This is a genomic window from Verrucomicrobium sp. BvORR034 (assembly GCF_000739635.1).
GTDB lineage: Bacteria > Verrucomicrobiota > Verrucomicrobiia > Verrucomicrobiales > Verrucomicrobiaceae > Verrucomicrobium.
The window spans coordinates 57672-102621 of the sequence record NZ_BATQ01000151.1; the positions used below are offsets into that span (position 1 = coordinate 57672).

Genomic DNA, 44950 nt, shown 5'->3' on the forward strand with positions numbered 1-44950 from the left:
TTCCGTGAACCCCAAGAAGATCGAACTGGGCCAGCACCTTGTGCTTGAGCTGCAGCTCAAGTCGTTGGCAAAGAAGTCCCAGCGGCTGGTGGTGGACTACGTCATTCACTATGTGAAGAAATCCGGAGGCGCGACGGAGAAGGTGTTTAAGTGGAAGGAGCTGGATCTGGCCGTCGGAGAGTCCGTGACGTTGACACGACGCCAGCAGATCAAGGATTTCACGACTCGCGTGCACTACGCGGGGAAGCACGTGGTGGAAGTAGCGGTCAACGGCCAGCGCCTGGCGAAGACGGCGTTTGTGTTGGGGTGACACAGCCGTCCCGGCTGTGCGTGCCACCGGCGTCCCGCCGGTTCAGTGCGTGAACGATGCATCTCAGCGAAGCCCCGCCGTTCTCACCTTGAACCCTGCCTCTCCTTGATCGCCGCCTCGTGCTCCTCACGGGTCACAGCTCCGTCGCTGTTCGTGTCCAAGCGTTGGAACAACGGGGCTGGGCCGGAGAACTCCTCCTTGGTGACCTTGCCGTCCTGATTTTTGTCATCCTTGCGGGAGATGACTTCCCAAGGAATGCCACGTCGTCCGCCCTGCGCGGCTCCAGGCCCAGCGGGGACTTCCTTGGCTGTGCTGTCGGTGACCAGCGCATCCACCGTGGTGCTGCCCTCCTTCAGACGCTGGTCGAAAAACTTGGCCACCATGTCTTCGATGTCCTTTCCTGAGAACCCCGGACCACCGTGACCCGCATTGTGGATGGTGTGGAAGTGGGCGCTCACCCCGGTTTTCTTCAGGGCATCAAAGAGCAGCTCGCTCTGGTTGATCGGCACGGTGGCGTCCTTGTCGCCATGCACGATGAGGAAAGGAGGATCGGCCTTGTCCACAAAGGTGATCGGGTTGGCCTTCGCCGCCTTGTCCTTGTTCTCCATCACCACGCCGCCCAGCAGTTTGCTTTCTGGCGAGGTCGGATCGGCATGGCGTTCATAACCCGGCCGGGTGACAAAGGCAACCAGATCTGTGGGGCCATAATAATCGCACACCGCCTGCACCTTGCTGGACTGGTCGAGGTTCGTTTTTACATCGAACTCTTTGACCTCCCCGCTGGTGCCGAGCAGGGCCACGAGGTGCCCGCCGGCGGAACTGCCCCAAACACCGAACTTGTCCGGGTCCAGGCGATACTCTGCCGCATGGGCCCGCAGCCAGCGGACGGCGGCCTTGCAGTCCTCGATCTGGGCCGGGAACACCGCGTGACTGGTAAGCCGGTAGTTGATGCTGGCCACGGCGTAACCCCGCGCGACGTAGCCTTCGCGCAAGGGAGGGCAACCGTCCTTGCTGCCAGCCTGCCAGGCCCCGCCGTGAACCCAGATGATGAGCGGGACCTTGCCCTCCGCTTTGGCGGGCAGGTAGAGGTCCAGTTTGTGACGTTCATGGCCATCGGGCACGTATTCCAGATCGCGATGGGCGGTCACGCCAGATGAAGTCTGCGCCGAGAGCGGCTGCAAGGCGGCTGCGGCAGCGATGGCCGCCAGGAGCGGAAGGAGCGTGGTACGGAGGATAGGTGCCATGTGAGCGGGCGGAAAGGTGTTTGGGGTCCAACCAGCGTAGGGAGGAAAGGTTTCAGGGTGGGCGAAGATTGGGGGCTGGGAGCGGTGCGAAAATCCGGAGACGACGGATGCGATGGGCCTACCGCTCCGCGGTAGAAACAGTCTGGCCGTTTTCCATGGGTAGTCCTCGCTTCACTCGGCCGACCCATGGCTAATCATGGAGAACCCTCCGGGTTCGGAGAGCAAGTTTGGTGATACAGTGGTCGAAGTTCACCTGACAAACCTAGGGACATTGTACGTTGGCACATTGTGCATTGAACCCGGAGGGTTCGCCATGCGTAGCCATGGGTGAAGCGAGCGTAGCGAGTGCCACCCATGGATAGTTCGCGCCGGCAATTCTACCGCGGAGCGGTAGGCCCATCGGGTGCCTTCTGTCTTTCGGCGATCGCAATCCTCATTCGCGCCACGCACGTGCAACTTGCCCCTTGATCTGCGCGCCCAACTCTGCCCCTTCCTTCCCTTGTGAAACACTGGTTCCGTCGCCTCCTCAAAATCACCATCGGGGTCTGCCTGATCGTGGGCGCGTTGCTGCTCTGGAACCTGCGAGCCCCTGCAGTTCCGGAACCGACCGCCTTTCCCAAGATTGATCTGAACGCCTGGAAAAAATCCCCTCCCCTCAAACTGCGCGTGGTCACCTGGAACGTCTGGGGACTGCGCTGGATCACGCCACGCCGTGCGGAACGACTCCGAAAGGTGGCCGAGGAGGTTGCCCGCTTGAAGCCCGACATCGTGGGGTTTCAGGAAACATTCGTGGAGGCAGACCGGGCGGAGTTGACACAGGCGCTGCGCGCGGTGGGGCTGGAGCATTCCCGCTACTTTCACAGCGGCCTCGTGGGCAGTGGGCTGCTCACGGTGAGTCGCTATCCGATCCTTACGGAAGGGTTCATCCGCTATGCCAGCAATGGCCGTCCCGAGGCGCTGCAACATGGTGACTGGTGGGCAGGCAAGGGCTTGTCCCTCTGCACCCTGGACCTGGGTGAAGGGCGGCGGCTCTCCTTTGGCAACACGCACCTGCATGCACGATACAAAGAGAACCGCTATCACGCCACGCAACTGGCGCAGAGGACACAATTGGTGCCGTGGGTGAAGAAGGTTCGCGAGACGGGTTTGCCAGCCTTGTGGACGGGTGATTGGAACAACACTCCGGACAGCGATGTGCTGAGCCCGCTGGCGGAGGCGGGGGCGTGGAAATTACTCTCCACGGACCAGCCGCGGATTGATCACGTGTTTGGCAGCGGTGAGGGATGGGAGTGGACAGTGCTGGCCCAAGGATCGGTGAACGGCAAGCTGGAGAGCGATCCGAAGGTGCCGTGGAGTGATCATGCGGCGGTGTGGGTGGACGTGGAGCTCCACTCTAAATTATGAATTATGAATTGGGAATGAAACTTCTGGCGCAGCTCTGACATGGAAGTGGCGACAGTGGTCAGGCATTCACAATTCCTCATTCCTCATTCATAATTTTCCCCTTATACGGCACCTCATCCCAACTCTTGATGCCCAAGATGGGCAAAGCAAACGCACTCGCCTTATCCCACTCCGGAGTGCCTATGGCCTGGTAGAGATGCCAGATGGGTTTGATGCCCAAGGGGTCTCCCGCGTCATCGCGGAATTTCCGCAACCCCAGGCGCAATCCGCCTTCTGACCGATCATCGGCCCAGAGGTGGTACTGGAACGCAGTCACGGTGGGCAGGGATTCGATCTTCTTCCAGGCGTAGGCCATGCCGGCGGCCTGATCGGCCAGGGTCTTTTCTGAGTAGTCGGGGGAATTCAGCCCCTGCTCTGTGAGCTGAATCTCGCGAGGCTGTCCCTGATAAGCCACGCGTGGCAGGCGGGCCCAGGCGTCCAGCACCTCCATGTTCTTGAAGGTGATGAACGGGGCATTGAAATCAAAGGTCGCACCCGGATCTTCCCAGGTACGGGTATTGCGGAGGTCTTCCGCATACGGGTGATAGGCGATGCCCCAAGGGAAGTCACCTTCCTTCCTGCTGAACTGGACGAGGTATTCCAACAAAGCGCGACCGGCATAAGCCCGGGGATCGAGTTTCAGGGTCCAACCGTGCTCCAGGGAGATCAAGGATTTGGCGTGGGCATCATACTGACCCGCCAGCAACCAGGCCACGCGCATGGATTTCTGATAGAGGTCGAGGTAGGTGAGATCAGTCTTGTCGCCGGCGTTAGTCCAGTAGAAGCCGCTGTTGATCTCATTGTGCATGATCCAGTGGTGCACCCGACCGTACTTGCCATCCGGGCGGCTGTAGCGTTCGGTGACCAGGTTCATGGCGGCGGCATAGGCCTGCGCGCCCTCCTGGGTGGCAAAGTTGGGCATGACGTAGAGGCCGATGGGCTCGGCATGCGGATGCCCGGCCATCTTGATCCACGCCCCCTCCGCGGCCTCACGCTCCTGGGGCAGCAGGATGATGGCAGAGACCATCAGTTGCTTCCTGGCCGCGATGGTCATGTAGCGGTCGTAGCCAGCCAGCACGCCTTCGTTCACATACCAGGTGCGGCCAGCATAGGTGTAGGGCGTTTTCCCTTCGCCGGGGGTCGGGGACAGCAGGTGATTGAGCAGGATGTTCAGCGTCACGGAGGTGATGCCGAGCTTGTCCATGTCCTCATGATCAAACTCACAACCGCCGAGCCCCTTCTTGGACCGGGGCTGCATCAGGGACAAATCGGCGCGGGGCGTTTGCTTTTCCACGTACCGCAGCGCGGAAACGGGCTCCACTCCCTCCGCAGTCCTTTGCACCACGACCCAGCCGGAGAGGAGGAGATCGCGATCCTTCACTGTGTCGCGCGGAACGCTGACGGTGAAGGCCCCTTGGGCATCCGCCAGGATAGCGTGGACGGCGGCGGGGTGTTTCAAGTTCGTGACGTCCTCCCACATCGGCACCTCCGCGAGCAACCACGGCTGATTGGGGTCGGCAACCCGGCCTTCGATCTTGATCTGGGATGGATCGGCGGAGACAGCGGTGATCTGGTGCGGAAACTCCTGGCTGAGATATTTCCTCATCCTCTCTGCCAGCGCGCGGTCGTCTTTGATCCGCGCATCCTTGGTTGCCGCCAATTCAGCCTCCTGAGCCGTGGCCGCACGGGCCTTCAGGTTCCGAAAGCGGGCAACTAATCCAGGCGATTCTCCCCAAGTGAGGCGCAACGTTCTGACCGGGAGGGCAGGTTTTGCGGAAGCATCCCGCAGATCAATCGCCTGCTGCCCCCACCCTTCCCTGCGGCCCACACCCTGCACCGTCACCAGATGCGGGATATCGAGCAACGAACCGACAAACACCAACATGCGCCCAACGCCAGTGAGGCTGAAGTACTCAAACGACAGGATGGGCTCCTTTACGAGATCAAGCCCCTCCCCCTCCACTCGAACGTGAAAATAAGGATCCGGCCCCGTTGTACGCACCTCCCACTCGCCATTGTCCAAGGGAGTGAGCTCCACCTGGTTGGCTCCTTCTTTTAGGGGGGTGAGGGTGATGTCGGCCTGCAGGGTGGAGACGCAGGTCAAAGAGCAAGCCACGAGACAGCAGACAAGGGCTGCGACTCGGACTTTGGCCCGAGTGAAAGAAAAATGGGACAAGGAAGAGATCAACATTGGAGAGCAAACTCATACGCTCGGTTGTCCTCCATTGAATCATTGGCCTGGTTGATCATCCGCTTTGCGTCGCCGGTATGCTTCCATTTCGGAGGGAGTCATCAATCGTTCCATGATAGGGTGCTTTTGCAGCCAGTAGCTCAGGCAGTAGATCGGAGCCATGGCCGCATATCCTGTCTCATAGGTCATCTTAAGCACCGCTCCGCTTTTGGACCGGAGCGCAGCCACATTAAGCCCCCCAATCAGAGGTGAACTCACCTCTCCAGATGGGCCGTATTTGAAGTTGCCGAATTCACCGCCGGCAATTTCATCTGCCGGCATTTGTGTCATGCTGCCTGCGAAAGAACTCAGAAGTCGTCGGGTAGTCCAGATGTACCAATCCTCGTTTGAGAATATGCCCGTAACAATGGGGATCTCGCCGGACTGGAGATCAACTTGCGCAGGATAGTGCAACCGGCTGGCCCCGATGGTCGTGGACTCCCATCGTTCCACGTGCATGGTCGCCTTTCTGATATGCGTGATAGCGATCCAGGCGATCCGCATATCGTCACTCACATAGTAGGGGGACATCGGCGAATTCAATTGTGGTTTCCACTGTGAGGTCACTCCACCAATTGAGCGCCCCAACTGCCATAGGCGCTGTCATGCCGTGCCAAACATCACCCGTCTTCCGTCCGGGTCCACCACGGTGATGACCACGTCATCCTGCGAATCCACCGGCACGTTCATAACCACGAGCTTTTCAAGGAAGGCCTTCTGATCGGAAATCTGGAAGTAGAGGTGCGTGAGGTTGGATTCACGCAATGCGGGATGAGTGTGGGTGGCAAAAGCTTTGGCATCATGCAGAGCGAGCTGCACGCCATCGCGATCCAGCTTCCAGTACACGTAGCCGCTGCCGGTGCCCACTTCCTCCCAGGCCAGCCCCGCCACATCCCGATAAAACGCGGCGGTGGTGGGCGGATCTTCGGAAGTGAGAAAGATGCCTCGGAGAGTGGATTTCATGCGTCAAAAACCAAGCACGAGTTCACGGAGCCTTCGGATAGTCGCCGCCATTCAGACTCTTGACCACGGATTTCAGCCAGTCGTTGAGGGCTTCCTGCATGGCGGGCAGGCGATCGGGCTGCTCGGCAAAGAGGACGCGGCTTTCATCGAGGTCGGCACCCAGATCGTAGAGCTCCCAGGTGACATCGTGGGTCTGGGGATCCTCGATGCGGTGGAGCTTCCATTGGCCGTCCAGCCAGGCAGCGTGACCAGGAAACTGGTTGGTGGATTCGGCCTCACCGATGACACCGGCATCGGGATTCAGCCGAGCGGGATCGTTGGGCTCGCGGCCTTCCTTTTGCGCAGCGAGCAGCTCGTCCATCCACACTTTCGAAGGGGTTTGGATGCCTTTCTTTCCTCGATCCCAGAAGCCAATGGGCTTTTCCCGTTCTTTGTCCCGCTCGCTGATCACTCCCAACAGGCTGATGCCATCCAGCACGGGCTGATTGGGCACCGTCACATCCACGACATCCAGCAGAGTGGGATAGATGTCTGAGGTCACGCAGGGCAGCTTGACCACCTTGGGCGAGGCAAAGCGGGCAGGCCACTCCAGCAATGCCGGCACGGCGAGGCCGCCTTCATAGATCTTGCCCTTGTTGCCGCGCCGACCGCCCGTGGAGCCCACCTTGGGCAGGGCGCCGTTGTCACTGCAATACCAGAGGATGGTGTTGTCCCGCAGGCCGAGATCCTTGATCTCGGTGCGAAGCCGGCCGAAGGCGCGGTCCATGGCGGTGATTTCTGCGTAGAAGTTCTGATGTGCCTTGGTCAGGTCGAGATTCTCGTAGAGCGCACGATCCGACTCCAGTGGCTGATGAGGCGCGTGCGGTGAACCGAACCACACGACCGTAAAGAAGGGCTCCTTGGCCTCCGCTTGTTTGCGGATGAACTTCAGAGCGAGATCCACCGTGATGTCCGAGCTATCTCCTTCAAACGGAACCGCACGTCCCTGATCGCTGAGCACGGGATTGAGGTCGAAGTAGTTGGGGGCTGAGATCCACTCCTCGAACCCACTGTTGCCTGGATTCACGGGACTGTCCTTCTGCACGGAACCCAGGTGCCATTTGCCAAAGTGCCCAGTCCGATATCCGGCGGACTTGAGCGCCTCCGCAATCGTGACCTCCTGCGGGCGGAGCGTGTGCCCCCAGGAGAAGCACCCAAAGCGGTTCGGCGTGCGCCCCGTCATGACACTGCCCCGGGTGGGGGAGCAGACCGGAGCGGCGGCGTGAAAGTTGTCGAAACGGATGCCCTCAGCCGCCAGCGCGTCGAAGTTGGGCGTCTTGAGATGGGGATGCCCGTTGTAGGCCATGTCTCCCCACCCCTGATCATCGGCCATCACCAGCACGATGTTGGGCCGGTTGCTGCCAGGTGTCTCCTGGGCAGAGGTTTGGGCCAGGGTAAGCGAAAGAAGGCTCAGGACGAGGAAGCTGGCGATTTTGAGCAAAGGCATGGGGGTATATTGACGCACAAAGAGGGGCGAGACTTCAAGGCTCAAGATCGGTGGGGCGGGAAAGTTCGCGGCGGGTGTTGGAGGAGGTGCTACGCGGGCGGGCCGCCCTTGTGGCAGTCGAGCCGACTGCGCTCCCCGATGCGATGGTACGCGGTTCGGCGAATCAGGTCTTCTGTCTTGCGTCTTCTAGTCTTGTGTCTCCGGCGAAGCCGGTTGGCCTTGACAGGCGGCCAATGTGGTGAAGGTTTCCGGCACAAATGGCGCTCACTTCACCTGCCTCGATCATGATCATTGCGATCATTATTGGCTCCCATCCGGGGCAGGACTGAGCGTGCACTGATTCTCGATCACGACTCTTTTCCGCAGCCCTGGGTGTTCCACCCGGGGCTTTTTGTTATCTGCCCAGCATTTCCCCAGACTTTTTCTCCCATCATGAATCCTTCAACCACTGCCGAACCCTCCTCCACTGCCGCCAGCGTTTCCCTTTCGGAAATCGTCGCCGCCCGACTGCGCATTCAGGGGGCGGTGGCCCGGACGCCGTGTGTGGAGTCGGCAGCGCTGAGCGAGCTCACCGGAGCGCATGTTTTCTGCAAGCAAGAGCACCTTCAGCGGACGGGCAGCTTCAAGGAGCGAGGGGCTCGCAACGCCTTGGCGCAGCTCACGGCGGAGGAAACCCAGCGTGGGGTAATCGCCGCCTCGGCCGGAAACCACGCCCTGGGGCTTTCCTGGCACGGCCGCCAGATGAACATCCCAGTGACGGTGGTGATGCCCCGCTTCGCCCCGCTGGTAAAAGTGGCCCGCTGCCGCCGGTTCGGTGCCAATGTGGTGCTGCATGGGGACACCTTTGATGAGGCCCGCAGTGAGGCCATGCGGATGGCGGCGGCGCTGCAACTCAAGTACGTGCACCCCTTTGATGATCCACATGTGATCGCCGGCCAGGGTACGCTGGCGTTTGAGATCCTGGAGCAGGTGCCGGATGCGGACGCGATCATCGTGCCAGTGGGTGGAGGCGGCCTGCTGGCGGGTGTGGCCACAGTGCTGCACGCCTTGAAGCCCAATCTGCAAATCATCGGGGTGGAGCCGGCCAATGCCGCCTGCTTTGCCGCGGGACTTCAGGCGGGCGAGCCCGTGCACATCTCCACGAGGTTCACGCTGGCCGATGGCCTGGCGGTGGCCGAGGCAGGCAAGAACACGCTGCAAATCGCGAAACCACTGGTGCACCGCGTGGTGAGCGTGGGTGAAGAAGCCCTGGCGCTCGCCATGCTGCGACTCGCCGAGCTGGACAAATGCGTGATCGAAGGGGCCGGAGCCACCGGACTGGCCGCCATGCTGGCCGGGCTGCTGCCCGATCTGGCGGGCAAGCGCGTGGTGTTGCTGCTCACCGGTGGGAACATTGATCCCCTCGCCCACAGCCGGGTGATCGAGCGCGGCCTGGCAGCGGACGGCCGCATCTACCGCTTCGACGCCCTCATCAGCGACCGCCCCGGCGGGCTGGTGCATCTCTCTTCCGTGCTCGCCCAGGCCGGGGCCAATGTCACGGAGATCGTGCACAACCGCACCTTCGCAGGACCGGATCTGTCACGGGTGCACGTGCTGTGCACCGTGGAAACCCGCGATCGGGGGCACATTGCCGAAGTACAGGCCCGGCTGGCCGAAGCGGGTGTGGAACTGGCCGGTGCGGAGAGACCTTTATTCGCGGCGTGACGTCAGGGGTGGATGGATGTTAGGAAATAAACCACAGAGAACACAGAGACAGATTTTTTAGACAGGATTAACAAGATTGGATTCAGATTAACAAGATGAGGAGCAATGCCTTCATCTTACGCGGTTGCTGAGACCTTTTGAGATTTGCTTTTTGAAGTTTGAAGTTTTGATCTCCTCTGTCTTCTCTGTGCCTCTGTAGTTTATTTCCTCATCCATTTTTCCCAGGTTCCACAAAGGTTCTGAAGGTGAGGTTCACTCTCGGCTCACTCACTTTCTTGGTGGGTGGCAGGCGGTGGAGCCAATGGGATTGGGTGGAGCCTTTCATCTCCAGGAGGCTGCCGTGTTCGAGGAGGAGGGAGACGGTGCCCAGGGCGGGGCGGGTTTTGTGTTTGAAGGCGAACTTGCGTTCAGCCCCGAGGCTGATGGAGGCGATGGAGGTGTTCTTTCCCATCACCTTTTCATCGTCGCTGTGCCAGCCCATGCCTTCTTCGCCCGTGTGGTAGAGATTGGCGAGGCAGGAGTTGTAGGTGGTGCCGGTGGCCTTTTCGATAAGCGCCTTGATCTCGCGCAGTTCCGGGGTCCAAGGCAGGGCGGTTTTGGTGGCCCCTGAGTAGGTGTAGGCATACGGGGCGTCTCCGTACCACGCCACCTTGCGCGCGGTGGTGATGCGACGGCCGTAGAGGACCACCTCGTCGTGAGTCCATGCAAGGGTGTTGGTGAGGGCTATGAAGTAGCGGTCGGCTTCGGCCAGCGTGAAGATGCGACCGTGGTAGAGCGTGGTGCCGTCGCAGGGGAGGAGGTTGGCGGCGGGATCTGGCGCGAAGAGGTCCATTTGATCGGTACGTCCGTGGGCAGTGCGTCAGTGCGTCAAGGTGTTGGGGGTGATTGGACGAAGCACGCGGGTTCGGCTTGCGGAGGTATCACATAGACGTGGGGGACGATGACAAAATTCTTGGGAGAGCCGCATTTTATCGGCGCTTCGCTGGATTGAGTGGGTAGAACTGGCCTTTTGGGAGAAGTTTGCTAGAGGATGGGGATGGATCAGAACAGCTTGTTTGAGGCGGCATTGGGCCTGACGGCACCTTGGAAGGTCACCGGCAGCGGTCTGGAGCGTGATGAGAGTGGCAAGATGTTCCTGTGCCTGGAGATTGAGGTGCAGCCCGGTGCGAAGGTGCCGTGTCCCTGCTGTGGCCAGCCTTGCACTGCCTATGATCATGAGTTGAAACGTTGGCGGCATTTGAACTTCTGGCAGCACGCCACCTACTTGAGTGCAAGGGTGCCGCGTGTGGACTGCCCGGAACACGGGGTGAGGCAGGTGGAGGTTCCTTGGGCGAGAGCGGGCAGCGGCTTTACGTTGATGTTTGAAGCGCTGGTGATGGCCCTGTCCAGAGAGATGCCCGTCAGCGCGGTGGCCGCGCTGGTTGGGGAGACTGACACCCGGCTGTGGCGGGTGGTGCATCACTATGTAGGGCAGGCGCATGCGGCCCAGGACTGGAGTGAGGTTCATACGCTGGCCATTGATGAAACAGCCACCCGCAAAGGCCACCGCTATGCCACCGTGGCGGTTGATCTTCGGCCCGAGACAGGAGCTTCTGCACGCCTGTTGTTCATGACGCCCGGACGTAGCGGTGAGTGCGTCCAGCAAGTGGCCCTGGCCATGCCAGCGCATGGAGCGCAACCCAACCAGGTCAAAATGGTGGCCATGGATCTGAGCCCCGCATATCAGAAGGGGGCGGCGGAGCACTTCCCCGCAGCGCAGGTGGTCTTTGACCGCTTCCACGTCATGAAGCTGGCGCAGGATGCCACAGATGAGGTGCGCAAGCAGCTGCATCGCATGGGTGGCGATGTCAAAGGGGGGCTGTGGGCCTTGCGAGGCAATCGGGAGGGACTCAAAGCCCCGCAGAAGCAGTTGCGAGACGAGTTGTGCGCCCGGTACAAGGAAATCGGCCGCGCCCTTGCGCTGCGTGAGCACTTGCAGGAGACCTGGGAGTGGACTGGAGCCTTCATGGCAGGGTATCATCTCAAGCAATGGTGCCAGTGGGCTGACCGGAGCCGGCTGGAGCCGGCTGGAGCCGTATCGCAAGCTGTCACGCACGATCAAAAAACACTGGGAGGGCATCCTCGCATACTACCCCAACCGGATAACCTCGGCGGCCATTGAGGCAATCAACGGGGTCATTCAAACAGCGCGCCGACGTGCGCGAGGCTTTCGCAACTTTGCCAACTTTAAAGCCATAGCCTACTGGATGGCCGGAGATCTGGACTTGAAGCTTCGGCCCGCCTTTACCCACCCATAACAGCGAAGAGCCATTTTATCCCTGAAAGGGATATGTAGCACAGCCCAAGGTTGGACGAGCCCTAAGCGAGTCAACCTTGGGTTTGCAGAGGATAGAGCGTCAGGTGCGGAGGCCGATGGAATGACCTACGATTCTCCGTCAGACTTGGAGACCCATGAGAGTGTGCAACTGAGGAACTACGGCCGACTGAAGTCGGTACTCCAACCCGCTGCGATGATATCTTTGAGTGATCAGTTCGCGGAGTCCACCAGTGCCAGAGGGTGGAAGATTTCCGGGGAGGGCAGTGCGTTCTCCACCTGGCGACGAAGTCGCTGTGGAGTGCGTGCGTGAAGCGCCGCTTTCGTGGCTCACAGAGAGTGCGAGGAATCCATCAGCCGAACAGGGGGCGGAATCACCTCCCCTATTTTGCCCTGTCGGTCCGTCCGGACAATGCGGCGCTTCACGCCGCACTCCACAGCCCCGCGAGCGGGGCCAGGTGTTGGTCGTGCCTCTCACGTTGAAAATGAAACAAGCTGGTGTTGCTCTTGGAATGAGCCTCACCGTCCCGCATGCGGGACGGAACTCCAACCCTCTTCGTTGGAAGTGACGGGCTGGAGTTCGGAAGGGTTGGTTCCTAGATCGAACCGGGTGGGTTGCCTTACTCAAACTTCAGGGTCACCTTGGGCAGGAGTTCCTTCACCTTGGCCTGCACTTCAGGAGTGTAACCCTTGGGGCGATTCACGAGGCGCAGTTCCTTGAGGTGGGCGAAGGACTTCAACAGAGGCAGGCGCTCCTCGGTGAGCTCCACGCTGTTGAGCTCGAGGCTTTCCAATCCCTTGATGCCAGCCACGGCCTGCAAATCAGCATCGGCCAGAGACTTGGCATTGGTCAGTGTGAGGCGGCGGAGGGTGGTCATGCCTTTGATGGCGGCGATGCCTTCCGGAGCGTCGAGGCCGTCGCCGAGTTGCAGGTACTCCAGGGACATCTTCGCCACGTGGACAAGGCTGCCGGGTGTGGCGTTCTTGCTGCCGAGTTCCAAGCCTTTGAGTTTGGTGAGCTTGGGAAGGGCGGCCACACCGGCGTCGCCACATTTGGCATGGGCAAGGCTGATGCTCTCCAGGTTCGGGAACTTCTCGCAGAGGAGGGTGAGCCCCTCGTCATCAATGCTGCTGCCACGGTGGCTCACCCGGGTAAGCGCTGTCCAACCCTCGAACTTGGCATACGCATGCCCCTTCATCCCGGTACCCACGAAGGAGAATGCCTCGAGCTGCTTCAGCCCAGCGAGCTTTTCCAGACCGACATCGCTGAGCTTGCCGTTGTTGGTGAACTTGAGCGCCTTCAAGGTCTTGAGTTTGCCCAGCGGGGCGATCCAGTCATCGCTGCACTTGGTGGCGATGATGTTGAGGGACTCGATCTTGGAAAGCCGGCCCACGTGCTCGAAGAAGGCTGCATCATAGGGGTCGGTCTTGCGATGGTCATGCGGCCCCGCATTGGGGATGCCGAGGTCCACCACTTTCAAAGTCTCGAAGAGGGAAATGTCCCCGACGGCAGCTTGTTTGAGGCTGTCTGGCGTGACGTTGATCTTCTCCACCTTTCCAGGTGAGATTTCGATGGCCTTCAGGATGGCCTCCACATGCGTCTTCTCATCGGCGGCGGCAAGGATGGCAGCGGCGTTGTCCTTGATGGCCTGTTTGAGTTTCGCATCGGCCGTCTCAGCGATTACCTTGTCCAGATCCGCCTGGGTCTTCACGCCAGAGAGGGCATCCCCGGGTACGGCGAAGGCGAACGGAGAAACAGAGACCAAGGCTGCCAGCGAGCAGGCCAGCAATACGGAGGAGCGACGACGGAGGGACAGCTTCATGAGAAAGAGGAGAGGGTGAGTGCGAGAAGAGGCAAAGGTACAGAAAAACTCCACTCCCCTGGCGCTTCTTATACTTATCCGCAGGAACCCCCGAAACCTCGGGGGTTCCCGCGTTGGGGGGGGAAGTTGCGCCACCCGTCTGCAAGACATCGACCAAGCCGCCGTACCTTTGCTCCGATCCTCCTATGAAACTGCACCGTCTTCTGCACACCTTCACCCTCGCTGCGGCCCTGCTGGTCGCCGTCACCGCCTCCGCGGCGGACAAGCTGAAAGTCCTGATCGTAGATGGTCAGAACAACCACAACTGGCAGGTTACCACGCCTGTCCTCGTGAATGCCCTGGAGAGCAGCGGTGCCTTCACCGTGACCGTCTCCACCGCTCCGGTGAAAAATTCACCTGCCGACGCCTGGAAGAGCTGGCAGCCGAAGTTTAGCGACTACGCCGTGGTGGTGAGCAACTACAACGGTGCCGACTGGCCTGAGACCGTGCAGAAGAGCTTTGAGACCTTTGTCCAGAATGGCGGGGGCTTCGTCTCCGTGCATGCTGCGAACAACTCCTTCCCTGCCTGGAAAGCCTACAACGACATGATTGGCGTGGGCGGTTGGGGTGGGCGCAATGAGAAGAGCGGCCCCTGGCTCTATGTGAAGGATGGCAAACTCTTCCGCGACACCACGGCAGGCAACGGCGGCGCCCACGGCCCGCAGCACGAATTCCTCATCCAGGTCCAGAATGCCGCCCACCCGATCACCAAGGGTCTGCCAAAGACCTGGATGCACTCCAAGGACGAGCTGTACAGCAAGCTGCGCGGCCCGGCGGAGAATGTGGAAATTCTCACCGCCTCTACTTCTGACCTGACTGGCGTGCTGGAGCCCAACTCCATGGTGCTGACCTATGGCAAGGGACGTGTCTTCCACACCACACTGGGCCATGCGGACTACTCGATGCTGGATCGCGGCTTCTACACCCTGCTCCAGCGCGGCACTGAGTGGGCCGCCACGGGCAAGGTGGTGGCCACCGCCGCCGTCCCGGCGGACTTCCCCACGAAGGAGCGGGTGTCCGTGGTGAAGCTGGAGGGCTACCCGAAGCCTGCGAAGTAAGTCGCTCAGCCTGATCACCCTTCCGCTGGAAGCCAGCCCCGGCCGGGCTGGCTTCTGCGCATCCCGGGGACAGGATTGTCAGCGCCCCCGGCTTGCACATTGAGTCTGGCACCGCTACAGACACCCTCTCAGTCGATTCGTTTTCCGTCACACCCCATGCAGCTTCGCTCCTTCCAGGGCCTTGTGCCCACTCCCGAACTCGCGCCTCAGGTCGCGGCCGTGCCCTATGACGTTGTCAATCGTGCCGAATCCAAGGCACTGGGCGAGAGCAACCCGATCAACCTGATTCACGTGGACCGTGCGGAGATCGACCTGCCAGACAGCGTGGGCGACTACGACGATGCCGTGTACGCCAAGGCGGTCGAGAATTTCAAGAAACTCCAGGCGGACGGCGTGCTCGTGCGTGAAGCCGCACCCTGCATGTACCTCTACCGTCAGGTGATGGGCGAGCACGCCCAGACCGGCCTGGTGGGTGTGTGCAACATCGAGGACTACGAGAACGACATCATCCGCAAGCACGAGAAGACGCGGAAGGTGAAAGAGGATGACCGCACCCGTCTGGTGGACGAGCTGAGCGCCAACACCGGCCCGATCTTCCTGACCTACCGCGACCATGCTGGCGTGCTGGCCCTGACCAAGAAGCACGAGACGGAAGACGCCCCGATCAACGACTTCGTCGCGCCCGATGGCATCCGTCACCAGGTGTGGCGTCTGCCCGCAGAGACCTGCGAGGCGATCAGCAAGTACTTCGCGGAGGAGATCCCCCTCGCCTACGTGGCGGATGGTCACCACCGCAGCGCCAGTGCCGCCCGCGTGGGCAAGGAGCGCCGCGACAACAACCCGAACCACACAGGCCAGGAGAACTACAACTGGTTCCTGAATGTGCTCTTCCCCGCCAGCGAGCTGAAGATCCTCCCCTACAACCGGGCGGTGAAGAACCTCAACGGCCACTCCCTGCAGGAGTTCCTGGAAAAGATCGGCGCGATCTTCTCCATGGATCCCAATGGCAAGAAGACGCCGGAGAAGGCGGGCGAGGCCTGCATGTACATCGGCGGGGTGTGGCACACGCTCAACTGGGAGCCCACTCCGGACGCCACGCCTGAGGACGCCCTGGACGTGAGCATCCTGCAGCAGCGGGTGCTGGCCCCGGTGTTGGGAATTGACGATCCGCGCACGAGCGACCGGATCGACTTCATCGGCGGCATCCGCGGCACGGCGGAGCTGGAAAAGCTGGTGGACAGCGGCTCCCATGCCGTGGCCTTCAGCATGTACCCCACGACGGTCTCGCAGCTCATGGACATCGCCGACGCCGGCCAGATCATGCCGCCCAAGAGCACCTGGTTCGAGCCCAAACTTCGCTCGGGCCTCTTCATTCACACCCTCGACAACTGACGCCGGATTTCGCGCCCGGGCGGTGGCACCGCATTTTTGCCACCGCCTTGGCCCACATCCGGCATCTGATGTCTCTCCCGGGATGGCCTTCATTTGAGGACGTCCCTGCATTGCGATGAGTCTGCTGGTGCCTGTCATACTATCCCTCGCCTTTGTGGTGCTGCTCTATGTAGCAGCCAGTTTTTCGGCGCTGGAGACTGCATTGTTTGTCCTGCGCAAAAAAGGCCCCCCTGCGGAAGGCGTGCCTGGCGTGCGAGGGCGGGCCCAGCATGCGCCAGAGATCAAGGACCCCCTTTCCGCACTGCCGGAGGTTCTGCTGCTCGGCAGCTTTTGCAATCTCGTGCTGGCCACCATCGGCCTCTGGCTGGTCTTGGGCCCCCTGCGCGGGCTGGGTGGCAATCCATGGATCAGCGGCCTGAGCCTCTTTGGCACCGGCTTTGTGGTCGTGGAATTCCTGCCCAATGCGCTGGCGTTGCGCTCCCCCACCCGCACCCTGCGGCGCACTCTGCCTCTCTTCCTGGCCGTGCGCGGCTTTTGCCGTCCTGTCACCCGGTACCTGCGGCAGTTCAGCGAGGGACTGGCCACGTTCTTCGCCCCCAAGAAGGTGAAACCCCGCCACAACCTGCTGCCGGAGGAAGTGGAGACCCTCATCGACATGCGAGAGGAACAGGGTGCACTGGGCACGGATGAAGCCGCGCTGCTGCGGGCGGTGATCGACCTCAATGGTCTGACAGTGCGCGATGCCATGACCCCTCGTGTGGATCTGCTGCTCATGCCGCATGATGCCGGTGAGATGGAAGCCCTGAACACCCTGGAGAGCAGTCGCCAGCGCTTCGTCCCCGTGTACGATGAGAAGCAGGACGCCATCGCCTACCTGGTGGATGTGCAGCGCTGGAAGCTGGCTGGCCGGCCGCATTGGAGCACACTGACCGTGGAGCCCATCTTCGTGCCGAAGACGATCCTGCTCGTGGAAGCCTGGCGTCAGCATCTGCCTGCGGAAGACTCGGCCGCCGTGGTGGTGGACGAGTACGGCGGGTTCGAGGGTCTGCTCACCCGGGAGAAGTTCGTGGAAATGCTCCTTTCCAAAGCCGCGCCTGCTCCTGGCAACACCATTGGGATCCAGCCCATCGGCCCGGACCGCTATCTGGTGCAGGGTCACACCCGCCTGGAGGAGGTGGAACGCGAGCTGGGCATCACTCTCCCGCCTTCAGAAAGTGTGGACACGGTGGCCGGCCTGGTGATGAACCGGTTTGGCTATCCGCCCAAGCCCGGCGAACAGCTCACGCTGGAGCAGGTGATCATCAAGGTGAAGCGCACCTCGCGCGCCCGCATCCTGCAGCTGGAGCTGCAGGTATTGGAAACAACTGAAGAAGATGAGGAGGAGAAAGGCGCATGATCACGTTCATCATCGTCATCAGCATCGTCCTGGCCTTCATCCTCTCCGGGGTGGAGAGCGCCCTGCTCACCATCAGTCGTGTGCGCATCCGTCACTCGGCGGAGGCAGGAGACAAATCTGCCGCCCGCCTGCTGGTGCTGCTGGAGCATCGCGTGGAGCTTCTGCACACCGTCACCGCCCTGAACCACTGCTTCACCCTGCTGGCCTACCTTTTGAGCGTGAGAGAACTGGTGCGCCACCTGGGCGGCTGGGGCTGGCTGGCGGCCGTGGTGGTGCTGACGCCACTCTTCCTCGTGCTGCTAGAACTCCTGCCCAAGCAGCTTTTTTACCGATATCCTCTTGGAGTGCTGCGACTGCTGACGAAGCCGCTGAAGCTGCTGCTGACCATCGCCCGTCCATGGCTCTCACTCGGCAATCTCTTCCAGTCCCGTGTGCTCAATGACGTGCCTGAAGAGGGCGACCAGCGCAGTATGGCTTCCCTGGCCAAAACCGTGGAATCCCTCTGCGTGCTGCGTCCCGTGGTGGGCAGCATGCTGCACAAAGCCGGCCGCCTGCAGGAGGTGTGCGCCCAGGATGCCATGATGCCGCTCAAGCAAGTGACCGCCCTCTTCCCCGAGATGGCTGTCTCCAGCGCGCTCGTCCTCTGCCGGGAGCAGAACCACTCCTGGCGTCCCGTAATGGGGACCAACGGTGCCCTGCTCGGCTGGCTGGATGTCGCAGCCCTGCCTTCCCGCATCCAGCCCGACAAGATGGTGCGCCAGTTCATGCGCCCCCTTTCCCAGATGAAGACCTCCGAGTCCGCCCTGCGCTGCCTGCAAGCACTGCGCAAACGGGGCGAACCCATCGCCGCCGTGGTGAATGATCAAGGCGAAGCCGTGGGTGTGCTGACGCAGCAGGCGCTGCTGGGGATCATCCTCGCGACAAATGGCAACGGGAACGGGAATGGATTGAAGAAATAACGTCAGGGGTAGATAGCCCTGAAGGTTTAACCACAGAGGCACAGAGAACACAGAGGAATACAAAAACTCAAAGTTCAAAAACCAAAAAATCAAGAGACCTCGTGGGATTGATGCATCGGATCCCATCTTGTTAATCTGAATCCAATCTTGTTAATCCTGTCTGAAAAATCAGTCTCTGTGTTCCCTGTGCCTCTGTGGTTAAATTGCATTCTTCCAAAACTCCGCCGTCTGCTCTGCATCCGGACGAACTTCCCACACGGCACACGCTGACTGATCCGCTGCGGTTTGTGCGGCGGTCAGATCTTCGAGATTGGTGATCAACTTGTAGTCCATGCCCCACATCTGGGCCCAGGGGGCGAAGGTGAGGGTGTGGGAGTTTTCCATCACCTTGCGTGCGTCGGGGCCGGCGTTCTTGAGCCAGGTCACGCGGGAGAAGATCTTACCGCCACCGTTGTTGATGATGACGAGGCGGCGCTTTGCGGGTGGAAGCTGGGTGAGAATCCAGGGGGCGCTGAGGTCATAGAGAGTGCTCAGGTCGCCGATGATGAGCCAGGACTCTGCCGCCTCTGCCGCGACGCCCAGCCAGGTGGACACAAGGCCATCGATGCCGTTGGCTCCTCGATTCGCCCAGGTGCGACAGCCGGCAGGAAGCGAGGGCACGGCGAGGTTCCACTCGCGAATGGGCAGGCTGTTGCCCAGGAATACGGTGGCACCTGGTGAGACCTGATTGGCGAGGTGCCGCATCCAGGCAGGTTCGGACAGCGGGTGGGATTCAAGGAAACGATCCGCAGCCGGGGCAGGAGGCAGATGGATCGTGTTTTCAGGCTGTGCAGGGATGGAGAGGGCCAGCGCTTTCCAAGGCACGATGGCGACGTTTTCCGTCCGGGCAAGTCCGCGAAAGGGAGCAGGGCTGACGTTGAGAACTCGAACCTCTGGCCGGTCCTCAAGATCCCGCCACCAGCGCCAGGAGGGAACAGCACCGAGCCGAAGGACTCGCTGCGGATGAAGTTGTCTCAACACCCGCTCGCTGGCGGGCAGCAACCAGGGCTTCAGGCGAGGTTCGCCAAGGAGGTTGGATGTGGCCTCGGCAATGATCGGAGCCTGAAGTTTAGCCAGGAACTCCACCGCCAATGGCACATCTTCTGGATGGATCCCTGCGGCCACGACCGCTACTGATCCCTCGCTTGACCAAAACGCCTCCCAGTCCTGCGCAGCGAGCAGGGCAAGGACTTCAGGCGCTTCATAGGGCGGGGCGGCCGGGCTCGCTTCCAGAAGGGTGCTGACGAGATCCTCCTCAAGGCAGACGTTAAAATGCAGAGGTCCGGGGCGGGCAGAGATGGACTCCGCATGCACGAAGCAGCCATCGGCCCGATCTTCAAGCTCCACGGTGCGCACCACGTAGTTCGCGAAGATCCCATTCTGCTCCACGGCCTGGGGTGCCCCGCTGCCGCGATAGTGCGAGGGGCGGTCAGCGGTCACCACCACCAGGGGTGCGGCTTGGTAATAGGCCTCCATCACGGCCGGGAAGAGCTCCGCCACGGCGGTGCCGCTGGTGGTGATGACCGCCACCGGCTTGCGAGTCTCCATGGCGCGGCCGAGGGCAAAGAAGGAGGCGCAACGCTCCTCAAAGAAATGCCGCACCGTCAGGTCTCTCGACTCGGCACGCTCCAAGATGATGGCCAGCAGCGGCGCATTGCGGGCACCCGCCGCCACGCAGTACTCCACCACACCCAGAGCATCCAGCTCAGCCAGCAGTTGCGCGATGACGCGGGCATTGCCTGAGGTGGAGGATGCGGGCGGGCAGGCAGCGGGATCAGCCATGCGGAGGGATGGGGAAATAAGTGACTACAGCCCCAGCAGCCGGGCCACGGACTCGCGTTTCAGGCGCAGTTCCCGCCATTCGTGGTCAAAGGCACTGCCGCCCACGATGCCGCAGCCGCTGGAGAGCATGACTTTGTCGCCATCCCAACCAATGCCACGGATAGATACCACGGCGTGGAAGGCATTCCCCACTTTGAGGCCGAAGGGTGCACCGAAGTAATCCGGGGCCTGAAGTTGGCGTCGGTATTCCGTGAGCTTTTCCAGGCTCGCGGCATCCCGCGGCAGGCAGCCCACGGCGGGGGTGGGATGCAGGCGGCGGACGAGGCTGTTGAGATCGGGATTGCCCTCCAGTTCCACGGCCACCTCGGTGCGAAAGTGGGTGAGCCCAGCAGCTTCGCTGGTCTGGCGCTCCCCTATTTGCACCTTGCCCAGGGGGGCCAGGGCGTCCTTGAGGAATCCGGCCACGAGCTCGTGTTCCTCGATCTCCTTGGCGTCGGTGACAAAACTTTCGCGGCCATTGGGCTTGGCGGTACCCGCCAGGGCCATCGTTTCCAGGCGGGAGCCCTCCTTCCGCAGGAGGAGTTCAGGGGTCGCTCCGAGGAATCCCTTGTCGCCCTCGATCCGGGCGTAGCCCCAGAGACCGCTCGGGGCATCCATCACCCGGTTGAGCAGCGCGCTGAGGTCTGTCTGGCCGTTTTGCTGCAGCAGCGTGCCGGACTCCGTGAGCACCGGCACCATCTTGCGCAACTTGTGGGAGAGCACGTCCTTGCGGATGCGGCGGAACGCCATCTTGAACCACTCCGTGGCGGGCTTTTGCCAGACGATCCGGGGCTGGATTTCGGTCACAGAAAAGTGCTCCGGCAACGCTCCGGCGGGCACCTCGGTGAGGCGGGAGGGAATCTTCCAAGGGGTCGGGCTGGAAAGTGCGAAGTCGTTCACATAGAAGGCATCACCGGGCGGCGGCTCCGCTGCTTCCGCAAACGGCCCCTCCCCGATCCATGCCTTTCCGTCTGGAAGCCTGAATAATGCGAGATCCATCATCACTGAGTTCGGCCTGCACTTTGCGCGGGATGCTGGGAAGTGCAAACCGGGAGGTGCGGTGCGGGGGAAGTCGTGGCGGAATCGAGGTGGCAATGGGCAGAGCGGAGCGCGAAGATCCGGCGCCCCTCCTGGACGCGAGGATGTGGGTGAGCGGGGCTCCGGTGGTTGGCACCACCGGCTAGATTCCGTGGTCCCTCCGGGACCGGTGGAGGAGGGGGCTGCCCCTGTCCAAGGAGCGGCGGTTTGTGCTTGCACAACCGCCGGGGTCACCGGAGGTGCGGACGAGGCGTTCCGTGACAAGGAACGTCGGGAGGTCTATGGCTGCGTTTCGTTTCTTGATGCCGTTGGAGACACCGCGACGTGCTGGAAAACTTGTGACGTGACCGCGTAAACGCCAATGCCATCAGGGAAAACGCATCGTCTTGCTGTTTTGCGTTGGCGCGCCTCGGAGCCGCGATGGTGCAACCGCCACGACTGTAACTGGTGAGCCCCTTTCAGAAGGGCCGAAGGTCCGGGTTCATACCAGCCTGGGGCAACGCCCCAAAGATAGATGGCCAAACTACCCTTGAGGGCTGTAGGCCCGGTGTCATCAAGTCTGCCTATGACGAGCATCCCTGAATGACGTCGGGCCTACAGCCCTCAACATCTAAAACGAGCGCCTGCCTTGGGCGTTGCCCAAGGCTGCAATGATGCCGGACCTTCGGCCCTCAATACTTTCACAAAAGGGAGATGCTCGACCTCTCCACTTTTCCCTGATGGCATTGGTCCCGCATGCGGGACGGAACTCCAACACTGAGCCCAAGCCTGATTGGAGGTATTGAGATGTTGCACTCACCCGTCCCGGAGGGACGCCTGAATGATAGCTGGTGGTGACAACGACCGGATCACACCGCCCCTTCGCGTCGCGTCCCGGAGGGACGCCGGATCGGGTGTGTAGGAAGTCTCCAGATACTTGGCGATCTCCTCCCCTTTCCATGTCTGAAGCCCCCCCACTGAACCGACGGGACGCCGGGAGCACACACAGGCTGGAATCCCGTGTCACTGGGAAGATTCCCCACCTTGGCCGCTTATTTTGATCCATCGCAAAACCGGATCGGTAAATTGGCCGGCGTTGTGGACATACCTTGACCGTGCCCCTGGACGATTCATCAGCCTCTGACCTGCCTGCCGCGCTCCCTCCGGAGCGGCAGGAGGAATTTGTGCGGCTGCTCAATGGTGCGCACGCTCTCCTTCTGCGGTACGTGATGACTCTGGTGGCCAACCGGCATGATGCGGAGGATGTGCTCCAGCGCGCCAGCGTGGTGATGTGGCGGCGCTTTGCCACCTTCGAGCCCGGCACGGACTTTGTCGCCTGGGCGACCACGGTGGCGTTTTACGAAGTGCGCAACTTCCAGCGGGTGACGGGTCGATCCCGGGTGGAGTTCGATGACGACCTCATGCAGACCCTGGCCGCGGAGCGCATGCAACACGTCCAGCAATGGAGCCCGCGCATGGAGGCGCTGGAGACCTGCATGGAGAAGCTGCCCCCGGCCAGCCGGGATCTGGTGGAGGCCATCTACACCCGCGGCATCGACGCCGCCACCCTGGCACAGTTAGAGGGACGCGCCGTCCAGACCATTTACAACAAACTCAACTTCATCCGCCGCTCCCTGGCCGAATGCGTGCAGCGGCGGATCACGGAAACCACCTCATGAACAACCCCGTTCCGGACGAATGGCACCGGCTCTTCAATACGGCGCTGAACGGCACCTCCACTGCGGAGGAAAAGTGCCGCCTCGCGCAGGTGCTGAAAGAGCACCCTGAAGCCCGCCAGCTTTGGTTCCTCTATCAGGACAATGAGTGCTCGCTTGGTGAACTCCGACCTGTCACTCAACCAACCGGTCTGCCGGTGAGGCCAAGTCGTTCCGCATGGCTGCAGTGGCGTCCCGCTGTGGCCGCCGCGGCCGGGCTCGTCATCGGCCTCTTCAGCGCCTCTCTCGTGTGGGGCTATGCAGGCACGTATGCCAGCCGGGCCGTGAACCTGTTGCGCGACAGCTTTGAATCGGGTGAGTTGCCCCAAGTGACCGGTGTCCCCCTCGAGCCCGGCCACTGGAGCGGTGACTACGCCGAAGTCGTGGGCGAATACCGTGGGGTCAACCCTGCCAGCGGCGACAAGATGCTCCGCCTCGTGCGCGCTGACTACGAGGGCAAACCCGGCCGGGACGGCTACATCGCCGACATCTACCGCATTATCGATCTCAACCGCCCAGACTGCGATGTGGACCGCGGCGACGCCTGGGTGAGCGTGGAGGCCCGCTTCCGGGCTCTCTCTGAGGACTACCAGGGGCGGGTGCACAGCAGCATCACCATCCACGCCCTGAACACGCTACCGACCGCCGAGCAACGGCAGGAGTTTTTCCTTAAACCTCGCAGCGTGGTGGCTTCGAGTGAAGGAGACGGGCCCCAACCCTCCGCCAACATCCTGGCCAGCACCTCACGCCAGGAGATTTACCTCTCCACAAAGGAGAGCTGGCACACTGGGCGGGCCGAGCTCCTGGTCCCTACAGGCACAAGATATCTCATGCTGCATCTGCATGAATGGCGGCTGGATGCCAAGGACTACAAGAAACCGCAGCCGATCGAGTTCGGCGGTCTCTTCCTGGACGACGTCCGTGTGACGCTCACCCACCGCCCTCCGCTGCCGTGATCCCCCTGTCCCCTTCCGCAATGCTCTCTCTCAAGACTCTCTTCATCTGCTCCAGGTTCGCGCTGTTAACAGCAGGTGTTTCCGCGACCCTCCCGCTCCAGCCAGCCGCCGCAGCTGATCCGGCCCAGCCCGTAATGGGTGAGCAGCATCGTGCCTTGCTCAAGGAGAACTGCTTGAGCTGCCACAACGAGACCAAGAAGAAAGGCGGCATCCGTCTGGACGATCTGCCCTTCACCGTCAACAACGGCCAGGCTGCCGAACGCTGGCAGCAGGTACTGGATCAGATGAACTCCGGCGACATGCCTCCGGAGGATGAGAAGCAGCCCGAGAAATCCGCCAAGGCCAACTTCCTGGATGATCTGGCGCACGTCATGGTGGCCGCCCGGCGGACGCTGGCGGACCAGCAGGGTGAGATCACCATGCGCCGGCTGAACCGACGTGAGTATCAGAACACGCTGCGCGAACTGCTGGGGGTGGAGATCAACGTGAGCGAACTGCCCTCCGACACCGGCACGGGCGGCTTCGACACTGTGGGCTCGAACCTTTTCATGTCGGGCAACCAGTTTGAACAGTATCTCTCCCTCGGCCGGGACGCCTTGGATGAAGCGTTTGACCGGCTGGCCAACGCCGCGGTGGAAAAGAAGCTCCGCTATGAGGCCGAGGTCTTCACCCCGATCGTTGAAAAATTCAATGCAGGCGAGATCGACGCCCGGGACCGGGCCCAGCGCTGGGTGAAAGGGGTGGAGGAAGCCGCTGCAAAGCCTGAGAACGCGGAGGTCGTGGCCCGCATCCGTAAGGGCTCGAAGAACGACGCCATCTTCCGCCGCAGTTGGGCAGAGATCCCAGGCGCTCCTTCGCCAGAGTCGTTTGGCTTCGTCACCAAGGAGAACAATTCCGATAAGGCCAATGCCGCGCTAAACCCCTACTACCTGACCTACCACCAGCACTACCTGACTTACCCGGCCATCGACAAAGGGGCCTATCTTTCCATCCAGACCACGCACCCGTCCCTGCTCCAGATCGGCTGGATCACCATGCTGGTGCCTTTCAACTGGCCGGCAGGAGACTACACGGTGCGCATCCGCGTCGCAGGCAATGAACACGCCACCCCGGACCGTCGTTTCCTCGAGTTCGGCATCAACCCGAACAACAACGGCCTGGCGCTGAGCACCCACGAAGTGACCGGCACAATGGAGAACCCCCAGGTGATTGAGATCCCCCTGACCCTGACACGAAAACACACGGACCGGGCAGACCGCATGCTTTTCATCCGCGAGAAAGGCACCGCCGACACCAATGAACGCTTGTCCGTCATCATCCAGGAGGCGAGAAAACGCAATGGCCTGGGGCCGGAGATGGCGCTGTGGGTGGACTGGATGGAAATCGAGCGGAAGACCGCCTCCACCACACCGCCACCTGCCCTCTCTGCACTGAATCTTCCGCTGAATGACAAGGCCCCCGCACCTGATCGCGAAACGTTGCGTACAGGCCTGTCCCGGTTTGCCGCGATGGCCTTCCGCGGCAAAGCCACTCCTCCCTCGTATCTGGACGGACTGGTCCGGTTCTATGAAATGCGCCGCACTGCCGGTGACAAGCCCAGTGCTGCGCTCAAGGACACGCTCGCCGTGGTGCTTTCCTCACCCGGGTTTCTGTATCTGGCAGAGCCCGCCACCGATGAGGTCCACCGCCCTCTCATCGGTGTGGAGCTGGCCACGAGGCTCTCGTACTTTCTCTGGAGCGCCCCACCGGATGTGGAGCTGCGCACCCTGGCGGCAAGGGGCGAACTCTCCCGCCCGGAGGTGCTGACCGCCCAGACCAACCGCCTGCTGGATGACCCGCGCGCCGCGGAGTTCGTCCGGGCCTTTGGCTACCAGTGGCTGGGCATGGACCGGCTGGACTTCTTCCAGGTGAACCAGATCCTGCACCCGCGCTTCAGCAACGGAATGAAGCTGGCCGCTCGCGACGAGGTTTATGAAACCTTTGCCCATGTGCTGCACCAGGGGAACAGCCTGCGGGATCTGCTGAAGTCAGACTATGTCGTCATCAACGGCCTCCTCGCCAACTACTACGGGATCGAAGGGGTGCACGGCGACTCCTATCGCAAAGTGGCCCTGCCTGCTGGCTCCCCGCGTGGCGGATTGCTGGGCATGGCTGCCGTGCACTTGATGGGCGGAAACGGCGAGCACACCAGCCCGGTGGAACGCGGGGCCTGGGTGCTGCGCAAGCTTCTCAACGACCCGCCGCCACCAGCTCCGGCGAACGTGCCCGCATTGACGCGACTCGCAGGGAAGGTGCTGACCACACGTGAACGCATGCTGGCCCACCAGGAAGATGCCCAGTGCGCCAGTTGCCATCGCAAGATCGACCCCATCGGGTTCGGTCTGGAAAACTTCGATGCCGCCGGACTCTGGCGCACGGAGGACAGCTACACGGTGACGGGTGCCAACGGGCGGCCGGATCCCAAGACCAAAAAGATCTGGACCATTGATCCGGCAGCGAAACTGCACAACGGTCCCGCCTTCAAAGACTATCAGGGACTGCGCGACATCATTGCCACGCGGGCGGATGACTTTGCCCGCGGCTACAGCAGTGCCCTCATCGAGTACGCCCTGGGCCGCCCCTGTGGCTTCAGCGACGAGCCGCTGGTGAACGCGATGATCACCCAGGCCCGGGGCAAGAATCTCGCTGCCCGCGAGTTCATCCACGCCCTCGTGCTCAGCAAGGCCTTCCACACCAAGTAACTCCTTTTCAATCGCCCGCTTTATGAAACAACCGCTCAACCGGCGTCACTTCCTCCGTTCCAGCACGGCCCTCATCGCCCTGCCCGCCCTGGAGTCTCTCGGGTTTCGGCGATTCGCGTCCGCCGCTGCCAGCGTCCCGGCCACTCCGCCCAAGCGCCTGGTGTTCCTGGGCTTTGGCTGGGGCATCACCCAGGAGTCGTGGTATCCGGACATCAAGCAACCTGGCAAAGACTACGTGATGCCCGCGGGCCTGAAACCGCTGGAGCGGCACAGGGCGGACTTCACGGTGGTGCAGGGGCTGTGGAACAAGTTCTCCAATATGGGCCACGCCGGCAGCACTATGTGGCTCACCGGGGCTAATCGCTATGCGCAACCGGGGCAGAGCTTTCACAACAGCATCTCGGCTGATCAGGTGGCGGCGGCACAGTTCGGTCTGCACACGCGTTTTGCCTCGCTCCAGCTCAACGGCGCGGAGAACGCAGAATCCTCTGGGCATGGCCCCGGCCTCTCCATGGCGTGGGACCAGAGCGGCAAGCCCGTGGCCGGGCACAACGGCCCCTTTGCTGCCTATCACCGCCTCTTTTCGAACGACACCACGCCCATTGAGCAGCAGAAGGCCATGCTGGCCCAGCGTCGCAGCGTGCTGGACACCGTGATGGAGAACGCCCGCGATCTGAGACGCGGACTGAGCCGGAATGACGGTGAAAAGCTCGAGGAGTATTACCAGGGCATCCGCGATATCGAAACCCGCCTCAGCAAAGACGAGCAGTGGATTGGCGTGCCCCGCCCCAAGACCGACATGGCCGAGCCCGCCCCCGGACTCGCAGGGAAGAAGGAGATCGAGATCATGTACGATCTCATCGTCGCGGCCATGCAAACCGACAGCACGCGGGTCCTGACTTATCGCCAGCCCGTGAGCACCCTGCTGACCAGCATGGACATCAAGGTGGCCCCGCATGACATGAGCCACTACCACTCCACCATGGGTGAGAAGCTGGATGCCTCACAACGCCGCGACGTGGCCCAGAGCCAGCTGCTCGCCGGCTTGATCGACAAGCTCAAGGCCACCAAGGAAGCCGATGGCAGCCGTCTGTTCGATCACGTGGCGCTGGCCTATGGCAGCAATCTCAGGTCCGAGCACTACCTCGACAACTGCCCCACCCTGCTCACCGGCACCGGCGCCGGCATCAAGCTGGGCGAAAACCTCGTGGTGTCGAAGGATACGCCGCTGTGCAATGCGTGGCTCACGCTGCTGCATGGCGTGGGCGTGAATGCAGAGCGGCATGGGGACAGCACCGGGGTGATCAAGGAGTTGATGGCGTGAGGGGTGGGAAAGGAGTGAATGGTGAGGAGGAGGTTCTCACACGAAGGCACGAAGGTGGGATGAATGAGGGGACGGTACGGTGCTTGTCCCCCGAGGTGGTCTGATCAATTGGTGAGACTCCATTCCTTACGCCGCTGCGCCGAAGTTCTTCCCCGAAGGGGATTCGGCCACAAGCCCAACGTTGACGAGCTTCCAGCGAGTCTACGTTGGGATAGAGATGATGTGATTCTTACTCCGAAGGAGTTGCGGCGGTCTGCCTGTCAGGTGCAGGAAGTTCTCCTACATAGCTTGCATCCAGAGCCGACTGAAGTCGGTACTCCAACCCTGTATGAGCACCTGTCGTGATGGGGGTGTAAGCGGAGCGGGTTGGAGGCCGATTGTGGGCAGTGAGAGGACAGCAAGAGAAGGCGAACACAATGGGCCTTTGTTCCGTGACCGCCTAAAGGCGGAACTCCAACCCTGCTTAAGCACCTGTCATTCTGCTGATGGGAGCGAAGAGGGTTGGAGTTCCGCTTTCAAGCGGGGAAGCTCGTCTCGAGTGGATAGCACGCACCATCTACGAGCTACGATGCCGGCCCCCAACATGCACGCCCTGCCGCCCACGCCAACGGCGTGGTACAACTCCAGCCCAAGGGTCAGGCGAGGCACGAGCCGCCACCCTTGGTATTCATCCGAAGATATCTGGAACTCCGAATGGAGTTCTACAAACCGTTGCAGATCGTGAGATGACACATCTCAACATGAGAGGCCACTACCGTCCCGCGTCCAGGAACCTGCGGGGTGAAGCATAGTCAATGGCCACAAATCGCATCAACGGATCACACTTCTCCGTGAGTCGATCACCTCTAAAATCAATGTAAGTCCCTGGGCACACCCCCACATCAAGCCCATCACGGTCCAATGCTAACGTGGCATAGACACGCACAAAGTATTCAGGAAACTGCCAGATCGTTTCCTGAGCAGGCATGTCGCCTACAGGTGAAAAGTAGGTCTGAGCAGGAACTCGATGAGCTTTTGAAAACTCGGAGACAAGCTTGTCTGCCCGCAATGCGATGTATCGTGAAGATACTCCCCAGCAATCCAGAGTATCCACACCCACGCTTCTGCCAACCCACCGATGTGGATGCTCAAGCAATTCTGCCGACTCACGCTCAAACTTCACCCGCTCATGGGCGACTGCATTCCGAATCAGGATGCCTGCCCCGAGCACGAGCGCGAACGGAACCAGGAAAAGCAGCCGACTTATCCGAAATCTTCTCATGACGAGTTTGAAATCCGACACTCACCTCACTTCCGGAACACTCCTTTCAACCGCTGCCACCACGTCGGCGGCGGCATGATACCGCCAGCAATCACCTTCCCGTCAATCTTCAAAGGCTGGACATTAGTGGTTGCGCACGACTCCGCAGGTGGACCGGCTTGGGAACTGGCTCGGGGGCTCGCACAGGAGGATATCCCGAGTGGAAGCACAATCGCGACCAGCGCTGCAACTGTCCGCAGCGGGCGAGTCATGCGATGAATCAGCAACCAGGTGCTGCTGCGCACTTCGATGGCCTTGGCATTCTGCACCATGGCCACACACTTGCGACCGGGTAGATCCATCACCGCCCCTTGCTCGTCCGGAGTCATGGCCGAGAGGTTGTGCACATGAAGCTGACACTGACTGCAGAACCGGCATTTGTCGTCACCGGTCATGGCCGACCAATCTTGGTCACATGGGTGGGTCAGCTTGGGGACGAGCTTCATGAGGCAGGAATATAGTCTCTCGGGGCCGTTCCACAACCTCAAGCATCCAACTGCTTCTCACCCGACAGAAACCTCGCATTGAGGATCCAGCCGTCGCGCACCTCATAGGTGGCAACGAGTTGTACAGTACCAGCCCCTTCTGGAAAAGTCCGAGCGACAAGCTCGTGATCAATCACGAAAGCGCCCATGACAATGCGATGCAACAGTTTGGCGTGCAGATTGGGTTCCGCTAAACGCAGTCGGAATCGTTCCCGGATCTCTGCCTTTCCAGAAGCCAGCAAGGTGTTCGGATGTTCGAACAAGCGGGCATCCTCAGCATAGGTCGCCACCAGCGCCTCAAGGTCATGAGCGTTGTAGGCATCGAGTTGCTGTTGCACAACATCCGCGGGCAAGATCGGAATACTTGGGGAACGGGAATAGTAGACATCCCACTCATCCTCTCCAGTCTGCATAAACCCATGCCGTTGGTAGAAGCGGTTGGACGCACTATCTCGCAGCGCGCCCAAGAGCACCGGCAATCGGAGGGCATCGGAGCGCTTGAGAAGCATGTGGAGGACAAAGGATCCCACACCCTGAGATTGGGCGTCGGGGTGAACATAGAAGTGATCCAGGTGATAAGCGTCGTCAGAAGGGCGAAAGGTGCAAAAACCGATTCGTGCACCATCGAGGACGATGACCTGGCTGTGCTCAGGACTGAACGACTTACGCAAACGCTCCCTGGCCCGTTCAGGGTCGAATCGTCCCACACGCTCAAGGCTCTCGCGCATGGCCGCGATGCGGAGAGTTGCCAACTCTTCGAAGTCGTTCGGCGAGACAGGGGCGAAGGTGACCCGGTCTGCAAGGGTGGTGTGAACGGGAAGTTGCGGGTTCATGAGTGGCTTGCGACAAGGATGAAGAGCGGGATCTCGCAGCCCAGAACCACTTGGTCCAGGGGCCTGAATTCGGGCAGGCTTACCAGATGGTCTTAGTCGAGCATGGCGTATTCAGCATTCTCCCCCTCATGGGTTACCCTTTTGTCCCTTCTTCCATTCGTCAAAGTCGGCCTGCAGCTGCGACAGTGGACGCCGACGCTCGAAATATTTGGAGTCGCGGCCAAAGAAGACGATTGTCCCAACCTTGGTTTCGACGTCAAACTCACCCAAAGCTTCATCAAGGAAGAGATAGCCAATCTGCCCAAGCACTCCTTCTTTCTCCCCTTTCGCGTAGCCATCCAAGAAGAGCATGATGCCGATTTTTCCCGGAGCCTCGTCCTTGAAAACGGCATAGTGAACCTCCTTCGCCTTAATCTCCACCCCGCCGTACTCGATGTCGTTGATCGGAGTCCTCCGCTGTCGGTATTTGATGAATTTCCATCGCTTCAGTTCTGGCGCAGCGCGGTGTAGCGATTCGACGCTCGGGAAGACGGCTTTGAGTCCACCGGCGCTGATGACAAACTCCCGTGTTCCGTCCGTTCGTACAGGCCCAAACTCAAAGGTCAAATCTTCGTGGACCTTCGCCATGGCGTTGTTGAGATGATCAAAAGTCGATTCCTGGTCCTTCTCAAATTGAAAGAGGCGGTCTTCGTTTGCCGCAAACCACCTCCAAAAAACCTGTTCCTTGGTTTCATTGGCAAAAATGGGCATGTTGGTGAGGAGGGACAGCAAGACTAGAATCGCGAGTTTCATTTCAACCAATCGATGTCAACGAGTACCGGTGAAGCCACAAGTGAGCATGAGATTTCGAAAGAACTGGTCACCTCACTCAGCGTTGGGCGGGTTGTTGCTCGTCAATTGTCTTTCGGGGAGCTTCGAAGCTGCCGTGATGCATCGTTTCACCGTGTTTGAGTTCCCGCATCGACTCGACTTTGATTCGACGCCCTCCATCGGCCTTTTCAAGCGCCCCGGTAATTTCGACGTGGGACCCACTTGGTACCGCAGGGGACTTTGGAACTTCAACGAGGGAAATGCTGGCATCCTCTGTTGTAGGGGTCTCTGGAATCCAGAGGACTGATGCTTCGTCCGATATACCGGCTATGAAAACGCCTCTTGTCTTCAATCCGGCTTGGGGAGGCTTTTCCGAAAGGGTTCGAGCATCGACCCAGTCGCCATTGTCAGGAGCTGGTTTTTCCCCCAAGGCAACCCAACCCATGTCGGTTTCGGACCTGGTTGCGCCGTACTCTTTGTTGTCTATCTCTTTTCGGGCAATGATGCGGCCCTCTTTCACGGTCAGGTACAACGTCTTGCTGTAGACGGAAGCAAAGCCCATGTGGACGTAGCGCAGCATTTCCCCTCGGCGAACCCGCAACACACCTGAATACCAACGGGCTTTCACAGAGCCCTTGGCATCCGGAAACACCGTCGTCAGCGGAAAAACTTCCCCTGCTTTTGTCCGATCGTCGGAGTCGTAGTCCGGTTTGTGCAAGCCGGTGAGATACAATTCGTCGCCTTTTACTTCCCATGTCCCGATGTATTCACGCCACAAACCGGAACTCGAAATTCCGAGCCTCATCACTACCGGTCTTTCATGTCCGCTTTTGAAATACACCTCCAACGGAGTAGTAATCATCTCTTCCTTTTTGCCATCCAGAACCAGTATTTCAGGCATTTGCGCCGTGGCAAAGGCACGGCACGGAAGGACAAAAGCCAGGAGGAGGGCGGCGAATCTCATAGCAGCATCTCTGAATGTTGTTTTCAGGCTTGAACGGCGCTTTTTAGCGAGGCAACCATCGGCACTCCAGGCTAGGCGCAAAGCCTACTCACCGCCATTGCGTGGCGCAATCACTTTCATCGAGTGCCGTGCGCGGCCACGCCATAGAGCCGGTCCGTCTTGAAGGCAAAGAGCCGGGACGCCTCGTGCGGCGGGCCGACATTCTTTCAGGTGTCAACGTTATGGTTGCCTCGCTGGCAACAGAAGGCAACATCAACCCCATTCCACCGCGCAGCACCGACAGGCCCGTCTCACAACGGCCAGGTCTTGAACAACCGGCTGCGCATGGATAGCTTCACCGAAGGGTCCTCCATTTCGACAATCTCAAGCGAGAACCATGATCGCTTGAGGAGGAACTTCCGTGAAGGTGTCATATGCCACTTGCTACGATCTTTCGGTGAAGTCGTAGCTGGCAAACTTCCCGTGAGGATCATCACCGATTGATCCAATCAGGATGCCATACACCACGGCAAGGTGGCGATCAGCGAGACCGACTCGGTAAAGACTTCCCATCCGCGGACGGGTTTAGCTTGTTGTAGAGCGGAATGGCGAGACTGGAGACTAGGCCAATCACGAAGAGCGCCATCAGAGGCCAGAGCAGGAGTCGCCTGAGATCAGGGGGAAATGGATTTCGGAGCTTCATGCCGTCTGATTTGATGTCGGTGACAAGACGGCAAAACTATAACAGGCATGCCCTGCCCGACTCAAGACGAAAACCGGATCGCTGGGTAGATCGAGTAATCCTGATTCCGCCTAAAGGCGGTACTCCAACCCTGTTTGAGCACCTGTCATTCTGTTGATGGAAGCGAAGAGGGTTGGAGTTCCGCTTTTATGCGGTGAAGCTCTTCGCAGGGAATGTCAGTGCCTACAACAGCCCTCGTGAGCAAAGACCTCCATCAGTAAAAGGAGCGAAGGACATTCCTGTCCTGGTTCGCAACAGACGTCCCATGACGTCGCCTCGTGTTTGTCGCACCTCGCATCTGTGACGACGCCAGCTACGTTGATCGACCTTCACCTAATCAGCCGCTGGATCGTGCGACGGGACCGGGACTGGAAAGTCCCTCCCTCCTTTTACTGACCGGAATTGGGAGTCACGTGTGAGGGTCTGCTCAGTCGCGCGATATGCCTCATCCGTCGCCAGGCTGAAGCCCGGCACTACTTTGCCACACATCACCAAGACAGACTCATACGAACAGCGTCTCCGCCCCAAAAACACAAAACCCTTCGTGTGAGTCTATCTCAGCGTCGTCACGCCCGCCCCTTACTTCTTCTCCACCTGGATCTGCGTGACGTTCACGATCAGCACGTCTTTTCCAGAAGCCGCATCCACAGTCCCTTTGACCACGACGGTGCTCAACTCCTTGAGTCCTCCCAATCCACGGAGAGGGGCTTTGACAATCTTGCCGTCCGCTCCGCGGACCTGAATGGTGGCAATGCTGGCTTTGAGCTTCTCCGGAGTTTCGCAGCAGAAGTCCCATGGAGTTGCACAGGTATCGCCGGGCATGGCATTGCAGGCGGTGATGGCTTTCTCATCTGCCAGCACGGCGATGGCGGCTTTGTCGATCAGCGACGTCATGCGACCGCCGATGCGACCACGCAGCACGATCTCGGTCCCGGCCTTGGCGGTCTCTTTGCGGGCAGCAGCGACCGCGACGGCCCCGGACGGAGCGGTGGTGACGAGGATCCCTTCAGGCAAATCGGCAGCCATGGCCTGAGGCAGCGTGAAGGAAAGAGCGGTGAGGACGAACAAGGAGAGGAACGATGTCTTTTTCATGATCAATACAGTTATGAGTTAGGGGTTATGGGTTAAGAGTTGGGTCTGGTGAGTGATGAGTTCGTATTGAGATTTGAAGTTTGAAGTTTGGCATTTGAATTTTCGCATCAAGCCGACCGAAGCGCGGCAGGCAGCTCCGGGCGCAAACACGTCCAGGCCGGGGGCAGCGTACCGATAATGGCAAGCGTGAGACCTCCGAGCACGCCGAGTCCAAGGATGCCCGGGGTGATACGCAGGAGGAAGGTCCCGATGGAGAAGGGAACGGAAAGACCATCGGCAAAGGCCAGGGCGATGACGGCAGCAAAAAGCGAACCCAACAGGGAGGCGAGCAAAGACTCCTGGAGCAGGCTGAGGGCGAGCGCCTTCCGGGAATAGCCCACCGCCTGCAGAGTGGCCATCTCCCGCACGCGGGAGGCAAAGGCGGCGTAGAAGGTGTTCATGCCGCCAAAGACCGCCCCGGCCACGACGAGACCGGCGGTGACCCAAGTCATGATGCGCAGCGGGGTGTAGAAGGCGGCGAGTTTTGCATAGTAGTCGCTCTCCCGAATGGCGGCGAGTTCGAGGTCCAACCGTTGGAGGGTGAACACCTCCACATCATCGAAGGTGGCGGAGTCCAGCCGCACCACCACACAGGAGATGGTGTCGCGCTGGCCGATAGCCCGGAGGTCGTTCAGATCCGCCCAGAGCTCAGCCTCCATCACCGTGCCGGGGGCCTGAAAGATGCCGGAGATTCGCAGAGTGGTGCTACCGACCTTCACCTGGGTACCCGGCTTGATAGCCTCCTCCCCCACCCCGAGCCGATGCGCGGCCAAACGGCCCACCATGATCTCTCCGGCCCGCGGGAAGGTGCCTTCCACCAGACGGACTTCCGGATGCACCAGCAGAGCGGCAGGTGTCACGCCACGAAACAGCGCCTGTCGTGAATCCCCCGGGCCGCCGCCCAAGGTGAGCAACCCGTTGTAGTGAATCTCCGGCGAGACCGCGGCCCGCCCCAACACCTCCTCCAGACCGCTCACGGCAGCCTCCAGCTCGGAGGGGACGGAGGCCTTGATCTCGCTCCGTTCCACACTCTCCTCGCTGCCGGTGCCGAGGACGATGATGTTTTTCTCCGATCCTGAAGAGCGCAGCACGCCATCCATGCCCTCTGACAAGGCAGCGGCCAGCATGAGCAGCAGGATCACCAACCCGCCCCCCAGGACGATCTGGAGGAGCCGGGCTGGCACCCGGAAGAGATTTCTAACAGCGTAGGAAAGGGGCAACATGGCGAATCAATCAAACAGCACGGAGTGAGGAAACAATGGGGCGACGGGCAGCCTGCCACGCCGGGTAGAGACTGGCCAGCAGGCCGAGGGCGAAGGCGGTGAGGAGCCCGCGCAGGACGACGTCGAGATCCGGCATGATGGCGAGGGTGACGCCCTCATTACCGATGGTGATGCTCTGCCAGCGCAGGAAGGCCAGGGCTGAGAGGACACCCAAAACGCCGCCAGCCAGTCCCAGCAGCACGCCTTCCACCGCCACCAGCAGGGCAATGGCCCGCTGACCAAAGCCGAGGGTCTGCAGCACGGCATTCTCCTTCACGCGAGCCCGCACCACGAGGAGTACGGCATTGGCCACCAGGCCCAGCACGGCCGCCACGGCCCCGAGGCCCAGCCAACGGGTGAAGCCCACCAGCTCCACCAGCTCCTGGGCGGTATCGGCAAAGAAGGCCTTCTCCGGCCGGGTGCGGGTGGGCGCCTGCTCACTGCGGAAGTATTCGTCGATCTCCTTGGCCACCGGATCAAGCCGCTCCGCAGAAGTTACGCGGACATTGAACTGCGTGACCACGCCCAGCCCGGCACGGGAGGCCTGCTGGAGGAAGGGCAGGTGGACATACGCCACGTTGTTGTCTTGCGGCTCCGGGCTGTCGATGATGCCCGCCACGTGCACCACCACGCCGGCGGCATCGAAGCGATCCCCCACCTTCAAACCACGCCGGGCGGCGAAGTGCCGGCCCAGCAGGGCGGCATCGCTACGTTGTTTCCACGACTCCACCGTGCCGTCCAGCACCTGGATCTGCGGGGCGTACTTCGTGAGGCTGTCGGGCGGCACACCGCGGAAGGCGATGATGTCCAGGCTGGCGCCGCAGTTGTTCACCACGATCTGGATGGGGATGACCTCCCGCACGCCTTCAATTTTCCGGATGGTCGATTCATAGTGCTCCGGGAGCCGGCTGGTGGCGGGGCAGAAGCGGTTGTCCCGGTACACCACGAGCGTGGTGTCATCCGCCGTGGTCTGCGTGGCGCGCCGGAGGCTGCCCTGCATGGTCTCCACCGTGGCAAACAGGAACATGCCTGCGGCCACGCCCAGGATGGTGAGCAGGGAGCGGATGCGGTGGCGAGTCAGTTGCTTGACCGCCAGGAGCACGATGTTGAAACTTTTCGCGATCATGAGAGGTCAGTTTTCAGGCCGCTTGCATGTTCAGGTCGGCCGCTTCTACAAGACGATCTTTTTCAAGGTGCAGCACCGTGTCGGCCACGGCGGCAGCACGAGGATCATGCGTGACCATGACGATGGTCTTGCCATGTTCCCTCACCAATTCTCGCAACAGGTTGAGGATCTGCGTAGCAGACTCGCGATCCAGATCCCCTGTGGGTTCATCCGCGACCAGCAGCGCGGGATTGGCCACGATGGCGCGGGCAATGGCGACGCGCTGCTCCTGGCCACCGGACAACTCAGAGGGCCGGTGGTCTGACCGATCCCCCAGGCCGACGAGCTCCAGCGCCACTTGCACCTGGCGGTGGCGTTCTTTCCTCGAAAGCGGTGCCAGCAGCAGCGGCAGCTCCACATTCTCAAACGCCGAGAGAATAGGCACCAGATGATAGAGCTGGAAGATGTAGCCCACGTGGGAGGCGCGCCATTTCGTAAGCTGGCCGCGCTTCAACTTCGCAATATCCACCCCGCCCACATGCAGCGATCCCGAGGTGGGGCTGTCGATGCCCGCGATGAGGTTGAGCAGCGTGGTCTTGCCGCTACCCGAAGGGCCCATCAGAGCCAGGAAGGTGCCGCGGGGCACATCCAGATCCAGCGCGCTCAGCGGAGTGACTGGGGTGTTTCCCTTGTGGTAGGTCTTGGTGACGCCACGGCAGCGGATGAAGGATTCGTGTGAGGACATGGGGAAAGGGGGCTTGAGGTTCACGGAGTTACTTTTTCAGGACGCACGCGCCGTCCATCGGCAAGACCGACATGCGGCGGCAGAATGACCAGGTCCCCCGCCAACACTCCGGAGGCGATCGCGACATGGTCCTGGATGCGATGGGTGCCCAGTTGCACCTTCCGGTGGATGGCGGTGTGGCCATCCGGGGCCACCAGCCAGAGGGAGGCTTCACCTTTTTCACCAGAAGCGGAGATCACCGCCGACTCCGGCACCATGACCACCCGGTCTCCCCGATCGGCTTCAGGTGTCGCCTGGGCAGGCACGCTGCCGGATTTTGAGGAGGCCTCGGCGTTGATGGCAGCACCGGAAGCGGGTTCGAGGAACTTCACACGGCACAGCATCTCGGGCCGGAGGCGTGCGTCGGGGCTCTGCACCTGAACCTTGGCCTGGAGGGTGTTGCGCTGCAGATCCGCGGCACCGACGATGCGGGTGACCACCCCGTTAAATTCCACTTGGGGCAGGAAGTCGGACGTGATGACTGCGGGCTGGCCCACAGCGAGCCCACGGGCCTCAGAGAGAGGCACGTCCACCCGCACTTGCAGGTGCCCTTTCTCAAACAGCGTGGCGACCACGGAGGAGTCGTGCTCATCCATGTTCATCACCTTCTTCTGCCCGGGCGCGGCCTTCAGCGCCAGGATGACGCCATCCACCGGAGAGACGATCTGGGTACGGGTGAGCGCGAGTTGCTGCTTCTCCACCATGACACGCGCGGAGGCCACGGCGGCGGTGAGCACCTGAGTCTGGGCGCGTGCGGCCTGCACCTTGGCCACAGCGGCCCGATGCTGGGATTGCCGTGCAGCGACTTCGGCCACCTGCCCTTGCACCACAAAGCGCGCACGAGCCCTGTCTTGTTCTGAAACCGAACCCGTGGGAATCCGCTCCAGTCGTGCGAGGTTGTCTTTCTCCTCTGCCAGCCGGGCCTCTGCCACGGTCACCTGGTCCTGCATGGCGCGGGCTTCGGCATCTGCCACCTCCACCTGCACGGTCTGTAGGGTAACGGCCGCCTCAGCCTCCGCGAGCGTGCGCTCGGCGGCCTTGAGGGCGAGCCGGATGTCTTCTGAAATCAGCTCGGCGATGACCTGGCCCTTCTTCACCTCCTGGCCCTCCAGCACGTTCACCTTCTCGATGACACCATCTGTCAGGGCGACCGCGTGAATCGGCAGCGGATCAGGCTCCACCCAGCCACCGGCTTGGAAGAGCATCTTACCCGCACTGGCGGCGGGAGGTGGTGGGATCGCCGCAGGAATCGGAGCAGCACTGGAATGGTCCGATGCATGGGCGCTCGCAGCAGCGGGCGCGGCATCCAGATCTGCCAGCAACACGGCGCGGCTCACCTGAACGACCGGTGCCGGCAGCAACTGATCGCGATAGACAACGGCAAAGACTGCGCCAAACGCCGCGATCAAGGTAAAGGGTAGGAGCCACGCTGGAAGCCGCAGCAGACGTCGCCAGAGACTGCGAGACTCGGGTGCGGAGGATGCGACTGGGGCAAGGTCAGTCGCGGTGAGATCGACAGAGGCAGCAGGCCCCGGCGACTGATAAAGTTGGGATAAAGACACGGAATGAGAGAGATGAAATGGGGCGCGTCACGCAGGATGCGTGCAACGCGAACGACCACGGTCAGGCACAGGCTGCAGTCTCGCAGCTCAGCGCACCAGCTTCACAGGGAAGGCTCGTCTCTTCTCAAATCAAAAGCGCACCATAGAGGATGGTGCTGGGCGGCCCTGTAAGTTCAGGGTGATGCGAGCTGTCCCGGGTCCATGCCGGGGTGGGCTCGTCACGCAACATCGTGCGATCAATGATGAAAGGGTCCTCTGTGAGCAACGCCACCGTAGGCAGCGGGGCATCCACATGCGAAGAGGCCGGGAAGGGCTGGTCGCTTTCGGCAGAGGCCATGCGCCAGCAATCGTCGGCGGAGAACAGGATGGCAGAAGCCACATCCTGAGGCGATTCCGAGGAGGACGCCGGCATCTGCAGTCCGGCCGGTTCATCCGGGCACTCGCCGCAGCAGGCCTCCGGGGCCTCACCCAGCGAGATGGCACCAGAGCACAGGCACTGCACCACCGTCTGCCCCTGCAATGCAAAGAGCATGGTGGAGAGCAGCAGCAAGATCAGTGCTCGAACGCGGCGTGCCATGTTAGTCTATTCTAAAGGGACGGTGGGGACAATGCAAGGGCGGGGTGAGGCGGAAGCGATGGGGGGGTGGAAATGAAGGATTGCTCACAAGGGGGCTGCAGGACACGAGGGTCTGACATGGAGGTGTTGAAGGTGGTGGGTAGGAAGAAGATGCTGTCGGCCTTCCCACCTGATCAATCCTCTGCGGAGGTACCCAACGTTGACTCGCTTAGGGCTCGTCCAACGTTGGGCTGTGTTAGAGATCCCATTCTGGGATCAACTTCGAACTGGGGCGAGTGCCGCTAGTTTTTTCCTTGGCGGCCACCCAAAACGCCAGACTTGAGCGGACGCTTAAGGGGAGACCGAAGGGATGGCAGCATCATGGGACGCGCGGCTCGAACCGGGACAGGAATGTCCCTCGCTCCTTTTACTGATCAGCCTCGCTGGGCGTGCCCTGTGAGGCGTCAGCTCAGGTCTTGCGTCTTGTGTCTTAAAGTCTTGTGTCTCCCGCAGAGCGGGCATCCCTGCGCCCGGCCGCATAGGCCTCGAACACGGCGCGGATCTCATCCCGCACGCGACGAAACACGGCCAGTTGCTCCTCCTCGGTGCCGGTGGCGTGGGCGGGGTCATCAAACGGGAAGTGGTGCCGGTTCATCTGTCCGGGGAACATAGGGCAGACCTGATCGGCCTTGCCGCAGACGGTGATGACCGTTTCCACTGGCTGGTTCAGGAAATCATCCAGGTGCTTGGAGTGATGAGCGGAGATGTCGAGGCCGATCTCGGCCATGGCCTTGATGGCGAGAGGATGGACGTAGCCTGCGGGCTTGGAGCCTGCGCTGGCCACTTGATAGCCTTCGCCGAGCGCCTGGCGCAGGATGCCTTCGGCAAGGTGGGAGCGACAACTGTTGCCGGTGCAAAGAACGAGGATGAGGGGAGATTGAGACATGGATGGAAGAAGGACTGATGAGTGATGAAAAACGGATCAAGGCTGCCGGGCACCGGAGCAGGCACCGCCACAGCAACCGGCTTCACGCACGCCCACGCAGAGCGGCACGGCGAGCAAAGCCCCCACCACGGGAGCGAGGAGATAGATCCAGAGGTGCTCCAGGTGACCACTGAGCAGAGCGGGTGCGAGGGAACGCACGGGGTTCATGGAAGCACCACTGATGGGTCCGGCGAACATGGCTTCCAGCGCGATCACGGCACCGATGGCGATGCCTGCGGTGAGCCCCTTTTCCCTGGCCCCGGTGGAGACGCTAAGAATCGTGAGCATGAGGATGGCGGTGAGCACGATCTCCAGGATGAAACTCTGGCTCGCCGCACCTGCGGGTAACGTGGCCCCCAGCGTGGCATTGCCAGGAAAGAGCGCCTTCAAGACGCTGCTGGCCGCGAGCGCCCCTGTGATCTGCGCCGCCACGTAACCCGGCACTTCCCGCCAGGAGAAGCGGCGTGCGACCGCGAAGGCCAGCGTCACCGCCGGGTTCAGATGAGCCCCGCTCACATCGCCAAACGTGTAGATCATCGCGAGCACGATGAGGCCGAACGTGATGGCGATGCCAGCATGCCCGATGGTGCCGCCACTGACCTCATTGATGACGATGGCACCCGTGCCCGCGAAGACGAGGGCAAAGGTGCCGAGAGCCTCTGCGAGCAGCTTTTTCATGGGACGCGAAGGCGGGATTGATTAGCAGCAGCCAGTGCCCGTGCAGCAGGCTTCCTGCTCCCCGGAATCGGCGGCAGGGAGGCCACAGCGCTCCATGGCCAGACAGGCGGTGTGTTTGTGGTCCAGAATCAGCACCACCGCCTCGGCACGCACGTCGTGATCTTCGATGATATATTGGGAAATCACTTCATCCTCGTACTCCACCTCCACGGGCACCGTTTCATCCGGCAGATAGGGGCGGGCCTTCTCCAGAATGGCGGCCATCTTACCCGTCTCGATGCGGTGATGATAGTCCTCCCCCACCCAGACCTGGAGCTGGCAGGTGATGGTCTCGCGCAAGGTGCCGCCGCAATCGAGGAAGGTCTTTTGCACGCGCCCCACTTCCGTGACGTGGAAGGAGAGCGGCACGGCGGTGCCATTGGGCAATTGGATCTGAAAGAGCTTGTCGGAGTGGCTCTTCAGCAGGGATTTGAGTTCTTGGAGGTTCATAGGGAGGAAGGTGGGGTTAGGCGACTTTGGCAGCAGCGGCATTGCGACGACGGACGGGCGGAGAACAAGATGACTTGAATCCCACACAACAGCTCCCGTCGTTGCCGCGTTTGGCAAGACGTTGCTTGAGCTTGCGGGCGTCTGCCTTCAGGACGGCATCGGCAGCCAGTTCCCGCTCATCCAGCCGGAAAAGGGCCCGGGTGGCGGCGAGCAGGGATTTGGAGAGGGTGTAGTACACCCACTTCCCTTCCTGGCGGGTATTCGCGAGACCCGTCTGGCGCAGGTACTGGAGGTGCGTGGAAAGCGTGGACTGGGGCAGGTCCAGCACATCGCAGAGTTCACAGACACACAACTCCCCCATGCGCAGCAGGGCAATGACCCGCACGCGGGCGGGCTCGGAAAAGGCTTTTCCGATGAGGGTGAGATCTCGCATCGTCATATCGGGTTATAACGATATGACATGACCTTGCGGACGCTGCAAATGACATTTGCCGAAGATTAACTCTCGGGCTGACGGAGCAATGCGGCCCGGAGGTGTAGCAACTCCTCCTCCACGCTGGCCCCGGCCGTCGTGTCCAGCGTCTGGGCCACCTGCTGCCGCACGGTGTCCCGGTAGCGCTGGCGGAGCCGGTGCAGAGAGACGCGGATCGCACTCTCCGTCACGCCAAGTTCCCTGGCACAATCCGCAAGAGAACCGCCCGCCTCATTTCCCGCCAGCCAGGGCTTCAGGGTGGTGAACTGGGTGGAGCGCCCTTCTGCGTCCATCTCCTGCTCCAGCGTCTGCAAAGCCCGGGCGAGCAGCGCATGTGCCCACTGTCGGTCAAACTCCTGGTCCGGCGGGGGACTATGCCTGTCCTCCAGCGTGCCCGGCGGCAGCTCGTCTCCCACCTCGTCGAGCGAGAGTTGAACCGTACCGCCGCCACGACGCAGGGCGCGGGAGCGATCCACCATGTCACAGAGGAAGTGCTTTACCGCTCCCAGAAGGTAGCTGCGGAATCGCCCCTTCTCCGCCTCCGCAGCCCCCAGATGCTGGCGCTGCAACAGTCGCAGAAAGAACTCCTGCGTCAGATCACGAGCACGCTCCGCGGCCCCCTCCCCTGCCCCGCACCACTGGCACACGAACCGCTCCACGGGAGCGTGATAAAGCGCGCACAACTCTGAAAGCGCTGCCGCGCCACCTTCCCCGCCCTGCCCCGTGCGACGCACCAGCGTCCAGCGCGTTTCCACAAAGGAACTGGGGGGGAGGTTCAGAGGCCATGCCGCAGGGAGAATCTCATGGTCGCGCCAGCTGGCCCAGTCATTTCGATTGCGGCACTGTCGAAAGCCCGCTCTCCGAGTAAAACTTCACCTCATCCACCCAGACCGTGCCTGGGCCTTCGATCACCACATTCACCAGCGCCCGCTTCAAGAGGGCCGGTTGATTGATCATCATCGGAAGACGCACCTCCACCCAGTCGGTATCGCCCTGGAGGATCTGGCCGAGCCCCTTGGAAAAGGCACGGCCCATCTTGTCGAACTCGCACCACATCTCCAGATAGGCTCGCTGTTTGACGCCAGCCCCCTTCACCTTGGCCACACACCAGAAGATGTTCCCCTCGCCGACATGAAACCCGTCCTGGTCCACCAGGGTGACAGACGCGCCCTGCTCCGCCACCACCTTGAGGGAGCCATTGCCATCTACCGTGATGTCACGGTCCATGGAAACTACCGTCCTCACCTGGTCGAGCCGGTTGCACGGCAGCACACCGAGATCGCGGGATTGCACCACCGGCACGGTGAGCGCCAGAGCGCATACCACCGCCAGTGACCTGGCAGAAGAGCTGGATGTCATTTTCATAAGTGGGCTGTTGGGAAAAAGCTCATGCCTCATGGCGCGGAAGGTTCCGCCGTGAACCGGATGTCATCCACCCAGACTGTGCCGACACCGCTGAAGGCGACATTCACCAGCACTCGCCTGACCTCCACCGGCCGGCCCACCTTGAGAAACAGGCGGATGGTGCGCCAGTTCTGTGTGCCCTGCAGGACCTGGTCGGTTCCTTTGACCGCCATGCGGGTGCCATCGGCCAGTTCACACCACATTTCCAGCAGGCCGCCCTGCGCCAGGTCGCGACACTTCATCCTGGCCTCGCACCACAAAGTTTCTCCTTGAACCACGTTGATGCCATCCAGATCTCCCACGGTGACTACCGCCCCCTGACGGCCCTCAATCCGGATGGAGCCATCGCCCCCGGGAGAGTTCTCCGGATCCATCAACACATGAGTGCCCACGCGGGAGAGGTCGCTCATTGGCAACACCTTCTCCTGCCCTGGCGGCACGGCTCGCCGGTGGCGCTGGGTGTAGGCCAGTATGCCAAGCAGCATCGGGATCAGCAGGAGGAGGAAAATGCCTGCAAGCACCATCAAACAGCCCCGCAGCCACCAGGAACCACGACGGGGACCGGCAATCTTCTCCGAAGGAGAAGGACGCGATTTCGGAGTCGGGTTCGATGAAGCAATGGTTCGCACATCCGTGCTGACCTCCCCGGCATCCTGATACCGCTTTTCCCGCTGCTTCTCCAGCGTGCGGAAGACGACGCCATCCAGCCGCGCATCCACCCCGCTGTGCTCACTGGGAGCAGGAAAGCGCCCCAGGGGCAGACCGCCCGTAAGCATCTCATAGAAAACCACCCCCAAGCTGTAAATGTCTGCCCGGTGGTCCACATCCTCCGGATGCTCCACCTGCTCCGGAGCCATGTAGGCCATGGTGCCGAGCTGCATGCCACTCTGGGTGAGAAAGGTGCCCGGCGCGGAAGCCTCCCCGGGCAGGACAAACTTGGCCAGGCCAAAATCCGCGATCTTGATGCCCCCCTGGGAGTCCAGCAGAATGTTCTCAGGCTTCAGGTCACGATGCAGCACGCCGCGCTCATGCGCATAGTGCAAGGCATCACAGAGTTTCGGCACCATCAGCAGGGCCTCCTGCGCCGTCAGCCCGCCCTGCTTCATGGCCTGACGCAGGTTCACACCGTCAACATATTCCATGAGCAGGTAGGCGAAGCGCGGCGTCTCTGCATGGACCTCGCTCTCGCCAAAGTCATAGAGCTGCACGATGTGAGGGTGATTGAGCCGGGCCAGGGCACGTGCTTCCCGGTGAAAACGCTCTACCCAGGCGGGATCTCCCGCCAGTTCCGGGGGCAGGACCTTGAGCGCGGCGAGCCGGTCCATCTGAATCTGGCGCACCTTGTACACCCGGCCCATGCCGCCAGCACCCAGGGGCTCGATGATTTTCAGATGGGGGAACGCCCGGGCGAGCATCTCTGGCTGCGGGGCCGGCA

38 protein-coding genes and 1 pseudogene (1 of these 39 running past the window's edge) are annotated in these 44950 nt (G+C 61.3%); 12 read left to right on the plus strand and 27 right to left on the minus strand.

Features of this window, described 5'->3' with window-relative positions; translation table 11 throughout:
- Positions 1 to 310, plus strand: the final stretch of a protein-coding gene (locus BV034_RS26705) for a DNA alkylation repair protein (RefSeq protein WP_050030010.1). It extends 797 nt beyond the left edge of the window; only the last 310 of its 1107 coding nucleotides appear in the window; its start codon lies off the left edge, out of view; its stop codon occupies positions 308 to 310.
- Between the two features lie 83 nt (positions 311 to 393).
- Here the strand turns inward: BV034_RS26705 and BV034_RS26710 are convergent, their stop codons facing one another.
- Positions 394 to 1554: an alpha/beta hydrolase gene (locus BV034_RS26710; RefSeq protein WP_050030011.1), complete on the minus strand. Its 1161-nt coding sequence runs from the start codon at positions 1552 to 1554 to the stop codon at positions 394 to 396.
- A 501-nt stretch (positions 1555 to 2055) separates the two neighbouring features.
- Between BV034_RS26710 and BV034_RS26715 the strand changes: the two genes are divergently transcribed.
- Positions 2056 to 2958: an endonuclease/exonuclease/phosphatase family protein gene (locus BV034_RS26715; protein WP_050030012.1), complete on the plus strand. Its 903-nt coding sequence runs from the start codon at positions 2056 to 2058 to the stop codon at positions 2956 to 2958.
- A gap of 76 nt (positions 2959 to 3034) precedes the next feature.
- Here BV034_RS26715 and BV034_RS26720 read toward each other — a convergent pair whose 3' ends face one another.
- From BV034_RS26720 to BV034_RS26735, 4 genes are all read right to left on the minus strand, one after another.
- A complete protein-coding gene (locus BV034_RS26720) occupies positions 3035 to 5113 on the minus strand; it encodes a DUF5722 domain-containing protein (RefSeq protein ID WP_265593513.1) in 2079 nt (692 codons plus the stop codon).
- Between the two features lie 114 nt (positions 5114 to 5227).
- Entirely contained in the window at positions 5228 to 5758 is a 531-nt protein-coding gene (locus tag BV034_RS26725; protein ID WP_050030014.1) for a hypothetical protein, read from the minus strand.
- Between the two features lie 72 nt (positions 5759 to 5830).
- Entirely contained in the window at positions 5831 to 6190 is a 360-nt protein-coding gene (locus tag BV034_RS26730) for a VOC family protein (protein ID WP_038165609.1), read from the minus strand.
- 22 nt (positions 6191 to 6212) lie between these two features.
- Positions 6213 to 7676 carry a sulfatase-like hydrolase/transferase gene (locus BV034_RS26735; protein WP_050030015.1) on the minus strand — a complete coding sequence of 488 codons (1464 nt, stop codon included), beginning with the start codon at positions 7674 to 7676 and terminating at the stop codon, positions 6213 to 6215.
- A 432-nt stretch (positions 7677 to 8108) separates the two neighbouring features.
- On the opposite strand from BV034_RS26735, the gene ilvA reads away from it, so the two are divergent.
- Entirely contained in the window at positions 8109 to 9380 is a 1272-nt protein-coding gene (gene ilvA, locus BV034_RS26740) for a threonine ammonia-lyase (RefSeq protein ID WP_050030016.1), read from the plus strand.
- A 208-nt stretch (positions 9381 to 9588) separates the two neighbouring features.
- Here the strand turns inward: ilvA and BV034_RS26745 are convergent, their stop codons facing one another.
- Positions 9589 to 10212, minus strand: coding sequence for an alpha-ketoglutarate-dependent dioxygenase AlkB (locus BV034_RS26745; protein WP_050030017.1), 624 nt, complete (start codon positions 10210 to 10212; stop codon positions 9589 to 9591).
- 204 nt (positions 10213 to 10416) lie between these two features.
- On the opposite strand from BV034_RS26745, the pseudogene BV034_RS26750 reads away from it, so the two are divergent.
- Positions 10417 to 11677, plus strand: a pseudogene (locus tag BV034_RS26750) (ISL3 family transposase).
- Positions 11678 to 12314: 637 nt separating this feature from the next.
- On the opposite strand, the gene BV034_RS26755 reads toward BV034_RS26750, so the two are convergent.
- Positions 12315 to 13517, minus strand: a complete 1203-nt coding sequence (locus BV034_RS26755; RefSeq protein WP_050030018.1) for a G protein-coupled receptor LGR4 — start codon at positions 13515 to 13517, stop codon at positions 12315 to 12317.
- A gap of 185 nt (positions 13518 to 13702) precedes the next feature.
- Here BV034_RS26755 and BV034_RS26760 point away from each other — a divergent pair, with 185 nt between their 5' ends.
- From BV034_RS26760 to BV034_RS26775, 4 genes are all read left to right on the plus strand, one after another.
- Positions 13703 to 14614, plus strand: coding sequence for a ThuA domain-containing protein (locus BV034_RS26760; RefSeq protein WP_050030019.1), 912 nt, complete (start codon positions 13703 to 13705; stop codon positions 14612 to 14614).
- 156 nt (positions 14615 to 14770) lie between these two features.
- On the plus strand, positions 14771 to 16006 hold the full coding sequence (locus tag BV034_RS26765; RefSeq protein WP_050030020.1) for a DUF1015 family protein: 1236 nt from the start codon (positions 14771 to 14773) through the stop codon (positions 16004 to 16006).
- 115 nt (positions 16007 to 16121) lie between these two features.
- The gene (locus BV034_RS26770) at positions 16122 to 17402 is read left to right on the plus strand and encodes a transporter associated domain-containing protein (RefSeq protein ID WP_050030021.1); all 1281 of its coding nucleotides are present in this window, start codon (positions 16122 to 16124) and stop codon (positions 17400 to 17402) included.
- Positions 17399 to 18361, plus strand: coding sequence for a CNNM domain-containing protein (locus tag BV034_RS26775; RefSeq protein WP_050030022.1), 963 nt, complete (start codon positions 17399 to 17401; stop codon positions 18359 to 18361). The genes BV034_RS26770 and BV034_RS26775 overlap by 4 nt, the downstream gene beginning before the upstream one ends.
- Before the next feature lie 198 nt (positions 18362 to 18559).
- Here the strand turns inward: BV034_RS26775 and menD are convergent, their stop codons facing one another.
- Together menD and BV034_RS26785 are read right to left on the minus strand one after the other, a co-directional pair.
- Positions 18560 to 20182 (minus strand): 2-succinyl-5-enolpyruvyl-6-hydroxy-3-cyclohexene-1-carboxylic-acid synthase, encoded by a 1623-nt coding sequence (gene menD / locus BV034_RS26780; protein ID WP_050030023.1) that lies wholly within the window; start codon positions 20180 to 20182, stop codon positions 18560 to 18562.
- Between the two features lie 24 nt (positions 20183 to 20206).
- Positions 20207 to 21223 carry a chorismate-binding protein gene (locus BV034_RS26785; protein ID WP_050030024.1) on the minus strand — a complete coding sequence of 339 codons (1017 nt, stop codon included), beginning with the start codon at positions 21221 to 21223 and terminating at the stop codon, positions 20207 to 20209.
- A 1130-nt stretch (positions 21224 to 22353) separates the two neighbouring features.
- Between BV034_RS26785 and BV034_RS26790 the strand changes: the two genes are divergently transcribed.
- The 4 genes from BV034_RS26790 to BV034_RS26805 are packed head-to-tail and all read left to right on the plus strand — an operon-like array spanning position 22354 to position 27974.
- Complete coding sequence (locus tag BV034_RS26790; RefSeq protein ID WP_265593521.1) at positions 22354 to 22917, plus strand: sigma-70 family RNA polymerase sigma factor; 564 nt, start codon at positions 22354 to 22356, stop codon at positions 22915 to 22917.
- Entirely contained in the window at positions 22914 to 23909 is a 996-nt protein-coding gene (locus tag BV034_RS26795; RefSeq protein ID WP_265593514.1) for a hypothetical protein, read from the plus strand. Before BV034_RS26790 ends, BV034_RS26795 begins: the two co-directional genes overlap by 4 nt.
- A complete protein-coding gene (locus BV034_RS26800) occupies positions 23906 to 26650 on the plus strand; it encodes a DUF1592 domain-containing protein (protein WP_265593515.1) in 2745 nt (914 codons plus the stop codon). Before BV034_RS26795 ends, BV034_RS26800 begins: the two co-directional genes overlap by 4 nt.
- Before the next feature lie 22 nt (positions 26651 to 26672).
- The gene (locus BV034_RS26805; RefSeq protein WP_050030027.1) at positions 26673 to 27974 is read left to right on the plus strand and encodes a DUF1552 domain-containing protein; all 1302 of its coding nucleotides are present in this window, start codon (positions 26673 to 26675) and stop codon (positions 27972 to 27974) included.
- Positions 27975 to 28725: 751 nt separating this feature from the next.
- On the opposite strand, the gene BV034_RS26810 is transcribed toward BV034_RS26805, so the two are convergent.
- The 18 genes from BV034_RS26810 to BV034_RS26895 form a co-directional block, all read right to left on the minus strand.
- Positions 28726 to 28941: a hypothetical protein gene (locus tag BV034_RS26810; RefSeq protein WP_050030028.1), complete on the minus strand. Its 216-nt coding sequence runs from the start codon at positions 28939 to 28941 to the stop codon at positions 28726 to 28728.
- Positions 28942 to 29261: 320 nt separating this feature from the next.
- On the minus strand, positions 29262 to 29720 hold the full coding sequence (locus BV034_RS26815) for a hypothetical protein (protein ID WP_050030029.1): 459 nt from the start codon (positions 29718 to 29720) through the stop codon (positions 29262 to 29264).
- A gap of 38 nt (positions 29721 to 29758) precedes the next feature.
- A complete protein-coding gene (locus tag BV034_RS36490) occupies positions 29759 to 30592 on the minus strand; it encodes a GNAT family N-acetyltransferase (RefSeq protein ID WP_063768914.1) in 834 nt (277 codons plus the stop codon).
- Positions 30593 to 30718: 126 nt separating this feature from the next.
- On the minus strand, positions 30719 to 31342 hold the full coding sequence (locus BV034_RS26825; RefSeq protein ID WP_265593516.1) for a hypothetical protein: 624 nt from the start codon (positions 31340 to 31342) through the stop codon (positions 30719 to 30721).
- A gap of 118 nt (positions 31343 to 31460) precedes the next feature.
- Positions 31461 to 32303: a hypothetical protein gene (locus BV034_RS26830; RefSeq protein ID WP_265593517.1), complete on the minus strand. Its 843-nt coding sequence runs from the start codon at positions 32301 to 32303 to the stop codon at positions 31461 to 31463.
- 1363 nt (positions 32304 to 33666) lie between these two features.
- On the minus strand, positions 33667 to 34179 hold the full coding sequence (locus BV034_RS26835; protein WP_050030032.1) for a hypothetical protein: 513 nt from the start codon (positions 34177 to 34179) through the stop codon (positions 33667 to 33669).
- Positions 34180 to 34286: 107 nt separating this feature from the next.
- On the minus strand, positions 34287 to 35441 hold the full coding sequence (locus BV034_RS26840; RefSeq protein WP_050030033.1) for an ABC transporter permease: 1155 nt from the start codon (positions 35439 to 35441) through the stop codon (positions 34287 to 34289).
- A 10-nt stretch (positions 35442 to 35451) separates the two neighbouring features.
- The gene (locus tag BV034_RS26845) at positions 35452 to 36606 is read right to left on the minus strand and encodes an ABC transporter permease (protein ID WP_050030034.1); all 1155 of its coding nucleotides are present in this window, start codon (positions 36604 to 36606) and stop codon (positions 35452 to 35454) included.
- A gap of 13 nt (positions 36607 to 36619) precedes the next feature.
- Complete coding sequence (locus tag BV034_RS26850; protein WP_050030035.1) at positions 36620 to 37330, minus strand: ABC transporter ATP-binding protein; 711 nt, start codon at positions 37328 to 37330, stop codon at positions 36620 to 36622.
- A 20-nt stretch (positions 37331 to 37350) separates the two neighbouring features.
- Positions 37351 to 38931 (minus strand): efflux RND transporter periplasmic adaptor subunit, encoded by a 1581-nt coding sequence (locus BV034_RS26855; RefSeq protein ID WP_265593518.1) that lies wholly within the window; start codon positions 38929 to 38931, stop codon positions 37351 to 37353.
- Positions 38932 to 39055: 124 nt separating this feature from the next.
- Entirely contained in the window at positions 39056 to 39508 is a 453-nt protein-coding gene (locus BV034_RS26860; protein ID WP_050030037.1) for a hypothetical protein, read from the minus strand.
- 469 nt (positions 39509 to 39977) lie between these two features.
- Complete coding sequence (locus tag BV034_RS26865) at positions 39978 to 40433, minus strand: arsenate reductase ArsC (protein WP_050030038.1); 456 nt, start codon at positions 40431 to 40433, stop codon at positions 39978 to 39980.
- 36 nt (positions 40434 to 40469) lie between these two features.
- Entirely contained in the window at positions 40470 to 41150 is a 681-nt protein-coding gene (locus BV034_RS26870; protein WP_050030039.1) for an aquaporin, read from the minus strand.
- Between the two features lie 21 nt (positions 41151 to 41171).
- Positions 41172 to 41639 (minus strand): DUF6428 family protein, encoded by a 468-nt coding sequence (locus tag BV034_RS26875; protein ID WP_050030040.1) that lies wholly within the window; start codon positions 41637 to 41639, stop codon positions 41172 to 41174.
- Between the two features lie 16 nt (positions 41640 to 41655).
- A complete protein-coding gene (locus BV034_RS26880; protein WP_050030041.1) occupies positions 41656 to 42072 on the minus strand; it encodes a metalloregulator ArsR/SmtB family transcription factor in 417 nt (138 codons plus the stop codon).
- A 65-nt stretch (positions 42073 to 42137) separates the two neighbouring features.
- Entirely contained in the window at positions 42138 to 42866 is a 729-nt protein-coding gene (locus tag BV034_RS26885; protein ID WP_050030042.1) for an ECF-type sigma factor, read from the minus strand.
- Positions 42867 to 42936: 70 nt separating this feature from the next.
- Complete coding sequence (locus BV034_RS26890; RefSeq protein ID WP_265593519.1) at positions 42937 to 43470, minus strand: hypothetical protein; 534 nt, start codon at positions 43468 to 43470, stop codon at positions 42937 to 42939.
- A 35-nt stretch (positions 43471 to 43505) separates the two neighbouring features.
- Positions 43506 to 44950: serine/threonine-protein kinase (locus tag BV034_RS26895; RefSeq protein WP_265593520.1), on the minus strand; the 1445-nt coding region annotated here is incomplete at its 5' end.

What these genes read in the sequence shown, in the direction of transcription:
- BV034_RS26710 (WP_050030011.1), bottom strand. Translation starts at nt 1,554, where the DNA reads ATGGCACCTATCCTCCGTACCACGCTCCTTCCGCTCCTGGCGGCCATC.
- BV034_RS26725 (WP_050030014.1), bottom strand. Translation starts at nt 5,758, where the DNA reads ATGTCCCCCTACTATGTGAGTGACGATATGCGGATCGCCTGGATCGCT.
- BV034_RS26730 (WP_038165609.1), bottom strand. Translation starts at nt 6,190, where the DNA reads ATGAAATCCACTCTCCGAGGCATCTTTCTCACTTCCGAAGATCCGCCC.
- BV034_RS26735 (WP_050030015.1), bottom strand. Translation starts at nt 7,676, where the DNA reads ATGCCTTTGCTCAAAATCGCCAGCTTCCTCGTCCTGAGCCTTCTTTCG.
- ilvA (WP_050030016.1), top strand. Translation starts at nt 8,109, where the DNA reads ATGAATCCTTCAACCACTGCCGAACCCTCCTCCACTGCCGCCAGCGTT.
- BV034_RS26745 (WP_050030017.1), bottom strand. Translation starts at nt 10,212, where the DNA reads ATGGACCTCTTCGCGCCAGATCCCGCCGCCAACCTCCTCCCCTGCGAC.
- BV034_RS26755 (WP_050030018.1), bottom strand. Translation starts at nt 13,517, where the DNA reads ATGAAGCTGTCCCTCCGTCGTCGCTCCTCCGTATTGCTGGCCTGCTCG.
- BV034_RS26760 (WP_050030019.1), top strand. Translation starts at nt 13,703, where the DNA reads ATGAAACTGCACCGTCTTCTGCACACCTTCACCCTCGCTGCGGCCCTG.
- BV034_RS26765 (WP_050030020.1), top strand. Translation starts at nt 14,771, where the DNA reads ATGCAGCTTCGCTCCTTCCAGGGCCTTGTGCCCACTCCCGAACTCGCG.
- BV034_RS26770 (WP_050030021.1), top strand. Translation starts at nt 16,122, where the DNA reads ATGAGTCTGCTGGTGCCTGTCATACTATCCCTCGCCTTTGTGGTGCTG.
- BV034_RS26775 (WP_050030022.1), top strand. Translation starts at nt 17,399, where the DNA reads ATGATCACGTTCATCATCGTCATCAGCATCGTCCTGGCCTTCATCCTC.
- menD (WP_050030023.1), bottom strand. Translation starts at nt 20,182, where the DNA reads ATGGCTGATCCCGCTGCCTGCCCGCCCGCATCCTCCACCTCAGGCAAT.
- BV034_RS26785 (WP_050030024.1), bottom strand. Translation starts at nt 21,223, where the DNA reads ATGATGGATCTCGCATTATTCAGGCTTCCAGACGGAAAGGCATGGATC.
- BV034_RS26795 (WP_265593514.1), top strand. Translation starts at nt 22,914, where the DNA reads ATGAACAACCCCGTTCCGGACGAATGGCACCGGCTCTTCAATACGGCG.
- BV034_RS26805 (WP_050030027.1), top strand. Translation starts at nt 26,673, where the DNA reads ATGAAACAACCGCTCAACCGGCGTCACTTCCTCCGTTCCAGCACGGCC.
- BV034_RS26810 (WP_050030028.1), bottom strand. Translation starts at nt 28,941, where the DNA reads ATGCCTGCTCAGGAAACGATCTGGCAGTTTCCTGAATACTTTGTGCGT.
- BV034_RS26815 (WP_050030029.1), bottom strand. Translation starts at nt 29,720, where the DNA reads ATGAAGCTCGTCCCCAAGCTGACCCACCCATGTGACCAAGATTGGTCG.
- BV034_RS36490 (WP_063768914.1), bottom strand. Translation starts at nt 30,592, where the DNA reads ATGAACCCGCAACTTCCCGTTCACACCACCCTTGCAGACCGGGTCACC.
- BV034_RS26825 (WP_265593516.1), bottom strand. Translation starts at nt 31,342, where the DNA reads ATGCCCATTTTTGCCAATGAAACCAAGGAACAGGTTTTTTGGAGGTGG.
- BV034_RS26830 (WP_265593517.1), bottom strand. Translation starts at nt 32,303, where the DNA reads ATGCCTGAAATACTGGTTCTGGATGGCAAAAAGGAAGAGATGATTACT.
- BV034_RS26835 (WP_050030032.1), bottom strand. Translation starts at nt 34,179, where the DNA reads ATGAAAAAGACATCGTTCCTCTCCTTGTTCGTCCTCACCGCTCTTTCC.
- BV034_RS26840 (WP_050030033.1), bottom strand. Translation starts at nt 35,441, where the DNA reads ATGTTGCCCCTTTCCTACGCTGTTAGAAATCTCTTCCGGGTGCCAGCC.
- BV034_RS26845 (WP_050030034.1), bottom strand. Translation starts at nt 36,606, where the DNA reads ATGATCGCGAAAAGTTTCAACATCGTGCTCCTGGCGGTCAAGCAACTG.
- BV034_RS26850 (WP_050030035.1), bottom strand. Translation starts at nt 37,330, where the DNA reads ATGTCCTCACACGAATCCTTCATCCGCTGCCGTGGCGTCACCAAGACC.
- BV034_RS26860 (WP_050030037.1), bottom strand. Translation starts at nt 39,508, where the DNA reads ATGGCACGCCGCGTTCGAGCACTGATCTTGCTGCTGCTCTCCACCATG.
- BV034_RS26865 (WP_050030038.1), bottom strand. Translation starts at nt 40,433, where the DNA reads ATGTCTCAATCTCCCCTCATCCTCGTTCTTTGCACCGGCAACAGTTGT.
- BV034_RS26870 (WP_050030039.1), bottom strand. Translation starts at nt 41,150, where the DNA reads ATGAAAAAGCTGCTCGCAGAGGCTCTCGGCACCTTTGCCCTCGTCTTC.
- BV034_RS26875 (WP_050030040.1), bottom strand. Translation starts at nt 41,639, where the DNA reads ATGAACCTCCAAGAACTCAAATCCCTGCTGAAGAGCCACTCCGACAAG.
- BV034_RS26880 (WP_050030041.1), bottom strand. Translation starts at nt 42,072, where the DNA reads ATGCGAGATCTCACCCTCATCGGAAAAGCCTTTTCCGAGCCCGCCCGC.
- BV034_RS26890 (WP_265593519.1), bottom strand. Translation starts at nt 43,470, where the DNA reads ATGACATCCAGCTCTTCTGCCAGGTCACTGGCGGTGGTATGCGCTCTG.